The sequence below is a fragment of the Mycobacterium sp. NGS62 genome, assembly GCF_059812285.1.
The window spans coordinates 1-56387 of record NZ_JCALCK010000009.1 but is presented as its reverse complement, the minus strand read 5'-3'; the positions used below and the strand labels follow the sequence as shown (position 1 = coordinate 56387).

General features: G+C 63.9%; 58 protein-coding genes (1 of these 58 running past the window's edge). 36 read left to right on the top strand and 22 right to left on the bottom strand.

The annotated features are described in order from the left end of the window. The 6 genes from AC5Y49_RS18990 to AC5Y49_RS18965 form a co-directional block, all read left to right on the top strand. A protein-coding gene (locus tag AC5Y49_RS18990) for a glycosyltransferase family 87 protein (protein ID WP_499889793.1) crosses the window boundary here: on the top strand, positions 1 to 676 show its final stretch. The gene continues 1037 nt to the left of window position 1, outside the view; 676 of the gene's 1713 nt are visible here — the last part of the coding sequence; its start codon lies beyond the left edge, outside the window; the stop codon is at positions 674 to 676. An 85-nt stretch (positions 677 to 761) separates the two neighbouring features. After that, complete coding sequence (gene rpsF, locus AC5Y49_RS18985) at positions 762 to 1052, top strand: 30S ribosomal protein S6 (protein ID WP_499889791.1); 291 nt, start codon at positions 762 to 764, stop codon at positions 1050 to 1052. 87 nt (positions 1053 to 1139) lie between these two features. Further along, positions 1140 to 1661: a single-stranded DNA-binding protein gene (locus tag AC5Y49_RS18980; protein ID WP_499889789.1), complete on the top strand. Its 522-nt coding sequence runs from the start codon at positions 1140 to 1142 to the stop codon at positions 1659 to 1661. A 31-nt stretch (positions 1662 to 1692) separates the two neighbouring features. Then, positions 1693 to 1947, top strand: a complete 255-nt coding sequence (gene rpsR, locus AC5Y49_RS18975) for a 30S ribosomal protein S18 (RefSeq protein ID WP_499889787.1) — start codon at positions 1693 to 1695, stop codon at positions 1945 to 1947. A 30-nt stretch (positions 1948 to 1977) separates the two neighbouring features. After that, entirely contained in the window at positions 1978 to 2436 is a 459-nt protein-coding gene (gene rplI / locus AC5Y49_RS18970; RefSeq protein WP_499889785.1) for a 50S ribosomal protein L9, read from the top strand. A gap of 458 nt (positions 2437 to 2894) precedes the next feature. Further along, on the top strand, positions 2895 to 5972 hold the full coding sequence (locus tag AC5Y49_RS18965; protein ID WP_499889783.1) for a replicative DNA helicase: 3078 nt from the start codon (positions 2895 to 2897) through the stop codon (positions 5970 to 5972). A gap of 347 nt (positions 5973 to 6319) precedes the next feature. On the opposite strand, the gene AC5Y49_RS18960 is transcribed toward AC5Y49_RS18965, so the two are convergent. The 5 genes from AC5Y49_RS18960 to AC5Y49_RS18940 are packed head-to-tail and all read right to left on the bottom strand — an operon-like array spanning position 6320 to position 11933. Beyond that, on the bottom strand, positions 6320 to 6967 hold the full coding sequence (locus tag AC5Y49_RS18960; protein ID WP_499889781.1) for a maleylpyruvate isomerase family mycothiol-dependent enzyme: 648 nt from the start codon (positions 6965 to 6967) through the stop codon (positions 6320 to 6322). Beyond that, on the bottom strand, positions 6954 to 7928 hold the full coding sequence (locus AC5Y49_RS18955; protein ID WP_499889779.1) for an LLM class flavin-dependent oxidoreductase: 975 nt from the start codon (positions 7926 to 7928) through the stop codon (positions 6954 to 6956). The genes AC5Y49_RS18960 and AC5Y49_RS18955 overlap by 14 nt, the downstream gene beginning before the upstream one ends. A 6-nt stretch (positions 7929 to 7934) precedes the next feature. Beyond that, positions 7935 to 8873, bottom strand: coding sequence for an NADP-dependent oxidoreductase (locus AC5Y49_RS18950; protein WP_499889775.1), 939 nt, complete (start codon positions 8871 to 8873; stop codon positions 7935 to 7937). Positions 8874 to 8890: 17 nt separating this feature from the next. Then, positions 8891 to 9715 carry a nuclear transport factor 2 family protein gene (locus AC5Y49_RS18945; RefSeq protein WP_499889773.1) on the bottom strand — a complete coding sequence of 275 codons (825 nt, stop codon included), beginning with the start codon at positions 9713 to 9715 and terminating at the stop codon, positions 8891 to 8893. Then, complete coding sequence (locus AC5Y49_RS18940) at positions 9705 to 11933, bottom strand: molybdopterin-dependent oxidoreductase (protein WP_499889771.1); 2229 nt, start codon at positions 11931 to 11933, stop codon at positions 9705 to 9707. Before AC5Y49_RS18940 ends, AC5Y49_RS18945 begins: the two co-directional genes overlap by 11 nt. Positions 11934 to 11990: 57 nt before the next feature. On the opposite strand from AC5Y49_RS18940, the gene AC5Y49_RS18935 reads away from it, so the two are divergent. From AC5Y49_RS18935 to AC5Y49_RS18920, 4 genes are all read left to right on the top strand, one after another. Continuing rightward, positions 11991 to 12608, top strand: coding sequence for a TetR/AcrR family transcriptional regulator (locus AC5Y49_RS18935; RefSeq protein ID WP_499889770.1), 618 nt, complete (start codon positions 11991 to 11993; stop codon positions 12606 to 12608). 523 nt (positions 12609 to 13131) lie between these two features. Then, positions 13132 to 13689 (top strand): MmpS family transport accessory protein, encoded by a 558-nt coding sequence (locus tag AC5Y49_RS18930; RefSeq protein WP_499889768.1) that lies wholly within the window; start codon positions 13132 to 13134, stop codon positions 13687 to 13689. Then, positions 13686 to 16616: an MMPL/RND family transporter gene (locus tag AC5Y49_RS18925; protein ID WP_499889765.1), complete on the top strand. Its 2931-nt coding sequence runs from the start codon at positions 13686 to 13688 to the stop codon at positions 16614 to 16616. Before AC5Y49_RS18930 ends, AC5Y49_RS18925 begins: the two co-directional genes overlap by 4 nt. A 224-nt stretch (positions 16617 to 16840) precedes the next feature. Then, positions 16841 to 17737 (top strand): NHL repeat-containing protein, encoded by an 897-nt coding sequence (locus AC5Y49_RS18920; RefSeq protein ID WP_499889764.1) that lies wholly within the window; start codon positions 16841 to 16843, stop codon positions 17735 to 17737. Positions 17738 to 17761: 24 nt separating this feature from the next. Here AC5Y49_RS18920 and AC5Y49_RS18915 read toward each other — a convergent pair whose 3' ends face one another. After that, complete coding sequence (locus tag AC5Y49_RS18915; protein WP_499889763.1) at positions 17762 to 18751, bottom strand: glycoside hydrolase family 6 protein; 990 nt, start codon at positions 18749 to 18751, stop codon at positions 17762 to 17764. A gap of 100 nt (positions 18752 to 18851) precedes the next feature. On the opposite strand from AC5Y49_RS18915, the gene AC5Y49_RS18910 reads away from it, so the two are divergent. Beyond that, positions 18852 to 19631 carry a DUF1906 domain-containing protein gene (locus tag AC5Y49_RS18910; RefSeq protein ID WP_499889761.1) on the top strand — a complete coding sequence of 260 codons (780 nt, stop codon included), beginning with the start codon at positions 18852 to 18854 and terminating at the stop codon, positions 19629 to 19631. Positions 19632 to 19671: 40 nt separating this feature from the next. Next, complete coding sequence (locus AC5Y49_RS18905) at positions 19672 to 20430, top strand: SCO6745 family protein (protein WP_499889759.1); 759 nt, start codon at positions 19672 to 19674, stop codon at positions 20428 to 20430. Between the two features lie 5 nt (positions 20431 to 20435). On the opposite strand, the gene AC5Y49_RS18900 is transcribed toward AC5Y49_RS18905, so the two are convergent. Further along, entirely contained in the window at positions 20436 to 21467 is a 1032-nt protein-coding gene (locus AC5Y49_RS18900; RefSeq protein ID WP_499889757.1) for a fused (3R)-hydroxyacyl-ACP dehydratase subunits HadA/HadB, read from the bottom strand. A gap of 184 nt (positions 21468 to 21651) precedes the next feature. Here AC5Y49_RS18900 and AC5Y49_RS18895 point away from each other — a divergent pair, with 184 nt between their 5' ends. Continuing rightward, positions 21652 to 22956, top strand: coding sequence for a lipase family protein (locus AC5Y49_RS18895; protein WP_499889756.1), 1305 nt, complete (start codon positions 21652 to 21654; stop codon positions 22954 to 22956). Positions 22957 to 22970: 14 nt separating this feature from the next. Here the strand turns inward: AC5Y49_RS18895 and AC5Y49_RS18890 are convergent, their stop codons facing one another. The 5 genes from AC5Y49_RS18890 to AC5Y49_RS18870 form a co-directional block, all read right to left on the bottom strand. Continuing rightward, positions 22971 to 25745 (bottom strand): MMPL/RND family transporter, encoded by a 2775-nt coding sequence (locus tag AC5Y49_RS18890; RefSeq protein ID WP_499889951.1) that lies wholly within the window; start codon positions 25743 to 25745, stop codon positions 22971 to 22973. A gap of 35 nt (positions 25746 to 25780) precedes the next feature. Next, on the bottom strand, positions 25781 to 26179 hold the full coding sequence (locus AC5Y49_RS18885) for an MmpS family transport accessory protein (RefSeq protein ID WP_499889949.1): 399 nt from the start codon (positions 26177 to 26179) through the stop codon (positions 25781 to 25783). Positions 26180 to 26481: 302 nt separating this feature from the next. Further along, positions 26482 to 26907, bottom strand: a complete 426-nt coding sequence (locus tag AC5Y49_RS18880) for a hypothetical protein (RefSeq protein WP_499889754.1) — start codon at positions 26905 to 26907, stop codon at positions 26482 to 26484. A 69-nt stretch (positions 26908 to 26976) separates the two neighbouring features. Further along, positions 26977 to 27342 carry a cupin domain-containing protein gene (locus tag AC5Y49_RS18875; RefSeq protein ID WP_499889752.1) on the bottom strand — a complete coding sequence of 122 codons (366 nt, stop codon included), beginning with the start codon at positions 27340 to 27342 and terminating at the stop codon, positions 26977 to 26979. A gap of 29 nt (positions 27343 to 27371) precedes the next feature. Further along, positions 27372 to 28082, bottom strand: coding sequence for an SDR family oxidoreductase (locus AC5Y49_RS18870; RefSeq protein ID WP_499889750.1), 711 nt, complete (start codon positions 28080 to 28082; stop codon positions 27372 to 27374). A 106-nt stretch (positions 28083 to 28188) separates the two neighbouring features. On the opposite strand from AC5Y49_RS18870, the gene AC5Y49_RS18865 reads away from it, so the two are divergent. Next, the gene (locus AC5Y49_RS18865) at positions 28189 to 29049 is read left to right on the top strand and encodes a LysR family transcriptional regulator (RefSeq protein WP_499889749.1); all 861 of its coding nucleotides are present in this window, start codon (positions 28189 to 28191) and stop codon (positions 29047 to 29049) included. A 17-nt stretch (positions 29050 to 29066) separates the two neighbouring features. Here AC5Y49_RS18865 and AC5Y49_RS18860 read toward each other — a convergent pair whose 3' ends face one another. Continuing rightward, a complete protein-coding gene (locus tag AC5Y49_RS18860) occupies positions 29067 to 29954 on the bottom strand; it encodes a fructose bisphosphate aldolase (protein ID WP_499889947.1) in 888 nt (295 codons plus the stop codon). 148 nt (positions 29955 to 30102) lie between these two features. Between AC5Y49_RS18860 and AC5Y49_RS18855 the strand changes: the two genes are divergently transcribed. Next, complete coding sequence (locus tag AC5Y49_RS18855; protein WP_499889747.1) at positions 30103 to 31245, top strand: M20/M25/M40 family metallo-hydrolase; 1143 nt, start codon at positions 30103 to 30105, stop codon at positions 31243 to 31245. A 19-nt stretch (positions 31246 to 31264) separates the two neighbouring features. Here the strand turns inward: AC5Y49_RS18855 and AC5Y49_RS18850 are convergent, their stop codons facing one another. Next, the gene (locus AC5Y49_RS18850) at positions 31265 to 31954 is read right to left on the bottom strand and encodes a VldE C-terminal domain-containing protein (RefSeq protein ID WP_499889745.1); all 690 of its coding nucleotides are present in this window, start codon (positions 31952 to 31954) and stop codon (positions 31265 to 31267) included. A 109-nt stretch (positions 31955 to 32063) separates the two neighbouring features. Here AC5Y49_RS18850 and AC5Y49_RS18845 point away from each other — a divergent pair, with 109 nt between their 5' ends. From AC5Y49_RS18845 to AC5Y49_RS18825, 5 genes are read left to right on the top strand one after another with little or no spacing between them, the layout of a single operon-like run. Further along, positions 32064 to 33272, top strand: a complete 1209-nt coding sequence (locus AC5Y49_RS18845; protein ID WP_499889742.1) for an FAD-dependent oxidoreductase — start codon at positions 32064 to 32066, stop codon at positions 33270 to 33272. Between the two features lie 51 nt (positions 33273 to 33323). After that, positions 33324 to 34556 carry an acyl-CoA dehydrogenase family protein gene (locus AC5Y49_RS18840; protein ID WP_499889740.1) on the top strand — a complete coding sequence of 411 codons (1233 nt, stop codon included), beginning with the start codon at positions 33324 to 33326 and terminating at the stop codon, positions 34554 to 34556. Next, on the top strand, positions 34557 to 35681 hold the full coding sequence (locus AC5Y49_RS18835) for an acyl-CoA dehydrogenase family protein (RefSeq protein WP_499889738.1): 1125 nt from the start codon (positions 34557 to 34559) through the stop codon (positions 35679 to 35681). A gap of 40 nt (positions 35682 to 35721) precedes the next feature. Next, entirely contained in the window at positions 35722 to 36063 is a 342-nt protein-coding gene (locus tag AC5Y49_RS18830) for an ArsR/SmtB family transcription factor (protein ID WP_499889737.1), read from the top strand. Positions 36064 to 36067: 4 nt separating this feature from the next. Continuing rightward, positions 36068 to 36553 (top strand): SRPBCC family protein, encoded by a 486-nt coding sequence (locus tag AC5Y49_RS18825; protein WP_499889736.1) that lies wholly within the window; start codon positions 36068 to 36070, stop codon positions 36551 to 36553. Positions 36554 to 36610: 57 nt separating this feature from the next. On the opposite strand, the gene AC5Y49_RS18820 is transcribed toward AC5Y49_RS18825, so the two are convergent. Next, positions 36611 to 37111, bottom strand: a complete 501-nt coding sequence (locus AC5Y49_RS18820) for an anthrone oxygenase family protein (protein WP_499889734.1) — start codon at positions 37109 to 37111, stop codon at positions 36611 to 36613. 81 nt (positions 37112 to 37192) lie between these two features. On the opposite strand from AC5Y49_RS18820, the gene AC5Y49_RS18815 reads away from it, so the two are divergent. Next, entirely contained in the window at positions 37193 to 38125 is a 933-nt protein-coding gene (locus AC5Y49_RS18815) for an AraC family transcriptional regulator (RefSeq protein WP_499889733.1), read from the top strand. 33 nt (positions 38126 to 38158) lie between these two features. Next, positions 38159 to 38998: an SDR family oxidoreductase gene (locus AC5Y49_RS18810; RefSeq protein WP_499889730.1), complete on the top strand. Its 840-nt coding sequence runs from the start codon at positions 38159 to 38161 to the stop codon at positions 38996 to 38998. 18 nt (positions 38999 to 39016) lie between these two features. Here AC5Y49_RS18810 and AC5Y49_RS18805 read toward each other — a convergent pair whose 3' ends face one another. After that, a complete protein-coding gene (locus AC5Y49_RS18805; protein ID WP_499889728.1) occupies positions 39017 to 39682 on the bottom strand; it encodes a TetR/AcrR family transcriptional regulator in 666 nt (221 codons plus the stop codon). A gap of 239 nt (positions 39683 to 39921) precedes the next feature. Here AC5Y49_RS18805 and AC5Y49_RS18800 point away from each other — a divergent pair, with 239 nt between their 5' ends. Next, on the top strand, positions 39922 to 40707 hold the full coding sequence (locus tag AC5Y49_RS18800) for a spirocyclase AveC family protein (RefSeq protein ID WP_499889726.1): 786 nt from the start codon (positions 39922 to 39924) through the stop codon (positions 40705 to 40707). A 12-nt stretch (positions 40708 to 40719) separates the two neighbouring features. Then, complete coding sequence (locus AC5Y49_RS18795) at positions 40720 to 41943, top strand: cytochrome P450 (RefSeq protein WP_499889724.1); 1224 nt, start codon at positions 40720 to 40722, stop codon at positions 41941 to 41943. A gap of 7 nt (positions 41944 to 41950) precedes the next feature. Here the strand turns inward: AC5Y49_RS18795 and AC5Y49_RS18790 are convergent, their stop codons facing one another. From AC5Y49_RS18790 to mbp1, 3 genes are all read right to left on the bottom strand, one after another. Continuing rightward, positions 41951 to 42217, bottom strand: a complete 267-nt coding sequence (locus AC5Y49_RS18790; RefSeq protein WP_499889722.1) for a YdeI/OmpD-associated family protein — start codon at positions 42215 to 42217, stop codon at positions 41951 to 41953. 22 nt (positions 42218 to 42239) lie between these two features. Then, a complete protein-coding gene (locus AC5Y49_RS18785) occupies positions 42240 to 42824 on the bottom strand; it encodes a hemerythrin domain-containing protein (RefSeq protein WP_499889720.1) in 585 nt (194 codons plus the stop codon). 115 nt (positions 42825 to 42939) lie between these two features. Continuing rightward, positions 42940 to 43185: a microaggregate-binding protein 1 gene (mbp1, locus tag AC5Y49_RS18780; RefSeq protein ID WP_499889719.1), complete on the bottom strand. Its 246-nt coding sequence runs from the start codon at positions 43183 to 43185 to the stop codon at positions 42940 to 42942. 255 nt (positions 43186 to 43440) lie between these two features. On the opposite strand from mbp1, the gene AC5Y49_RS18775 reads away from it, so the two are divergent. Further along, the gene (locus tag AC5Y49_RS18775; protein WP_499889717.1) at positions 43441 to 43938 is read left to right on the top strand and encodes a hypothetical protein; all 498 of its coding nucleotides are present in this window, start codon (positions 43441 to 43443) and stop codon (positions 43936 to 43938) included. 17 nt (positions 43939 to 43955) lie between these two features. On the opposite strand, the gene AC5Y49_RS18770 is transcribed toward AC5Y49_RS18775, so the two are convergent. After that, positions 43956 to 45419 carry a protein adenylyltransferase SelO gene (locus tag AC5Y49_RS18770; RefSeq protein WP_499889715.1) on the bottom strand — a complete coding sequence of 488 codons (1464 nt, stop codon included), beginning with the start codon at positions 45417 to 45419 and terminating at the stop codon, positions 43956 to 43958. A 134-nt stretch (positions 45420 to 45553) separates the two neighbouring features. On the opposite strand from AC5Y49_RS18770, the gene AC5Y49_RS18765 reads away from it, so the two are divergent. Next, positions 45554 to 46459: a hypothetical protein gene (locus AC5Y49_RS18765; protein ID WP_499889713.1), complete on the top strand. Its 906-nt coding sequence runs from the start codon at positions 45554 to 45556 to the stop codon at positions 46457 to 46459. Here AC5Y49_RS18765 and AC5Y49_RS18760 read toward each other — a convergent pair. Next, a complete protein-coding gene (locus AC5Y49_RS18760; RefSeq protein WP_499889711.1) occupies positions 46453 to 47241 on the bottom strand; it encodes an SDR family NAD(P)-dependent oxidoreductase in 789 nt (262 codons plus the stop codon). The genes AC5Y49_RS18765 and AC5Y49_RS18760 overlap by 7 nt on opposite strands. Before the next feature lie 163 nt (positions 47242 to 47404). On the opposite strand from AC5Y49_RS18760, the gene AC5Y49_RS18755 reads away from it, so the two are divergent. The 10 genes from AC5Y49_RS18755 to AC5Y49_RS18710 all read left to right on the top strand — a co-directional run bounded on the left by AC5Y49_RS18755 (position 47405) and on the right by AC5Y49_RS18710 (position 55666). After that, on the top strand, positions 47405 to 48016 hold the full coding sequence (locus tag AC5Y49_RS18755; RefSeq protein WP_499889709.1) for a TetR/AcrR family transcriptional regulator: 612 nt from the start codon (positions 47405 to 47407) through the stop codon (positions 48014 to 48016). A 169-nt stretch (positions 48017 to 48185) separates the two neighbouring features. Next, positions 48186 to 48851, top strand: coding sequence for a hypothetical protein (locus AC5Y49_RS18750; RefSeq protein WP_499889946.1), 666 nt, complete (start codon positions 48186 to 48188; stop codon positions 48849 to 48851). Between the two features lie 177 nt (positions 48852 to 49028). Continuing rightward, positions 49029 to 49631 carry a TetR family transcriptional regulator gene (locus tag AC5Y49_RS18745; RefSeq protein WP_499889707.1) on the top strand — a complete coding sequence of 201 codons (603 nt, stop codon included), beginning with the start codon at positions 49029 to 49031 and terminating at the stop codon, positions 49629 to 49631. Between the two features lie 162 nt (positions 49632 to 49793). Next, on the top strand, positions 49794 to 51326 hold the full coding sequence (locus tag AC5Y49_RS18740; RefSeq protein WP_499889705.1) for a nitric oxide reductase activation protein NorD: 1533 nt from the start codon (positions 49794 to 49796) through the stop codon (positions 51324 to 51326). A 23-nt stretch (positions 51327 to 51349) separates the two neighbouring features. Next, the gene (locus AC5Y49_RS18735; protein WP_499889703.1) at positions 51350 to 52153 is read left to right on the top strand and encodes a CbbQ/NirQ/NorQ/GpvN family protein; all 804 of its coding nucleotides are present in this window, start codon (positions 51350 to 51352) and stop codon (positions 52151 to 52153) included. Between the two features lie 15 nt (positions 52154 to 52168). Continuing rightward, the gene (locus AC5Y49_RS18730; RefSeq protein ID WP_269455137.1) at positions 52169 to 52297 is read left to right on the top strand and encodes a hypothetical protein; all 129 of its coding nucleotides are present in this window, start codon (positions 52169 to 52171) and stop codon (positions 52295 to 52297) included. Positions 52298 to 52386: 89 nt separating this feature from the next. Continuing rightward, the gene (locus AC5Y49_RS18725) at positions 52387 to 52992 is read left to right on the top strand and encodes a hypothetical protein (protein ID WP_499889944.1); all 606 of its coding nucleotides are present in this window, start codon (positions 52387 to 52389) and stop codon (positions 52990 to 52992) included. Positions 52993 to 53013: 21 nt separating this feature from the next. Continuing rightward, a complete protein-coding gene (locus AC5Y49_RS18720; RefSeq protein WP_499889701.1) occupies positions 53014 to 53430 on the top strand; it encodes a hypothetical protein in 417 nt (138 codons plus the stop codon). Continuing rightward, positions 53427 to 54500, top strand: a complete 1074-nt coding sequence (locus AC5Y49_RS18715; protein WP_499889700.1) for an NAD(P)H-dependent amine dehydrogenase family protein — start codon at positions 53427 to 53429, stop codon at positions 54498 to 54500. Before AC5Y49_RS18720 ends, AC5Y49_RS18715 begins: the two co-directional genes overlap by 4 nt. A 32-nt stretch (positions 54501 to 54532) precedes the next feature. Then, complete coding sequence (locus AC5Y49_RS18710; RefSeq protein ID WP_499889942.1) at positions 54533 to 55666, top strand: cytochrome P450; 1134 nt, start codon at positions 54533 to 54535, stop codon at positions 55664 to 55666. Positions 55667 to 55673: 7 nt separating this feature from the next. Here the strand turns inward: AC5Y49_RS18710 and AC5Y49_RS18705 are convergent. After that, a partial coding sequence (locus AC5Y49_RS18705; protein ID WP_499889698.1) for an oxidoreductase occupies positions 55674 to 56387 on the bottom strand: 714 nt, incomplete at its 5' end.

Below are 56387 nucleotides of genomic sequence, written 5' to 3'. Positions count from 1 at the left end.
ATCGTTCACCGGTTGGCAAGGTTTCGATCCCTCCCTGGGTTTCTGGCAGCCGCCGACCGTGCTGAACACCGTCGTGGCGGTGTTGTTCGTGTTGTGTTGCTTGGCAATCGGTTACGTCGCATTGACCGCCCCGCAGCGGCCCCGGGTTGCGCAGTTGGCATTTTTGGTGGTCGCGGCCTTCCTGTTGACCAACAAGGTGTGGAGCCCGCAGTTCTCGCTGTGGCTGGTGCCGCTTGCGGTGTTGGCATTGCCGCACCGCCGGGTGCTGTTGGCGTGGATGACGCTGGATGCGTTGGTGTGGGTACCGCGGATGTATTACCTCTACGGCGTGCCCAACCGTGGGCTGCCCGAGCAGTGGTTCACCGCGGCGGTGCTGGTGCGCGATGTCGCGGTGGTGGTGCTGTGCGCGATCGTGGTGCGCCAGATTTATCGCCCCGACGAAGACTTGGTCCGTTGGCGCGGGCGTATCGACGACCCGGCGGGCGGAGTATTCGACTGGGCCGACGATGCACCACCGCGCTGGCTGCCGGGTTGGCTACGCCGGCGCCCCGGCGTCGCCGAGCCTGCGTCCAGGGCGCGAAAATCGCCCGAGTCGCGACCTGACCGCAGTCGCGACGCCGTCACCGCAGTCTCGACGCCAGCTGTCGGATTTCGCAGCCCAGGCACGGTCCGGTAGCCTGAGTCGGTTGCCGACGCAGGCGACCCTCCTGCCACGGAAAAGACCGTGGCCGCAGACGACCATAGGAGGTGATGAGGTTCCCATGCGTCCATACGAAATCATGGTCATCCTTGACCCCACTCTCGACGAGCGCACCGTAGCTCCGTCGTTGGAGGCCTTTCTCAATGTCATCCGCAAGGACGGCGGCACGGTAGACAAGGTCGACATCTGGGGCAAGCGCCGGCTGGCGTACGAGATCGCGAAGCACCCTGAGGGTATTTACGCCGTGATCGACGTCAAAGCCGAGCCGGCGACGGTGTCCGAGCTTGACCGTCAGCTCAGCCTCAACGAGTCGGTGCTGCGCACCAAGGTGATGCGCACCGACAAGCACTAGGCCTGTGGGCGAATGGTCGCGGGGCGTCGTAGCCCTTGCGTAGGCTCAGCGAAATGACAATCCACCCGCCGATGCCAGGAGGTCGTTGTGGCTGGTGACACCACCATCACCGTTGTCGGAAACCTGACCGCTGACCCCGAACTGCGGTTCACCCCGTCCGGTGCTGCGGTGGCGAACTTCACCGTGGCCTCCACCCCGCGGATCTATGACCGCCAAGCCGGCGAATGGAAAGACGGCGAGGCGCTGTTCTTGCGGTGCAACATCTGGCGGGAAGCGGCGGAGAACGTCGCGGAAAGCCTGACCCGGGGTTCTCGGGTGATCGTGCAGGGCCGGCTCAAGCAGCGTTCATTCGAAACCCGTGAAGGCGAGAAGCGCACGGTGTTCGAGGTCGAGGTCGACGAGATCGGCCCCTCGCTTCGCTACGCCACCGCCAAGGTCAACAAGGTCAGCCGCAGTGGCGGCGGCGGTGGCGGCTTCGGCGGTGGTGGCGGCGGCGGCTCCCGTCCGGCCCCCGCGCAAGCCCCCGCGGCCGGCGGCGGCGACGACCCGTGGGGCAGCGCCCCCGCCTCCGGCTCGTTCGGCGGCGGTGATGACGAGCCTCCCTTCTGATACCTGAACGACAGAACGAAAGAGACAAACAATGGCCAAGTCCAATAAGCGGCGCCCGGCTCCGGAAAAGCCGGTCAAGACGCGCAAGTGCGTGTTCTGCGCCAAGAAGGACCAAGTGATCGACTACAAGGACACCACGTTGCTGCGCACCTACATCAGCGAGCGCGGCAAGATCCGCGCTCGCCGGGTGACCGGCAACTGCGTCCAGCATCAGCGCGACATCGCGCTCGCGGTCAAGAACGCCCGCGAGGTAGCGCTGCTGCCCTTCACCTCCTCGGCGCGGTAAATCCGCACCGCAGAACGAAAGCACGAAACGATGAAGCTGATTTTGACTGCCGAGGTCGACCACTTGGGTTCCGTCGGCGACACCGTCGAGGTTAAAGACGGATATGGACGCAACTTCTTGCTGCCGCGGGGGCTGGCGATCGTCGCGTCTCGAGGCGCGCAGAAGCAGGTCGACGACATCCGTCGTGCCCGCGAAACCAAGCAGGTGCGCGACCTGGACCACGCCAACGAACTCAAGGCGGCAATCGAGGGGCTGGATGGGGTGTCGCTGCCGGTCAAGACGTCCGGGGACAGCGGCAAGCTGTTCGGATCGGTGACCGCTGGCGACGTCGTGGCCGCGATCAAGAAGGCCGGCGGCCCCAACCTGGACAAGCGCATCATCCGGCTGCCCAAGGCGCACATCAAGGCCCTCGGCGCGCACCCGATCACGGTGCATCTGCATCCCGACGTCAATGTCGAGATCGCGCTGGACGTCGTCGCCGAAAGCTGACCCGTTCCACCGTCACCCCGGCGGGAGCCCAAACCGGCTCCGCCGGGGTTGTCGGCGTTGGACTGGCGAACTTTTCCGCGCGCACGCCCGTTAGCGAACGTAACCGTCTGTTAACGGGCGGCATAGGCTGCCGCAACGCAACACGCCCGAGTCGGCAACCTGACACGACACGCCGAAGAGATTCCCATCCACACAATTTGCGTGCCGTTGTGGTGCGCTTATCTGCAGTAATGCGGTCCGGCTCGACAGTGCTCCACAGGTTCTCCACACCCCCCTAACACGGCCGCTGACAGATATGCACAGTCGATCCACAGCTTCATAAACAACGCCACTTGGAGTCCTTGCCAGCAACCTTTACCGTCAACCCGGCGCTCGGCAGTGTCGGTGCATTGACCTAGCGTTCATAGCATCCGGATCGAATGGACGTTCGACCGGTGTGCCGGAGGAGGTGGGGACTCATGGCGGTCGTTGACGATCTCGGAAACCCCGGCACGGACGCCCCCAGCGAGGACTTCGGCCGCCAGCCGCCGCAGGATCTCGCGGCCGAGCAATCGGTGCTCGGTGGGATGCTGCTGAGCAAGGACGCCATCGCCGACGTGCTGGAGCGGTTGCGGCCAGGCGACTTTTACCGGCCGGCGAACCAGAACGTCTATGACGCCATCCTCGATCTGTACGGGCGCGGGGAGCCGGCCGACGCGGTGACTGTTGCCGCCGAACTGGACCGCCGTGGTCTGCTGCGGCGGATCGGCGGCGCGCCGTATCTGCACGACCTGATCTCGACGGTGCCGACCGCAGCCAACGCCGGGTACTACGCGAGCATCGTGGCCGAGAAGGCACTGCTGCGCCGGCTGGTCGAAGCCGGTACCCGGGTGGTGCAGTACGGGTATGCCGGTGCGGAGGGCGCAGACGTCGCCGAGGTGGTCGACCGGGCCCAGGCCGAGATCTATGACGTGGCCGATCGGCGGCTCTCCGAGGACTTCGTCCCGCTGGAAGACCTGCTGCAGCCGACGATGGACGAGATCGATGCCATCGCCTCCAACGGCGGGGTCGCGCGTGGTGTGCCGACGGGGTTCGCCGAACTCGACGAGGTGACCAACGGTCTGCATCCCGGGCAGATGATCATCATCGCGGCGCGACCCGGTGTCGGCAAGGCACTGGCGCTGGATACCCCACTGCCGACGCCGACCGGCTGGACCACGATGGGCGATGTCGCCGTCGGCGACCTGCTGCTCAGCGCCGACGGGCAGCCGACGCGAGTGGTAGCCGCGACCGAGGTGATGCTGGGCCGGCCCTGCTATGAGGTCGAGTTCTCCGACGGGACAGTGATTGTCGCCGATGCTGAGCATCTCTGGCCGACGGGATATGGCGTTCGCACGACAGCCACGTTGCGCTGCGGGCTGGACACGATCGCGGGTGCTGGCTCGATTGGGCGGTATGGCGGGGGCGGCGCGGCGCTGATGGCGCCGGTGTTGCAACTGGACGCGGTGCGACGGGTGCGCAGTGTTCCGGTGCGCTGCGTGCAGGTCGACAATGGCGCACATCTGTATCTAGCCGGCCGCGGCATGGTGCCGACGCACAACTCCACCCTCGGGCTGGATTTCATGCGGTCCTGCTCGATCAAGAACCGGATGGCCAGCGTCATCTTCTCCCTCGAGATGAGCAAGTCTGAGATCGTGATGCGGCTGTTGTCAGCCGAGGCGAAAATCAAGCTGGCCGATATGCGCTCGGGTCGGATGAGCGACGACGACTGGACCCGCTTGGCGCGGCGGATGAGCGAAATTAGTGAAGCGCCACTGTTTATCGACGATTCGCCGAATCTGACGATGATGGAGATCCGGGCCAAGGCGCGGCGCCTGCGGCAGAAATCAGACCTACGGCTGATCGTGATCGACTACCTGCAGCTGATGTCCTCGGGCAAGAAGTTCGAGTCGCGACAGGTGGAGGTCTCCGAATTCTCGCGGCACTTAAAGCTTTTGGCGAAGGAACTGGAAGTTCCGGTTATCGCGATCAGCCAGCTCAACCGTGGCCCGGAGCAACGCACCGACAAGAAGCCGATGTTATCGGACCTTCGTGAATCGGGCTGTCTGACCGCGTCGACGCGAATCCTGCGGGCTGACAACGGCGCCGAAGTCACCTTTGGTGAGCTGATGCGCACCGGCGAGCGGCCGCTGGTGTGGTCGCTCGACGAGCAACTGCGGATGGTGGCTCGTCCCATGACCAATGTGTTCCCGAGTGGGCGCAAGGAGGTGTTCCGCCTGCGGCTGGCGTCCGGACGTGAAGTTGAAGCCACCGGTAACCATCCGTTCATGACGCTAGACGGCTGGACTCCGTTGGATCAGCTCACGGTTGGCGACCGGCTTGCCGTGCCGCGACGGGTTCCGGAGCCGGTTGGCACGCAGCGGATGGCTGACTCCGAGGTGGTACTGCTCGGACACATGATCGGCGACGGCTCCTGCGTCAAGAACCAGCCGATCCGGTATGCATCTGTGGACGAAGCCAACCTCGCTGCGGTGACGATTTCGGCCGCGTACTTCGGGGTGACCGCCGTTCGCGACGACTACCCGGCAGCGCGAGTCACGACCCTGCGGCTCCCAGCGCCGTATCACTTGACACATGGGCGACGTAACCCGATTGCCGCATGGCTGGACGAGCTCGGGTTGTTCGGGCTGCGCAGCTACGAGAAGTTCGTCCCGCAGCGAGTTTTCGCATTGCCGACCGATCAAGTGGCGTTATTCCTGCGCCATCTGTGGGCGACTGACGGCTCGGTGCGCTGGGACGACAAGAATGGCGCGGCGCAGATTTACTATGCATCGACGAGTCGGCGCCTGGTCGATGACGTTGCTGCCCTGCTCCTTCGCGTCGGGGTATTCGCTCGGATCAAACGGGTATTGAAGGCCGGATATCGCGACTGCTGGCACCTGTACATCTACGGTGCGGAAAACCAAACGAGGTTCCTCCACCGAGTCGGCGCACACGGTATGAAAGCCGTTGCCGCACAAAAGGTGCTCACTCAACTCGAGCGTGTCGTCCGTAACACCAACCTCGATACCGTACCCAAAGAGGTTTGGACGCAGGTCAAGACATCGTTGGTAAGCCGGGAGATGACACACCGGCAGTTCGCTGCTGCCATGGCTACGCAGTTCTGCGGATCCACGATGTGGAAGCACGCACCTAGCCGCGGACGCTTGCACCGTGCTGCGGCGTTACTTGAAGACCGCGAGATTCATGCGCTGGCGACAAGCGATGTGTTCTGGGATCAGATCGTGGAGATCAGTAGCATCGGTGAGCAAGATGTTTACGATGGAACCGTCACGGACACGCATAACTTTGTGGCCCAGGGGATCTCAGTACATAATTCTCTGGAACAAGATGCGGACATGGTGGTTCTGCTGCACCGTCCAGACGCATTCGAGCGCGACGACCCGCGCGGCGGCGAGGCGGATCTGATTCTCGCGAAACACCGCAACGGCCCAACCAAGACGGTGACCGTCGCTCATCAGCTACATCTGTCGCGGTTCGCCAACATGGCGCGGTGAGAGCCGGGCGGTTTGTAGGGTCTCACCCTGCGTGTCGTTTTCTCAGCGGTGGTGCCATGTCATCGTTATGTGTCTCACGAACGCGTCCTGCGGGGGCTGCGTATTTCAGAGCGTTGACTGACCGGGTGAGTGAGTCGAGCATCCGGGGCGGTCATGCGCCGGAGCGTATGACTCGGGTCCCCGCCCAGTGCCGACCAGCACGGGGGTCAGATCGACGATCACTGTGACGAACACCCGGGCGGGCAAAGCTCGGACAGGTTCCCGGCAATCCATTCGTCAGGACTTACTTACCCAGGGCTGCAAGCCATTCGGAAGAGCCTGTTACTGAGCTGCGGGCAAGGTTCCAGTCACGCTCGAAAGATATTGACCGTTTCGGGAAGACCCAGCATGCGCGGGTCGCGGCGCCCGGTAGCAGCGAGAAGGAATTCGTGGGCGTCGATTCCGCTGTCCTTTGTGAATGCCGCGGCCGGTATCGCAAGCAGGCGGCCTACGTGCGAGTCGGCTGCAGCGATCGGGTCGCGACTGAGTGCGTCAAGGACGAAATCAAGGCTGTCATAACGTCCCTCGCCGGGATCCGATGGATGGTTGATGGCGTCGCGGATGTCGTCGGCGTGCACGTACGCGTCCATCAACAGAGCATGTATCGCCCGGCCGACGGTCAATCCCGGTGCTGGGCTGGGCTGGGCCCAGATGTCGTCGCCGAAGGCGGCCACCAGCGCTGCCGTCGACTCTCCGATCTCCCACATCTGGGCGGCGAGGCCGTGGGGCGGCTGGGCGCGCAGCGATGCCGCCTGTTCATCGGCGCTTCGCGTACCGCTTGCGCCCGTGACGGTGTCGATCGCCTGTCCCACAACATGGGCGGCGACGTCGCGCACCTGCCAACCGGCGCAGCGGGTGGCTCGGGTCCACATCGACATATCGAGCGTGGCCAACAAATCCGCGAAGCTCTGGTACTCGCGGAGCAAGCCGACCGTCGTGCGCTCACGGGTAAGCATGGGACGACTTCTCCAAGCGTTCCTTCACATCTCGCAGTCGTTCGAGCTGCACCTGGAATGCATCCTGCGTGAGCACCCCGATACGGCAGACCAAGTGGCGCACTCCGGCATCGATGTAGTTCGCTAGCTTGGCCGCAACCGCTTCAGCGGACCCGGCGGCGAAAGCCTGCAGACTCTCGACGACCGCGAGCGGAAACCCATACGTTGCGTTGGTGAATCGGTCAAGTTCGGATCGACCGCCGTCGGGCGAGTCCGTCACCAGGACCGTCACAAAAAGCGCTGGAGTGACGGCGTCAGTTGGCCGCCCAGCCAGCTCGGCCGCGGCGCGAACGTCACCTAGACCCGCCGCGAAACCCGCCGGCGTGGGCGGGTAGGGCAGCCAACCGTCATATGCCGACCCGGCGCGAGCGCGGGCGCGCGGCGTGTCGCCAGCAAGCCAGACGGGCGGCCCGGCGGGATTGAACGACGTTATGCCAGAGGGGATGTCACTGAGGGCCATCGTATCGCCGTGAAACGCGCTCGGACCCGCTCCGGCCCAGAGCTGCCGCCAGAGCGCAACAGTCTCGTCGAGCCGCCTGGAGCGCCGTCGCCATGACACTTCCGACACCGCATATTCGGTCTCCGATATCCCCGGAAAGCCGGCACCGACAGCGACGACGAGTCGACCCTGTGCCAATCGATCGATGGAGGCTAGCGCTTGCGCGGCTTGCACAGGTCTGCGCAACGCGGGAAGAAGCGCAGCGGTGCCAAGTGTCACCCGCTTCGCCACCGAAGCGGCAGCCGCAAGAAAGGTCAGTGCTTCGATTCGCGGGCCAATCAACGAGTCGTTGGCCCATAGCGAGTCGAAGCCGAGATCCTCGACGGTCCGCACCATACGGACAAGTTGGTCAGGTTCGGCGCCCGGCCATTGGTCGGCGGCAAGCAGCGCCACGATCCCGACACGCAATGCACGAGAAGTCATGTTCGTTCACACCACGGTGAGAATGATCTTGCCGCTGGTGCGGCCCTGGCTGCTGATGGTCAGGGCACGCGCCGCGTCGGATAGCGGGAGTTGCTCGGCGATATGCACCCGCAATTGTCCGCTTTCGACCAGCTGCGCGAGGCCCTGAAGGCCAGCTGCGTCGGGCTCGACCAGGTAGTCGTAGGCATGAACGCCGAGCTCTTTCGCACGCTCGTACAGCCCTGGCGTCCAGGCGGCTTGAGCGCTGACCAGAATCCCGCCGGGACGAAGACATTCCAACGCCTCGGTACCAGCATCACCGCCGAACATCTGGATCACCACGTCCACACCACGGACTACCTCGTGGACCGCCGTTGCGGTGTAATCCACCGCCTGGTCAACACCCAGCTCGGCAAGGAAGCGGTGTTTGGCGGCGCGGGCGGTGCCGATGACGTAAGCGCCGTGCGCTTTGGCGATCTGGACCGCCAAATGCCCAACGCCCCCAGCGGCACCGGATATCAGCACGCGCTGGCCGGGCGCAACGTGGGCGACGTCGACAAGCATCTGCCATGCGGTGAGCCCCGCGAGCGGCAGGGCGGCCGCTTCGGTGAAGTCCAACTCAGCGGGCATAGCCGCGAAATGCCGCGACGGCCCGGTGACGAACTCGGCGTATCCGCCCGCTTGCCGCGGGAACCACGGCATTCCGAAAACCCGATCGCCGACCTGGAATCGGTTGACGCCGTAGCCAGTCTCCTCGACTACCCCCGCCACGTCCCAACCATGAATGAACGGCAGATCGAGCACCCGGTTATAGGCCTGACCGCCACTTGTGTAGTAGTCCACCGGGTTGACACCTGCGGCGTGAACCCGGACTTTCACCTCGGTCGGAGCCGGCCGCGGTTCAGGGGCCTGCGCTAACCGTACGGACGCGGGACCGTTCCACTCATGTTGGATGATTGCGCGCACGAAAGCTACCTCCTCAGTTACGGTTTGGGCGGCATTGGGTGCTGATTGCGGCCGGGCGTTAGGATCCGCGTATCGAATACGACCGTCGTCTCGGCGCTTTGACCGTCTCGAAGCCGGAGCCGGTCGACACCGCTCCAGCGCCGTAGCGCTCCACCGACCGTCCCGCGGCCTTCCCACGCGATCAGCAGAACGTTGCCCCGGTGCGCGTAGTCGGCGACCGATAACGTCAGGTCCGGAATGTGCTTGAGCGCGGCGGCCAGTTGGGCGACATAGGCATCGCGTCCGCGCAATGGTTCGGCAATGCCCGGCCAGTGCAGCGCAACATCGTCGGTGACGAGGCCGCGAACCAGGGTGGTGTCCGTGGGCGCAGCCCAGAAGCGGGCCCAACCCGCGACGAAGGATGCGACCGTCGACGCCGACGGCACCCCTGCGAGGCCGACTTGGCGATGAAGGATCCTGGTGTCGAAGTAGCCGCAGTCGCTGGTGAGCTGCCCGCCGCGGAAGGTGCATACGAACGTGACAGGCACATCGATGCGGCTGCCGGGATTGGTGGTCAGGCCGAGGAGATTGTTCCCCACCGTCCCGGTCATGCGCCCCCAGACCACGGCCGTGTCGTCGCCGAATGCCGTTCCCTCGAAGTGGCCCCGGTAATCGGGCACCGATCCGAAGAAGGCCGCGTAGAACTTGCGCAAGTCCGCGTGGCCGGTGACCGGCTGAGGAACACCAGAGTCTTGGTAGCTGCCGTCGGGTGCGTATGCGGCCACGATCGCTTCGACGTCGTGTCGGTTCTTAGCCTCGGCGTAGTTGCGCAATGCTTCGCGCAGCACAGTCTCAGCGGTCATCGAAGTTCTCCCCCGTGGCCTCGAAAGGTGGTGCAGCAGTGATCTGTACCGGGATGCCATTGAGCACCGCGGTGCCGGATAGCGGATCGAGCTCTATGCCGTCAGCCAAGACGTTGCTGTTGACTCCCGGCTGTTGTGCCGCGATAGCGGCAGCTGTTCCGGGTTCGTCATGCCCCCAACCATGCGGTAGGGAGACCACGCCGGGACCGACTGCGTCGGTCACCTCCACCGGAGCGTCGATGACACCGGCGCGCGACCTAATCCGGGCGTGCTTGCCGAGCTGCAGACGTGCGACGTCGGTGGGGTGAATTTGCAACGTGCACCGGTCTGGTCCTTTGGCCAGCGTGGGCAGGTTGTGCATCCAGGAGTTGTTCGACCGCAGGTGACGCCGCCCGACCAACACCATGCTGTGTTTGCGGGGCCGGAGCATGCTGGTGCGCAGCTGGGCAACATCATCCACCAGCGGTGGCGGGGCGAGCTCGATCTGCCCCGATGGTGTGTTGAGTATCCCGGGCAGTTGTGGGCTCAGTGGGCCGAAATCCATCCCGTCGGGATACTCACGCACCCGGGCGAGGGTCAGCGGTTGGCCGCCGTCGCTGTACGGCCCGGCACGCAACAGCAAGTCCAGCAGACGTTCGGGGCCGTCCAGCTCGCCGGGCTCGACCGTCGAAGTGCCGCCGGCTTGCTCGTCGCTGCTGACGGCACGGTTCAGCGATTCGGCAACCATATCGTCGATGGCCTTCAGGTCGGCGGTGGCGCCTTGCCGTGCCAGGATTCCGATCAAGCGCAGCAAGATTTGCCAGTCCGCTTTGTCGCCGGGCTGGGCGGGCAGCACCGGCGGTGAGTAGGTGGCGGTGTTGCGGATCGCGAAATGGCCGAAGAACAAGTCGTAGTGGGGCTTGGTCAGCGGCGAGGGCGCCGGCAACAGTACATGCGCGTGCCGTGTCGTTTCATTGCGGTACAGATCCAGGCTGACCATGAGATCGAGCTGCTCGAACGCCGCCGCGAGGCGAGAGCTGTTCGGAGCTGAGCGCGCCGGATTGCCGGCGACGGTGATCAGCGCCTTCACCTGCCCTGCTCCAGGCGTGTCGATCTCCTCGGCAAGGCAAGCCAGCGGCAGCTCTCCGGGCGTTTCGGGGGCGCCACGCACGCGGCTGCGCCACCGCCCGATCGCGGTGCCCGTTCGTTGGGCGGTCACCAGTCGCAGATCGGCTGCCGGTCGGGCGAACATGGCGCCGCCGGGCCGATCGAGGTTGCCGGTCAGCACATTGAGGACGTCAATCAGCCAGCTCGACACGGTACCGAATCGCTGAGTGCATGTGCCGGTGCGGCCGTACACGGCGGCCGCCGGCGCGGCGGCGAGATCACGCGCGAGCTGGCGGATCTCGTCGGCCGGGATTGCGCAGTGCGGGGCAACCTTTTCCGGGGAGAAGTCGCGTGTGGCTTCCTCAACGGTTTCGACGCCGCGAACGTGCGGGCCCAGCCGGCCAAGATCGATCCGCCCCTCACTGAACAGCACCTGCACCAACGACGCCAGTAGCAGCGCATCGGTGCCCGGCCGGATCGGATAGTGCTCGTCGGCCTCTTGGGCGGTTCGACTTCGGTTGGGGTCGACCACGATTAACCGTCCCCCGCGGCGCTGCAGTGCGCGTAGCCGTGCCCGCATACCTGGTGCGGTGAGCAGACTCCCGTTGGACACCATCGGGTTGGCGCCCAAGATCAGTAGATATGAGCAGCGGTCGACGTCGGGCAGTGGCACCGTGTACATCCCGCCGAACATAAGTTGGCAGGCCACGAACTTCGGCATCGCGTCGACGGTGTTCGCGGTGTAGATGTTGCGTGAGCCGAGGGCCCGCATCGCGGCACTGCCATACAGCGTCGTGGCGAAGTCGTGTGCCACTGGATTGCCGAGGTACAAGGCAACCGCATCCGCGCCGTGCCGGTCGATGACGGCGGTGAGCCGTTGATCGACGACCGCGAACGCCTCCTCCCAGGACGTGGGCTGAAGTCGACCGTCGGCGCCGCGGAGATGCGGTGTGCGTATGCGGTCGGGATCGACATGAAGCTCTTTGAGCCCGAAGGCTTTCGGGCACACATGCCCGCGACTCAAAACGTGGTCGGGGTTGCCGCGAATGGAGACGACCGCACCCGCATCCACGCTGCTCTCCAAACCGCAACCGGCCTCGCAGAGCGAACAGACGTGCCGTCGCATTTGCATACCGGCAGTATAAACATACTGACGGTATGTACCGCAAGTATGTACCGAGAGTACGTTATGCTGACTATCGTGCCCCGCCCCCGTACTCAAGCAGAACGCACGCGCCTCACCATCGAGCAGATCGTGTCGGTGGCGCGCCGTTCATTCGCCGCTGACGGCTTCGACGCCACTTCCGTCGATGTCGTCGTCGAACGTGCCGGCATGACGAAGGGCGCCCTCTACCACCACTTCGCGGGCAAGCGCGCGCTTTTTGCCGCGGTTTACGAAGCCGAGCAGCGCGCAATCGGCCACACCGTGATGCGCGCTGCCCGAGGCGGCAGCAACAGCTGGCAGAACTTCTTGCGTGGCTGCCGGGCGTTCTTCGACGCGGTACTGGATCCGGGCGCGCAGCGCATTACGCTGATCGATGCGCCGGCGGTCCTCGGCTGGGAGATGATGCGCGAGCTCGAGGATAAACATGTCACGTCCCTGCTGCGGCAGGGACTTTCGCAGGCTATCGGTGACGGTCACCTCAAGCGTCAGCGCGTGGAGCCGCTGGCGCACCTCATTCATGGCGCGATGTGTGAAGCCGCGATGACGGTTGCCCGCTCATCGGACCCGGTGCGCGAGAGCCGAGATTCGCTCGCAGCGCTTGAGAAACTGCTCAACGGTATCGTTGTGCGTAGCAAGACCTAGCGCGCGTGATGAGGTCGACCGCGCCCGCTCACCGTTATCGCAATGAGAACATCGAGAACTGACTCCGCAATCCAATACGCTAAAGCTGTTGCATGACAGAGGTTTTCGGATTACCAGGACACTCCGATTGCGCGCGATTTTCCCGCCTTCCCGCGCTTCTCTCCAGCATCTCCGGGTTCCCAAAATTCGCGGTAGATAGACCGGCCGCGACCCGTCCGCGTCGCGAGCGCGGTCGACCGAACCTCCGAACAGGCCGGGGGGCACTCGGTGCCCCGAAGCTCCTGCTCGTCATGCAGGCCGTTGACGGGATTGCAGTGGCGGCTGAGTTAATGCCAGGTCGAGCGTCCAAACCACCTGCTTGAAAGTAGGAGAGCCGGTCCGCTGCTGTCGTTTCGCATGTTGGCGAGGTCTTGATGCAGTACGCCGAGATTTCTTCTACGGACCACGTATTAGGTTAGGGTAGCTAAGCTGACGTACAAGCTAAGTAGTTGAGGGTCTCTCGTCACAGGTTAGGAAAGCGCCCATGGCGACAACTGAGCCAAGGACCGAGCCGTTGACGAGCCCGGGCTCTGCTGGCAGCGAGAGCAAAACGGCGGCCCGCCAACCGGCCAAACGCAAAGGTCTGGCAGGTCTGTTCGCCCGATTCTGGCTCATCCTCACACTTACGGCAGTTATCGCGTTGTCGGGATTCGTCGTCTACCGGCTTCACGGCGTCTTCGGTGTTCACAAAGGTTCGTTCGGTGGTGGCACCTCGGGCGAGGTCCTCGACGAATTCAACGCCAAGACGATCACGCTCCAGGTCTGGGGTCCACCGGGCAGCACGGCAACCATCAACTACCTCGACGAAAACTCCCACCCGCAGCAGGCCCTCAACGTGCCCTTGCCCTGGAGCAAAGAATTGAGTTCAACGAAGCCCGGCATCCCGGCAAATCTGGTGGCGCAAGGAGACGGCAGTTGGATCGCCTGCCAATTCGTGGTGAACAAGCACGACGGGAGCGGTGACGTCATCAAGACTCCGAATCGCTCAGATCCCAACGAAACTGTGAACGCCTTCGTCTATTGTCTGGACAAGTCCGCATGAGCGAGACCACCGAGGCTGCGCCGCGCGTCGACCAGCCGCTGATCCCGCCGTTCCTGCCGCGGATGATCCACCGGCTTGCGTTGCCGATCGTCCTGGTGTGGTTGGGCATCGTCTTCGTCACCAACACCATTTCCCCGCAGCTCGAGGTCGTCTCCAAGACCCACTCGGTGTCGCAGAGCCCCAAAGACGCGGTGTCTTTCCAGTCGATGATGCGCGTCGGATCGACGTTCAAGGAGTTCAATTCCGACAGCTCGGCGATGGTCCTCCTGGAGGGCGACAAGCCGCTGGGGGCAGAGGCGCACCGCTACTACGACGAGATCGTCAAGCGACTCGAGCAAGACAAGAAACACGTCCAGCACATCCAGGATTTCTGGAGTGATCCGTTGACCGCCGCCGGCTCCCAGAGCCACGACCAAAAGGCCGCGTATGTCCAGGTCTATCTGTCCGGCAACATGGGCGGCGGCCTGTCCACCGAGTCCAGCGAGGCCGTCCGCAAGATCGTTGACTCGGTGCCTGCGCCGCCGGGAATCAAGGCCTACGTCACCGGCGCGGGTCCGCTGATTGCCGATCAGTCCCACGCGGGTGAGAAGGGCATCGCGAAGGTCACTCTTGTGACCATCATGGTCATCGTCGTAATGCTGCTGTTTGTCTATCGTTCGGTCAGCACCGTTCTCATCATGCTGACCATGGTCTTCATCGAATTAGCCGCGGCCCGCGGTGTCGTCGCGACGCTGGGCAATTACGGCATCATGGGGCTTTCGACCTTCGCCAACAACATGCTGGTGCTGCTCGCGATCGCCGCCGGAACGGACTACGCCATCTTTGTGGTCGGCCGCTACCACGAGGCCCGCGGCTCGGGCGAGACCCGCGAAGAGGCGTTCTACACGATGTTCCACAGCACGGCGCATGTCGTGCTGGGGTCGGGGCTGACCATCGCCGGCGCGATGTACTGCTTGAGCTTTTGCCGGTTGCCCTACTTCGAGTCGCTGGGCGTGCCTTGTGCCGTCGGCATGCTGGTGGCGGTTCTCGGGGCGCTGACGCTGGGCCCGGCGGTGCTGACGGTGGCGTCGTTCTTCAAGCTGATGGACCCGAAGCGAAAGCTGCAAACGCGGAGCTGGCGTCGCATCGGCACCGCCATCGTCCGCTGGCCCGCACCGGTTCTCGCGGTGACCATCGCGGTCGCATTGGTCGGTCTACTCGCACTGCCCGGCTACCAGACCGACTACGACACCCGCCACTTCCTGCCGCCCGACACCCCGGCGAACGTCGGTTATGCCGCCGCCGACCGGCATTTCGATCAAGCCCGGTTGAATCCTGAGCTGTTGATGATCGAGACCGATCACGACCTGCGTAACCCGGCCGACTTCCTGGTCCTGGACAAGGTCGCCAAGGCGGTCTTCCACATCCCCGGTATCGGTCGGGTGCAGACCATCACCCGGCCGCTGGGCACGCCGCTCGACCACAGCACCCTCGGGTTCCAGATGGGCGCGCAGGCCGCGGGGCGGATCCAGACTCAGCACTACCAAGAGGAGCAGGCGAACAACTTGCTCAAACAGGCGGACGAGCTGCGCAAGACGATGGCAACGCTGCATGAGCAGATGCAGGTCACTCAGGACCTCAGCAACACGACGCACGAAACCACCTTGCTCACCAAAGAAACCGTGAAGATCACCGAATCGTTGCGCGATCAGATCGCCAACTTCGACGATTTCTTCCGGCCGATCCGCAGCTACTTCTATTGGGAGAAGCATTGCTACGACATCCCGGTGTGCTACACGATCAGGTCCCTCTTCGACGCGCTCGACGGCATCGACGAAATCACCGACAACATTGAGGCGCTCAGCGCAAATCTCGACAAGCTGGACCAGATTCAGCCCAAACTGGTGGCGCTGATACCGCCGCAGATCGAGAGCCAGCAACGAAACCTCGACACCATCATGTCGAACTACGCGATCACGCAGGGTCTTAACGAACAGGCGAAGGCGCAGGCCGACAACGCCACCGCCCAGGGCGATGCTTTCGATAAAGCGAAGAACGACGACACGTTCTACCTGCCGCCGGAGGCGTTCAAGAGCCCGGATTTCGCGCGGGGCCTCAAACAGTTCATCTCGCCCGACGGGCACGCGGTCCGGTTGATCATCTCCCATGAAGGCGACCCGGCGACTCCTGAAGGCATCAACCACATCGCACCGATCAAGCAGGCCGTGCACGAGGCGATCAAGGGCACGCCCTGGGAGGGCGCCAAGGTCTACCTCGGCGGTACCGCCGCGACATACAAGGACATGCACGACGGCTCCAACATCGACCTGATGATCGCCGGAATTGCCGCAGCCACACTGATTTTCGTCATCATGCTGGTGATCACCCGAAGCGTCGTGGCGGCCTTCGTGATCGTCGGTACGGTGTTGTTGTCGCTGGGTGCCTCGTTCGGACTCTCCGTGCTGCTTTGGCAGTACATCCTGGGCATCAAGCTGCACTGGATGGTGCTGGCGATGGCGGTCATCCTGCTGCTGGCGGTCGGCTCGGACTACAACCTGCTGTTGATATCGCGGTTCAAGGAGGAGATTCACGCCGGGCTCAAGACGGGGACGATCCGCGCGATGGCAGGTTCGGGCTCGGTGGTGACCGCCGCCGGTCTGGTGTTCGCGGCCACCATGGCCACGTTCATGTTCAGCCCGCTGCGGGTGATGGCCCAGGTGGGTACGACGATCGCGCTGGGTCTGTTGTTCGACACCTTGATCGTGCGGTCGTTCATGACGCCGTCGCTGGCGACCTTGCTCGGGCGCTGGTTCTGGTGGCCGCAGCACGTGCGTCCCCGGCCGGCCAGCACCATGCTGCGACCGTACGGACCGCGTCGCGCCGTGCGCGAACTGATCCTCGACGACGTTGACGAACACCCACCGGGCGGAGTGGTCAAACGGCGCTAACGCCACGGATAGACAAGGCCAGGGCTTCACCGTGTGGCTGACCGCGACGCCAGCCTTGCTGCCCCGGCCAACCCACCGCTGGTGGCTGGCTGCCAACGTCCTAGGCGCGCTGGCGATCAACCACTTCATCCTGACGAACTGGTAGGGGGCTCCGCGGACCCAAAGGACTGCTGGCACTGCGCGGTTCGGATGTCCGAGAGGAGAGCAAGCCTAGAATCCCTGGCGTGGAGACGGAGAAGACGAAACTGCGCCCGTGGTGGTGGCGGCGACAGGAGGCGGAGCGCGGATTTCTCCTCAGCGTAGCCGCCATCGTCGTGGCCAGTCTCTTGGTGGCGTGTTCGCCGGGCTCTGCGCCCACTTCCCGAAGGGTCGACGTGCCGTTGCAGGCGGGCAAGCAGACCACGCTTCCGCTCGATGCGATGGGCTTTACGGCGATGGGGGTCGACGCGAAGAACGTCCTCTACCTGGGTGGTGGCCTCGGGATCTCGACGCTGGCGCCAGGGGCAATCCAACCGACCCCGTTGAAGCTGAACGGTTATCCAACGGTGTCGACTTTGGCGGTTGCACCGGACGGCAAACTGTACTTCGTCACTCTCGATGGTGTTGTCGAGACCATCAGACCCGGCTCCACCACCACGGAACCGCTGCCCTTCGACAAGCTCCAATACTTCAGCGAGATCGCAGTGGCGCAAGACGGCACGGTCTACCTCGGCGACGTCCAACACAACAAGCTGTTGAAGCTCGCCCCCGGTGCGGCCGCCCCAACGGAGCTTCCCGTCGCGGGTGTCAACGGGCCGGGACACATGGTGATCGACGCCGACGACAACCTTTTCGTATCCATGATGGGCAAGATCGTGAAGATCGCGAAGAACGCAACGACTGCCGAGCCGATCGTTGGTGTAACCGCCCACGTCGGCGGCTTAGCAGTCGACGCCGCTGGCAATCTGTATGCCACCGACGTGAAGGCGAACACCGTGTCCCGGCTGCCTGCTGACGGAGGCGACTGGACCCAGTTACCGTTCAGCGGACTTGTGAGCCCGACCAAAATCACTGTCGACGGCGACGCCAACGTCTACGTCATCAACCAAGGACGCCAGGTCGTCAAGCTCGCTGCCAAGTAGCAGTGCCGCAAAGACGCGCGAAGCCTAATGGCCGGCGTTGCGGGCGAGATCGATCGCGTACTGGCTGACGAAGGTGCCTGCCTGCGGTTCGCCGCGGCCGCATGATCCGTCGGATTCGCCCGGGCGTTTGACCCATAAATACGCGTCAGCGTGCGCGCCCGCCGTAGCCGTGGTCGGCGGGGTCCCCAGGGCACGGCCAGTCGGGTTACACCACGAGAGATCGCCGTCGGCTGGTCCGGCGCCGTTGCGCGACGTGTCGATCACATAGTTCGACCCGTTCGTCATTCCAGAAATCGCCTCGCCGTAACCGATCTCCTCGTCGGTGGTGAAGAAGTTCGCGGTGTTGAGGCTGAAACCGCGCGCCTTAGTCACGCCGACCTGGTTGAGCCTGGCAGCCATCTCCTCGGCGTTCACCCAGCGCGAGTGGCCGGCGTCGACGTAGACGGCCGTGGCTGGGTTGCTGGTCAGGGTGTCGACGGCGTAGCGGATCAGATCGAAGCGTTCCTGGCGCTGATCGGACGACAAGCAGTCGGCCATGGCCAGCGCATCGGGCTCGAGGATGATCGCGGCCGGTCCGGCGCCGATGGCGGAGGCGACGCCGTCGATCCACCCACGGTAGGCCGCCGCCGACCCGAAGCCACCCGCTGCGAAGCTTCCGCAGTCGCGGTGCGGGATCCCATACAGCGCCAGGATCGGCACAGCGCCGGCACCCTGCGCCGTGGCGATGTACTTCGCGTCCACCGCGGGAGTAGACGCCTGGTCCATCCAGTAGGCGTGCGGCGTGTTCGCGATCGCGGTCAGCTCTGCATTGGGCGGATTGGCGCCTTTGGCGGCGCGCATCGACTTCGACGCGGGATCGACATAGAAGGGCTTGCCGTCCAGCGGGTTCGCGCCATTGGCCAGGCGCATCGGCGGGGCCTGCGCCGGGTCGGCAATGAGACCTAGGCCGGCAACGGCCGCAACCATCAGGAATGGGGTGATCCACCGCGCGACCGCGCTAGCAGCTGAAGACATCACCCCAGGAAATTAGCCCTCCACAGAATTGGGCGCCAAACCGGCCCGACGAATGGTCATCGACGAACTAACTCCGCAACGCGCGGATACGCTTCCACCTGTGACGAGACCCGCATCCCGGCGCGACGTCCTTAGGTATGCAGCGCTGCTCGCACCGACGCTGGTCGTTCCCGGCGCCCTCGGCGCGACGCTCGGCACACCGAAAGCCGCCGCCGAGGGTCTGCAACTCGTCGACTTCACAGAACGGTTGGTCCAGCCCGAGCAGATCAGGGCGGCGGGCCTCGACGGGGCCTTGGTCTACGTATCCGAGTCGCGGCCGGGCGCCGACTTCGATTTCAAACCGGTCACCCGCGACTATGCAGACCGGCTCCGGGCAGCCGGCCTGCAGATCGTCAGCTGCTACCAGTTCGGCAAGCCGGGTTGGCCGACGCCGTCGGACTTCACCCATGGCTACGACGGAGGCGTCGCCGACGCCCAGACCGCGTTGAAACTGCACACCGCCGCCGGGGGCCCACAGTCGGCGCCGATCTTCTTCAGCGTCGATGAAGACGTCGATTCCGAGACGTGGAAAAGCCTGGCAGTCGAATGGTTTCGGGGAATCAACTCGGTACTGGGCGTAGCTCGAACAGGAATCTATGGCGGTGTTCGCCAGTGTGCCTGGGCGATCGCCGACGGGGTCATCGGAGCTTCGACCACTCCGGGGCATCGGTGGGCGTGGCAGACGAAGGGGTGGTCGGGGGGCAAACGCGAGCCCGCGGCCGTACTGTTCCAGCGCGAAGTCGTCACCGCATCCGACCCGGGTCTTACGATCGACGGCATGCACGTCGACGTGAACGACGTCCTCGCAACCGATTTCGGCCAGTGGGACCTCGCCCGGTGATCCACGACGAAAACACTCGAACTTAGGAGGAGCCAAGGCTATGAGCGACACCGACATGTTGGATGCTGCCGCGACGACAGGATCGGCGATGGAGCAGGCCGTCGCTGTTTTCATGCTGCATCCCGAGACGTTGGGTGAGAGCGTCGCCGCCGGCTACCAGAACCCTTTGGCGGGCTACGTCGCCGGACGCGGGGGAGTGCTGGGTGAGGTCACCGGCGACACTGTCAGTGCGGTGTTTGCGGTGTTCGAACCGAACGCGTTGAGTGCGATGTGGGAGGAAGGCGTCGCGGTGCGCGGCGCTGCCGCTGCAGCGCAACTGTATTCGGACCAAGCCGCAGGGTTTGCACGCAAGTACCTGTCCGGCGCGCAGGGGTTGGATCGCATCGCCGCGTTGGGGGAGAAGGTCATCGCAACGACGCCGATTGCGGGGCTGCCGTTGTTCGCCGGCTGGCGCGCGATGCCGTTGGCCGACGATGCCGTCGCCCGGGCGCTGCAGGTGATGTTCGTGCTGCGGGAACTGCGCGCAGGGGTGCACTTCAACGCGCTCACCCTCTCCGGCATCACCCCGGTCGAGGCGCACATGCTCAACAAGGGGCCTCAGTACACCATGATGTTCGGCTGGGCCGAACCGTTTGCGGACGGCGCAGAGAAGAAGGACCGCTACGCAGAGATCGAGCAGGTGACCAACCGGCGGATGGCGGAGATCTTCGCGGCCGCTCTCGACCCGGCCGAGGCCGAGGAGTTAGCCCGGCTGAGCACCGATGCGCTGGCGTCGTTGCAGGCTAACGTCCCGAGCTGACCAGGTCAGCGGAAGCGGACATGCAACGTCGCCAGGCCGAAGATCTTCCGGCCAGCAGACTTCGCGGCGACGATGACGACGCCGGTGCGCGTCGCCGGATCCAGCGACTTGATCCGGCCGCTGAATTCGATGTCTGCGCCCTCGGCGGCTGACACGATCGCGGGCGCCGACAGCCGCACCGCGTAGCGGGTAACCGCACCGGGGTCGCCCGACCATGCGGAGGCGAATCCGGCACCCAGACCCATGGTGAGCATTCCGTGGGCGATCACATCGGGCAGCCCGGCCAGCTTGGCGATGTCCTCGTCCCAGTGAATCGGGTTGGCGTCGCCGGCCACACCGGCATAGTTCACCAAGTCGCCTCGGGACAGTCGCGTATGGCGCACCGGTAGCTCGTCGCCAACCGACAGGTCGTCGAACGACGGCGTTCCCGGCGTGCGGGTCATGCCGCCGTCGGCGATGCGAATTTCCCCCTCAGGACGCACCGTCTTCTGGTACGCGTCATCGGATTCACCGACGGCGAAAATGTCCACATCGTGCATCATCGCGTTGTGTACGGCTGTCTTGATCGCCGGATCGACATCTTCCGCGGTGACACCGACGACGGTGGTGTGCAAGGTGTGCACCTGCTCGCCGGCGGTATCGGTGAAGGTGTTGGTCACGGTGATCAGGTCTCTGCCGGCGATTCTGCGTACCGAGGTCAGTTCAACGTCGACGTGCAGTTCGTCGCCGGCCACGATCGGGCGATGCTGTTCGAAGACTTCTTCGGTCTGCATGTAGGTGTCGTAACCGACGACCACCGATTCGAACATGTGGCGATTGCAGGTCATGCCGGGTGCCGAGGTGAACGTCAGTGGCGCTACCAGGTCCGAATATCCCAGTTCGGCGGCGGCGGCGGTATCCCAGTGTGCGGGGTGGTAGTCCTGCACGGCGCGGGCGTATTCGCGTAGCTTTTCGCGGCCGACCAGGTAGGTGCCATCCATCTGGTAGTAGTGGCCGACCCTGGATTCGATTACCGACACCTCTGCTGCTGCGGTCATGAATTCGCCCAACTTTTCTGCCGGCTGGTTCGCGGAGGCCGACCACAGCACACTAACGCCCGAACACTGTAGCGGTACACGCCGCCGCGCGGCGTGACGTTTAGCGAACAGCCGTTCACGGGTAGCCCGCGGTAACTACTCGGATGGCCCTCACGCCATCCGCCCGAGGGGGGAGCGGTTGCCGATGAGCGACAACTTCACTGCAGCTCAGAAGGCACCTGTCGTGCACCACGAGAAGCTTCGCCGCGACACCCCGTTGCGGGTGCCCGACGAAGATCCGTTCTATCAACCGCCGCCGGGCTATCAGGATGCAAACCCCGGAGATCTGCTGCGATCCCGCGACGTAGAGCTGGGGTTCCTCGGTCTCATCGCCCAACGGGTGCGTGCCACGCAGCTGCTTTATCGCAGCACCGACTTGCACGGCGAGCCCGAAGTCGCGGTGACTACCGTTCTGCTGCCCGAACAACGCGATCCGGGGCGCGTCTGCCCGGTGTTGTCGTATCAATGCGCAATCGATGCGGTGAACTCACGATGCTTTCCGTCATATGCCCTGCGCCGCGGCGCGAAGCCGATCGGAGCATTCGTGCAGTCCGAATACCTACTTGTCGCCGCCGCGCTGGCGGAAGGGTGGGCGGTGTCGGTGCCCGACCACGAAGGATGCCATGGGATGTGGGGCGCACCCCATGAGCCGGGCTTCCGGATCCTCGACGGCCTCCGCGCGGCGTTGCACTGTGAGCGGCTGGGCTTGTCACCGGCAGCTCCAATCGCACTGTGGGGTTATTCCGGTGGCGGACTCGCCTCGGCCTGGGCCGCCGAACACAACGCGGACTACGCTCCTGAACTCAACGTGGTCGGCGCGGTACTCGGCTCACCGGTCGGTGACTGCGGCAGCGTTGCACGCCACCTCAACGGCACCTTCTTCGCGGGCCTGGCCGCGCTAATGATTGCGGCACTGACGCACGTCTTTCCCGGCGCACAACGCGTCGTCGACGAACACGCCAGTGACGACGGCAAGCAGTTGCTCGACGAGTTGCACTCGATGACAACGGCGCAGGCCGTCTGGCGTCTGCGCGGCACTGACATCGGGTCGTACGTCGATATGTCTGCCGACGAGCTTTGGGATGTGCCCGACGTGCGAGACGTCTTTGATGCGACCAAGTTGGGCCAGGCCATTCCTCGCCCCCCGGTGCTGGTCGTGCAGGCAGTGCATGACCGCATCATCAGCGTCGATGCGATCGACAAGCTCGTCGCGTTCTATCAGGAAGCGGGAGCCGCGATCACCTATCACAGGGACCGATTCTGCGGTCACCTGCTGCTGCATCCGCTGTCTGCTCCCATGGCGTTGCGATGGCTGCGCGACCGATTCGACGAGCAAGACGTGAGCAGAGATCGCGCGCGCACCGGGTGGCCGACGCTGCTCAACCCCTCAACCTGGTTCGGCATGCTCAAGCTGGGCGTCATCACGGCGAAGGTCATCGCGGGGCGGTGACCACTCGGCTGGCCTCACCGCCGCGGCAGCGGGCGGGAACGCACCAGTGTCGGCCACCAGAACCACGGTCCTAGGATTCTGACGATGCATGGCACGACAAACGACCGCACGATCAACGTGTCGAGCAGCAGGCCGATGCATACCGTCGAACCCACCTGGCCGATCGTTCTGAGATCGCTTGTGAGCATTGCCAACATCGTGAACGCGAACACCAGCCCTGCAGATGTCACCACACCACCGGTGCTTCCGAGCGCACGGATCAAACCGGTATTCAATCCGGCGTGAAGCTCCTCTTTGATACGGACGATCAACAGCAGGTTGTAGTCCGAACCCACCGCCACCAGGATGATGAATGTCAGCGGCAGTATCAACCAGTGCAGGGGCAGACCGATGAGGTGCTGCCACACAAGGATGGAGAGCCCGAACGCGCCGGCGTAGGAGAAAGCCACGGTGCCGGGAATGACCAAGGCGGCCATCAGACTTCGCGTAAGGAACAACATGATCAAGAAGATCAGCACGAAGGCCGCGATCGCCACAATCAGCAGATCCGACGCGGCGTACTCCTTGATGTCCTTGTCGTTGGATCCAGAGCCGCCGATATAAACTCTTGCGCCGGCCAACGAAGTCTCTTTCAGCGCCGTGGTTATCGCTGTGGGGAACTGTCCGACATGCTGCACGCCTTCAGGACCCATCGCGTTGCCCTCGTGGGTGACGATGAAGCGGGCCGCCTCGCCGTCCGGCGACATCAGAAGCGCCATACCAGTTTTGACATCTTCATTGTCGAAACCTTCTCGGGGGATGTAGAAGAAGTCATCGCTGCGGGAACGATCGAAATCGAGCCCCACATTGACCAAGTCGTCGAATGTCTGGTCGGTCTGCGTGGACTGTAGAGACGACTGACCGTAGCTGCTGACCAAAAGAGCGGCCAACGCCTCCGAGTCGTCGGCAGTGAGTTTCAGCTGCGTGATGACTTGGGGCAAGAGCCTATCCAGGGCCTCGAGGGAGGTTCTGGCGTCCTTGATATCAGCAGCCAGGTGGTCGATGTTGTCAAGCCCCTCGAACAGCGATCTGAACGCCCAGCAGATGGGAATGTCGAAACAGTGCTTCTCCCAGAACAAATAGCTCTTGATCGGCCGGAAGAAATCGTCGAGATTTGAGATTTCCGAATTCATCTCGTCGGTGATCTGTTGCAGATCCTCGACGGTGAGCACCGTCTTGTGCAGCTCATCCGACATCCTTTGGAAGAACACGATCTCTTTGCGCAAGACTTCAACAGAGTGGGTCGTGATCGCGGCCTGCTGGTTGGTATTGGCGTTTTGCTGCTTGTTGAACGGGAGTTGTTGGCCGTTCCCGCTACCTTGCGTGGTGAACAAGTAGGGCAGCGTGGCATGTTCCAGTGGCCGGCCCAGCGGCCTGGTGATGCTTTGCACCATCGCAACGCCGGGAAGGCGGATGAGACTCTTGGCCGCCCGGTCTAACGAGATGAAGTCAGCTGAGTTTCGCATGTCGTGATCTGTCTCGATCATCAGCATCTCGGAGAACAACTTGCTCTTCGGAAAGTGCCGATCGGCCGCCGCGAAACCCTGATTGGCGGGGGCATTGTGCGGTTGGTACTGACGGTCGTCGTAGTTCTGTCGGTACGTCGGCACAAAGACCGCCCCGAACACGACGGCAGCGGAGCTGGCTACGAGGATCGGCACCGGCCACCGCACCACGCTCGTGCCGATCCGCCGATACAGCTGCGCCTTAGCCTTGCCTTTCGGGTCGAAGAGCCCGAAGAGGCTGCCCACGGTCAATAGGGCCGGGCCGAGCGTCAGTGCCGCCGCGATGTTGAACAGCATGGCGATGGCGACAGCCGGCCCCATGGTGTGGAAGTAGTTGAGGCGCGCGAAAATCAAGCAGAAGCACGCCCCCGCGATCGTCAGCCCCGAGCCAAGGATGATGGGCGTGACACTCTTATAGGCGGTGTAGAACGCGTCCTCCCTGCCTTCGCCGGCCTGTCGCGCCTCGTGATAGCGACCCATCAAAAAGATGCCGTAGTCCGTGCCTGCGCCCAGGGTCAGCGCGACGACGATATTCACGGCGAATGAGGAGAGTTCGATGTATCCCAAATGCCCGAGGGTTGCCACAACTCCCTTCGCGACCAGCATCTCGATCAGGACCCCGAGCAGGGGCACCAGCAGGTTGCTGATGGAGCGGTACACCAGCAGCAGCATCCCGAGGATGAGAAAGATCGTCACAATCGTGATGTTGTTCAAGCTCGAATTGGCGATAGCCACCGTGTCCGAGGCGAGCGGAGCAGCGCCGCTGACGTAGACCCTGAGCCCGGGTGGCGGCGTATCGTTCGCGACGATATGTCGAACGGCGTTGACGGACTCGTTCGCTCGCATTTGGCCGATATCGCCCGCGAGACGTAACAGCACGTACGCGGCCTTGCCGTCGACGCTCTGCGCCCCCGCCGCGGTGATCGGCTTTCCCCACAGATCCATGACGTACTGCACGTGTGTGGGGTCACGCTTGAGTCGACGCACCAAATCGTCGTAGTACCGGTGGTCCGCATCGGCCAGCGGCCGGTTGGCTTCCAGCACGACCATGGTCAAGTTGGTCGAATCGGACTCGTGAAACTTTTCGCCGATGCTCAGCAGCGCCCGCTGCGAGGGCGCGTAATGCGGGACCATCGGCCCCGCGAGTTCTTCCGCGACCCGTTCTACCTGCGGCATAAAGGTGTTCGTCGACACGGCGAGGAGAGCCCAGAACGCGATGATCGGTATTGCGAAGGCGCGGACCATTCTGGGGATGAAGGGCCGTTTCGTGCGGTGCTCGCTCACGCGGATTTCACCCTGCACATGACGTGCGCGTCCGCGTGGCTATCGGACTGTTCATCGCGGACAACGCCATTCACCAGCATCCGGCACCCGAGTTGACCTCCGTGAACCTGCGCCGAGATGCTGCCCGACACCACGGTGAGGGTGGTCGTCTCCGTGTGGGACCACGGCAATGTCGTGAGGTTAATCTGGTGTGGATGCCCGTCGATGTCTAAGTAGACGAGCATCCCGCCCTCCCCGGCGGAGCCAAACAACTCATACGTGAGCTGTTTGGGGGTGGACTGCTCAGGTGCTGCCGGGCCATTGACGGTGATGACGGGTGGGGGAGCGGAGAATTGGTGCACCTTCCACATGCACACCGCACCCACAGCGACCGCAACGACGGCAACCAAAGGCATCCAGAACCGCGCCAAGGCAGTCCTGCCGACTGAACGAGGGCTCACTCCATCACCTTTCGGAATCCGGCCCCGGACCTCGTGGTCTCGCATCGTCCCGCACCCAGACACCATTGCCACATGCCGCCGGCCTATATATCAACTAGGTTGATATATAGGCCCGATATGACCCTACCGCCTCGGCCCGAAGTCGAGCAAGCGGTGTGCGACATTATCACCTGGCGCTGCTATCGGCAGCGCGTACGAACCAACGTCCAACTCACCGGAAATCAAGGAAACGAAAGCACCACATGCGTTGTGTTGCTTCAAGGCATTTTCTGCAGACGCCTTTTCAATCTTGCGCTGCGGAGAATCTGAGTCGTGAAGTTCATGGACGCCAACATCGGGAACACTCCGAGAAACGTCCGCTCGGAGGGCGTCGCTCCATGCAGGTGGTAGAGGCTGCCGAACACATAGAAGCATCCCACCATGAACAAAGCGCCGGGGATGCACAACGCCATCAGGGAGCCACGATCAGCAGCGACTTGCTTCGCAAAATTCACTTCATCGGCCGACATTACTTCGCCGCTGCGCACTTTGCGCAGAACGGCTTTGGCGCTACCTATTTCGTCGCTTATCGCAGTAGGCGCTCGGGTCCCCAGGCGTCTCACGTATACAGCAGCAAAGGCGGCGAGCACCAACGCCAGCGCAAGGGTGACTACGGTCAGAAAACCATACAGCGCCGAACCCACGATTTCGCTCCCTCGCTTCGCCGTCGAATTTAGCACCACGCATCGGAGGCGTCGGCCGGTCGACTACGCCTAGTCGCTAGCCACATGCGGCGGGTCGTAGATGACAAGAAACACGAGGTCGTCCTCGCCCACGTTCATCAAGCTGTGCTCTTCGTTCGCGGGGACCTTGACTAGAGTGCCCGGCTTGGTTTGCCAGCTCTGATCACCGATCTGCATGCGCCCGGTGCCGGTCAAGAAGTGGAAAGCGTGGTTGTAATCGTGGTGATGCGGTGCGGAGCCGCCGCCCGGCCCGAACTTGGTCAACTGGGCACTGAACAACGGGGAGTAATCGGCGCCGACCAACTCGTCGCTGATCCAGAAGTTCTCTCCCAGGTTGGTCTTGTGCCAGACGATGTCTTCCGGTGCGTATACCTTCGGCAATATGGTGCGGCTCATAGGGATTCCCCTTCCTGGTGTCCGGGTCGTCACGCGGCGATGCTTCCACCGCCGTCGGCTCGAATGATCTGACCGGTGATGTAGCCGGCGTCCTCATCGAGCAGGGTGCAGATCGCATGTGCGATCTCGGGCGGTGTCCCGAGGCGGCGCAGCGGAATGGTTTGCAGTAGATGCGCTTCGCGCTCGGATCCGATCGGGCTGCGCTCGCGGTACATCTCGGTTTCGATGGGCCCGGGCGCCACTGCGTTGACCGTGATTCCGTGCTGCGCCAGTTCGCCGGCCCAGATCCGGGTGCACGCTTCCAGCGCAGCTTTCGTCGCGGCATAGGGTGTTCGTTCTGCGGTGCCCAGAGTGGTGAGGCTAGTGACGTTGACGATTCGGCCCCAGCCGGCCTCCAACATTCCGGGCAGTACCGCTTGAACTACTTGCACGGCGGTGCGCACATTCAGGTCGTATGTGACGAACAGGTCGTCCAGGTCGATCGAGCCGATTCGGCCGAATCGTGCGAGGCCGACATTGTTGACCACCGCGTCGATGCGCCCGCTTGCCACGACCCGGTCGAGTGCTTGTGCGGTGGCTGCCCGGTCGGCGAGATCCACCTCGTAGAACTCGCCCGGGAAGTCCGGCGGCGTGCTGCGGGCGAGACCTACCGGGATGTCGCCGGACGCCGCGAGTCGATCAGCGACCGCGCGCCCGATTCCCTTTGATCCGCCAGTGATCAGTACTCGCCGTGCTGGCATGGTGCCCTCCTTCAGACGTGTTCGTATGATTACGTAAACGTTCTGAACGAGCAATAATTCATAACAATATTGATATGCACCGTGGCATTGGTGATATGGAGGCTTGATGACGACGTTGCTGCAGCTCAAGACGTTTGTGACAGTGGCCGATCAGGGCGGCTTCACGGCGGCCGGCCGACGGCTGGGGTTCTCCCAGCCGGCCGTCAGTCGCGCGATCGCCACGCTCGAAAAGGAGTTGGGGTTGCCGTTGTTCGTTCGCCATCGAGAGGGCCTCTCGTTGACTGAAGCCGGTTCGATTGCGCTGACGCACGCGCGGGAGGCGGTGCGCCAGCTGACGTTGATGCGTACCGAAGTCGCCGGCTTGGCTGGTGACATCACTGGGACGCTGAGCCTGGCGAGCCTGCCGACCGCTACTGCCACGCTCGTCGCTCCGCAGTTGCAGACTTTCGCAGAACGGCATCCGGCCGCGACGATCCGGTTGCTTGAGGGCAGCGAGGAAGAGATACGGGACTGGCTCGACCAAGGGGTCGCTGAGGCCGGTGTGGTCAGTCTGCCAATTAAAGGCCTCGACGTTGCAGTACTCGGTGAACAAGACATGGTCGCGGTGGTACCTGCGGACAATTGGTTGGCATCGAAGGCCTCGGTGAGTTACGAGGAGTTGTCGCTGCAGCCCTTTGTCCGCGGTACGGGCGGCTGCGCGGACGTGTTCATGCCGATTGCGCGACAGATTGGGGTCGAGTTCGACCTGGCCTTTGAAGCGCGCGAAGTTGCGGCGACACTGGAAATCGTGCGGGCAGGTCTGGGGGTGAGCATCCTGCCTCGCGCCGGCCTGCCCGAGTTGCCCGGGGTCGTCGTGCGGCCGCTGGTGCCCCCGACTGTGCGGCGCCTCGGCATCGCCGTCTCCGCCAGCGCATCCGGAGCCGCGCGTGTGTTCTTCGATCAGATTGCCGCGCTTGGTCTTCGCTAGATTATGAACCCGCTCGTTTACGTCAGTGAGGCGGTGTAAATCTCCTCGATATTCGAGCCGAGCTTCTCGTCGAATTCCGCGTCGCTCTGGTCGACCGTCAATCCTTCGGTCAGTGCTCGGGAGAAGCTCGCGATGAGGTGATGACATTCGGCCAGGATCGTGCAACTTTCCGCGAGGCTGTAGCCGCCGGACAACGCGACCACCCGCAGAACTCGGGGATGCTCGATCAACGGCGTATAGAGGTTGTTTTCGTCCGGCAAGGTCAGCTTGAGCATTACCTGCCCGTCGCCCGCCAGCTCGTCGAGCTTCGCGTGCAGCGCTTCCACCAGCAGGCTGTCTGCTTTGGCCTTGTCGGGGCATTTGATGCTCACCTCGGGCTCGAGGATCGGCATCAGCCCACGCTCGGCGATCTTGTGCCCATACTCGAACTGCTGCTCGACGATGGCCTTGATGCCCTGCTCGTTCGGCTCTTGGACGAACGAACGCATCTTGGTACCGAAGATGCCCTTGTCAACGGCCCTATCCAGTAGCGAGTCGAGTTTGGTCATCGGCTTCATCAGCTGCACACCGTTTTCGGCATCGCTGAGCCCTTGGTCGACCTTCACGAACGGGACGACGTGCTTCTGCTTCCACAGGAACGCCGCGGTGTCTTCGCCGTTGATGCTGCGGTCCATGGTCTGCTCGAACAGGATGGTTGCCAGAACTTTGTCGCCGGAGAAGCTCGGACTTGCGATCAGCCGCTCACGCATCTCGTGGATGAGATCGAACATCTGCTCTTCGTTGTCGTACGCGTCGTCCGCAACGCCGTACAGCTTCAGAGCCTTGGGGGTGCTGCCACCGCTCTGGTCCAGCGCAGCGATGAAGCCCTGCCCTGACTCCATCCTGGTGCGTTGCTCTTCGTTCACAGCAGTCCTTCCTTTGTTTGTGCGGCCCCGCCTTCTAGCATGGCCTGCCGCCGCATTTGCGGCTACCACTTGCGAGAGCCGCGCAAACCGCCTTCCCGCTGCGCGGGTCGCGACACCGATACCGTTGGTGTTAGCAGAAAGGAAACCGATGGGACAGTCCGCCGACGACTCCACCGCAGGCCTGCTGCAAGAACTGCTGTGGACCTATGGGCCGTGCGGCCAAGAAGAGGCGGTGCGCGCCGTGTGCGCCCGCGAGCTGCAATCCCTCGTCGACGACATGTGGACCGATGACGCAGGGAACCTGGTCGGCCACATCGGCGCCGCTCAAAGCTCGGGCGACGACGCTGCGGCACACCAGCACCGTCACCGGTTGGCTTCGACCGCTGGACCCACCCCCGCGACGCGGGTCATGGCCCATATGGACGAACTGGCCATGCTCGTCAAGCGGGTGGAATCCGACGGATCGCTGCACCTGACGCAGTTGGGGACGATGTATCCGGGCAACTTCGGGCTCGGGCCGGTGGCTGTGCTCGGCGCTCAGGAGACCCTTACCGCGGTGCTCACGCTCGGCTCCGAACACACCACCAAGGAGAGCCCGCGGATCTGGGAAACCAAACCCGACCAGGGCGACAAGGCGCTGGATTGGCAGCATGTCTACGTCTTCACCGGCCGCAGCACCGATGAGCTGGCCGCCGCTGGGGTCCGCGCCGGCACCCGGGTGTGCGTCGACCGGAGCAAGAGAACGCTAGTCGAGTTCGGCGACTACGTCGGCGCGTACTTCCTCGACGACCGCGCCGCGGTGACCGCCCTGCTGCGCGCCGCTCGCCTACTGCGCGAGTCGGGACAACGACCCGTCGACGACGTCTATCTCGTGTTCACCACCAACGAGGAGATCGGCGGGGTGGGCGGCACCTACGCCAGCGCCGCACTGCCGGGCAATCTCACCCTCGCATTGGAGGTCGGGCCTACCGAGCAGGAGTACGCGACCAGCGTCACCGGCGGCCCCATCGTCGGCTACAGCGACGCGTTATGTGTCTACGACAAGGACGTCGCCGACCGGCTGATGACGATTGCCGCCGACCGTGGGCTGCAGCCCCAGGCAGCGGTGTTAGGCGCGTTCGAAACTGACGCCTCCCACGCCAAGGCGGCCGGGCTGACACCACGGGCGGGGTTGTTGTGTCTGCCTACGCTGAGCACCCACGGTTATGAAGTCATCGCCCGCAGCGCAATTGACGACATGGCGGGCATCATCGTGGACTTTGTGCTGAAGCCTGCTGGAGACGGCCACTAGCGCGCGTCGTCGAGCACGATTACTGCGACGGTGCAGGGCTCATCGATCCGATCGAATAGGTTTCCCGCCCGGTCGGGTATCCGCCGCCGTTGGTGGCGATATGAACGTGGTCGTAATGGTTGAGGGTTTCCGAGCCGTAGTCTGCCGTCCAGCTCGGCGCGCCGATGCCTGGGTAAAACTTCTGCCTCCAGATCACGTGGAGCACGCCCCACCGTCTGGCATTCGCCAACGCATACCCGGCGATCTGGTTGCCGAGCTCGATACCTTCGGGTGTGTGATGGTTCGGGATCATCACGTCGATCGCCAACCCGTTGGGATGCCATTGCAAGGGATCCTGCCGATACCCGCCGATCGTGGTGATCTGTGGAAACAACACGCTGATGGCACGAGCCGCCCAGATGGTCTTGACCTGCAGGCCTTGTTCCGGCGCGATGCCGGCGGGTAAGTCGAATTCGAATTGCTGGGCAGCGGCGGGCGCGTTGGCCGCCAGCGAACTGACCTCAGCGGCAGTGGCGATATGCGGCTCTGAGTGGCTGGCGGCGGGCGGGGCGCCTTGTACAGGTTTGGCGTCTGTCTGTGCGATCGCCGACGACTTAGCGCAGCACGGAGCCTCTGTCCCTTGGGCGTACAGCATTCCGCCGAACACGACGAGCGAGCCCGCCAGGGCCAGCCATCGGCCCCGCTGGTTAGCTAACAGCCGTACGCCCACGCAAGCACTGTAGTGCGCCATATGAGGCGCCGTGGCAATCTTCGCGCGATGACAAATTGTCAATAAGACCGCGGGGACGGTTGCGACCGACGAACAGTACTGTCAGACCATGACGCGAGCGATCCAGACCAAGGTGTGCGTGGCCGGCGGCGGTCCGGCCGGCCTGGTGCACGCCCTGTTACTTGCCCGAGCTGGAATTTCGGTTGTCGTGCTGGAGAAGCACAATGATTTCCTGCGCGACTTCCGCGGCGACACTGTGCATCCGAGCACCCTGCGTATCATGGACGAGCTTGGCATCGTCGATGAGCTCCTGCGGTTACCGCACACCAAGGTCAACCGTGTCGCCTTCGACACCGACGGCTCGATACGCACCTTCGGCACTTTTGGTGTGCTCAAACGGCTGGGCTTCAAGCACCCTTACATCGCTTTGATGCCCCAATGGGACTTTCTCGACTTCCTCGCTGAAAAGGCTTCTGCCTACCCGGAATTTACGTTGATCCGCAATGCGGAGGTCAAAGATCTGATCTTCGATGGCGATCGGGTGATCGGGGTGTGCACGCCTGACCTCGAGGTGCGTGCCGACTTGGTGGTCGGCGCGGACGGGCGCAAGTCGGCGGTGCGGGCCGCGGCCGGTCTGGAGATCGCCGCGGCGCACTCTCCGATGGACGTGCTCTGGTTTCGGCTGAAATGGCGCCCCGGCGACCCGCAGGAGCTATACGGGGTCGCCCGCAAGGGCTTCACCATGGCGCTGATCTACCGCGGCGACTATTGGCAGATCGCGCATCTGATGCCGAAGGGTTCGAATCCTCGCGACGAGTCGCTCGAGGCTTTCAAGCAACGCATCGTGTCGGTGCGACCGCAGTTGCGCGAGCATGTCGACGACCTTGAATCCTGGGACGAGACCAGTCAACTCGACGTGCGGGTGGACCGGCTCAAGGCGTGGTGGCGCACCGGCCTACTGTGCATTGGCGATGCGGCCCATGCCATGTCACCGATCGGTGGGGTGGGCATCAACCTCGCTGTCGCCGATGCGGTGGCAGCGGCCAACATCTTGTGCGACCCGCTGCGCGACGGCCGTCTCAGCAATGCCGATCTCGCTAAAGTGCAGCGCCGGCGCGAGCTGCCGACCCGGGTCATTCAGGCTATTCAAGTGTTCGCCCAAGACAGGGCAATTGCGCCCAACTTGACCGGTGATCTATCCCCGATCCGCATCCCGAAGATCATCGGTCGGGGTCCATTGCAATTCATCCCACCGATCACGTTCGGACGAGGCTTCCGCCCCGAGCATGTGCGCACCCCGGACGCCCACACGGCCTGAGCTAAACTCACGCGGACATCACACGGATACGACGTCGCGGCCGGGAAACTCATGGATCTGCAGTGGTCAACGGAGGAGCGGGCATTCCGCGATGAGGTCCGGCAGTTTTTCGACGAGAAGTTAACTCCGGAGTTGCGGCGCGCCGGCCGGTTGATGACCAGCGTCTACGCCGAGCACGACGCGAGCATGGCGTGGCAGGCGATTCTGCACGAGCGGGGCTGGGCCGCGCCGGCATGGCCGGTCGAATACGGCGGCTGCGACTGGAGTCTCACCCAGCACTACATTTTCAGCCGCGAATCGACGCTGGCGGGTGCACCGTCGTTGTCCCCGATGGGGATTCGGATGGTCGCGCACGCCATCATCGCGTACGGAACCCAGGCGCAGAAGGACTACTTCCTGCCGCGGATCCTGACCGGTGAGGTGTTCTTTTGCCAGGGATACTCCGAGCCCGAGGCGGGGTCGGATCTGGCCGCGCTGTCGATGGCGGCCATCGCCGACGGCGACGATTTGGTGTGTACCGGCAGCAAGATCTGGACAACCCATGCTGCCGAGGCCAATTGGATGTTCGCCCTGGTGCGCACCTCCCGCATGGAGAAGAAGCAGCAGGGCATCACGTTCGTACTGATCGACATGACCTCAGCCGGCATCGAGATTCGCCCACTGGTGATGACCTCGGGTGAACAGATCCAAAACCAAGTGTTCTTCGACGAGGTGCGGGTGCCCAAAGCCAACGTCATCGGTGAGATCGACAGCGGCTGGACGGTTGCAAAGTATCTTCTGGAATTCGAGCGCGGCGGTGGCGCGGTGTCGCCCGCGCTGCAAGTGGCGGCCGAGGAAATCGGTGTAGCGGCCCAGCATCAACCGGGCCCGGGCGGCGGACGCCTGGCCGACGACCATGCCTTTGCGCGCAAACTGGCTGACGCGCGGATTCGTGCCGAGGTGTTGGAGATTCTGGAATACCGGGTGCTCGCCGCGGCGGCCGGGGGCCGGAACCCCGGTGCAGCGTCGTCGATGCTCAAGGTTCTGGGCACCGAACTCAGTCAGGCACTCACCGAACTCGCGCTGGAGGCGGCCGGACCGCGCGGCCGGGCCTACCAGCCGCACGTGACTGCGCCGGGCGGTCCGATCGCCGAGTTCGAACCGCCCGCCGACGGATACCAAACCGGTGAGCCGTGGCAGGCCGTAGCACCGCTGCGCTACTTCAACGATAGAGCCGGCTCGATCTACGCCGGCAGCAACGAAATTCAACGCAATATCCTCGCCAAGGCGGCACTGGGACTGTAGATGGACTTCAATCTGACCAACGAGCAGGAGCTGCTGCGCGACGGCCTCGCGAAGTTTCTCGCCGCTCGGTACACCCTGGAAAAGAGCCGCGAAGCCGCTAAGACCGGAGCCGGTTGGCAGCCCGCTATCTGGCGCGGCTTTGCGACCGAGCTGGGCATTCTGGGAGCTACGTTGCCCGAAGACGTCGGTGGAATCGGCGGTGGCCCAGTGGAACTCATGATCATCAGCGAGGCGCTGGGCCATGCACTGGCGGTCGAACCGTATGTGGATACGGTCGTCGTTGCCGGCGGACTGTTGCGCCGTGCCGGCGGCCAGGCGGCGACCGAGGTGCTAAAGAAGATCATTGCCGGCACCGCGGTTGTGGCGTTAGCCGCCGTCGAACCGGACTCAGGTGATGGCTGGCAGGAGGTGTCGACGCAGGCCGAACCCGACGGTGAGGGCTGGGTATTGAACGGCTCCAAGATCATGGTCGTGGCTGCCCCGCTGGCCACGCACTTGCTGGTCACCGCCCGCACACCGGGTGTCGACGGAATTTCGTTGTTCCTCACCGATATCGGCGCAGCCGGTATCGAGGTCCATCCGTATCGAACCATTGACGACCGCCGCGCGGCTGACATCACGTTCAACGAGCTGCGGCTGCCGTCAGAGGCGCTACTCGGCGAACCGGGCCAGGCAGAGCCCTCCTTAGCCCGGGCACGCGACGAGGGCGCCGCGGCGATCTGCTCCGAAGCGGTGGGCTGCATGCGAAAAGTCTTGGCGGACACCGTCGAATACTGCAAACAGCGCCAGCAGTTCGGGCAGCCGATCGGCAGCTTTCAGGTGCTGCAGCACCGAATGGTCGACATGTATATGGAACTCGAGCAGTCCGTCGCCGCGGTCTATCTCGCGATCCTCAAACTCGAGGCCGACGAGGCGACCCGTGCCCGCGCAGTGTCGGCCGGCAAAGCCACTGTCGGCCGGGCGGCACGGTTCATCGGCCAGCAAGCCGTGCAGCTGCACGGTGGAATGGGGATGACCGAGGAGCTGGCGATCGGGCACTACTTCAAGCGGCTCACCGCAATTCAGTACGAGTTCGGAACCACCGACCAGCACATCACCAGATATGCCGAGCTGACCAAGGCATAAGGCTTGACAACATACAACCGATTGGTTGTATGTTTGTCGTGTGATCGGTACCGACGAGGACCGGGCGGACGCCCAGTTTCACGCGCTTGCCGACCGGACCCGGCGTGACATCATGCGCCGGGTGCTGGGCGGAGAGCACTCGGTTTCCGCGCTTGCGGGGAAGTACGAGATGAGCTTCGCCGCGGTGCAAAAGCACGTCGTCGTGCTGGAGAAGGCCGGCCTGCTCACCAAGCGGCGCAGCGGTCGCGAGCAGCTGGCCCGCGGTGACGTGGCGGCGGTGCGGTCGGTGGCGTCCATGCTCACTGAGTTGGAACAGGTTTGGCGCGGTCGCATCGCCCGCATCGACGAACTCATCTCATCCGACGCAACCAAGGAGAACTGAAATCGTGCCCGTGACCGACGTCCAGCAGGACCTCGACAACCTGACCCTGACCATCACGGCCGACTTCGCCGCGCCGGTGAAGCGGATCTGGCAGGTCTACGCCGACCCGCGTCAGCTGGAAAAGGTGTGGGGACCGCCGACATACCCCGCGACCGTGGTCGATCACGACCTCACGCCCGGGGGCCGCACGACGTACTTCATGACCGGCCCGGACGGCGAGAAGTACGCCGGATACTGGCAGATCACGGCCGTCGACGAGCCGACCAGCTTCTCCTTCGACGACGGTTTCGCCGACCTGGACTTCAACCCGAACCCCGGGCTGCCAGTCTCGAAGAACGTCTATACCTTCGCCGAGCACGACGGCGGCACGCGCGCGACCTACGTGAGCACCTTCGAGTCAGCCGCGGCGCTTCAGCAGGTGTTGGACATGGGTGTGGTCGAGGGCGCTTCCTCGGCGATCAACCAGATCGACGATTTGGTCGCCTCCTGAAAACCGTCGTGCCGTGCGCACTTACCGCTCACTCGACGTCGAGTACCGGTTCGTGGACTAACAGCATCGTGAGCGCAGCCCGATCAGCATCAGCGCAGCGGCGCCGAACGCGGCGACGGTGCGGACGTGGTTCCACGCCGTCCACGTGGAGAAGTACGCCTGCCATTCATGTGCGGCATCGGCGGCCGACAACCCCACTGGGTTTACGCCGTCGAGATGGTTGTTCAGCGGCACGTTGAACACCATCGTGATGATCGCGGCAAGGAGCCCGAAGACCGCTCCGGCCAGCAGCCACCAGCTGCCGGGTTGGCTCAGCTGCCTAACGCCGACGACGCCGACCGCCAAGGCGAGGATCGCCGCACCGAAATATGCGAGCAGAAAAGCGGGGCTGGAGTTCGCCTCGCTGTTGATACCGCGCATCGCGGTAATGGCCTCGACCGGATCGGTGCTATCCAGACCGCGCATCACAAACGTGGAGAACACGTACATCATGCCGCCGGCGGCGGCGCTGCCGAGCGCGGCGATCGAGGTCAGGATGACAAAGGGGCTTGTGTTCATGACTGAAGTCAACGCCGGGCCCCTAAGACGATCCATCGCTCATCGTCCCGATTACATATGCGCGCGTCTACGATCTCGATTGTGGACGCCGTGGTGGGATTACTCGACGGGGTCCGGGCGCGCGGCGCTTTCGTGTTGCGGATGACCATGGAGCCGCCGTGGTCGCTGCGCATTCAGGACGACGCGCCGCTGACCCTCATCTGCCAGACCCACGGCAACGCCGTGATCGTGGGGGACGACAGCGGCACCGATTGGCTACGCCGCGGGGACGTCGCGCTTACCCGCGGCATCCAGCAATACGTTTTCGCTGATGACCCGGGGACCGCGCCGATGGCGGTAATCCATCCAGATCAGCGGTGCACGACGCTAAGTGGCGACGACTTGCAGTTCGAAATGTCGCTGGGCGTGCGAACGTGGGGGAACAGTCCGTCGGGGGCGACCCGCACGATCATCTGCGCCTACGAGGGCCACAGCGAGGTCAGCGCCCGATTGCTCGACGCGCTGCCAGCGGTGCTTGTGCTGCGTGCCGACGAATGGGATAGCCCGCTAGTCGACCTATTGGCCACCGAAGCTGGCTGCGATGGCCCCGGCCAAGAGGCCTATCTGGACCGGCTGCTCGACCTGCTGCTGATCGCGGTGCTGCGCATCTGGTTCGACCGCGACGTCCATGCGCCCACCTGGTGGCACGCCGAACACGACACGGTGGTCGGACCAGCGTTGAAGCTCATCTACAACAATCCCGCCCACCCCTGGACCGTCGCGAATCTTGCTGCAGCAGTCGGTTCGTCACGTGCAGCGTTCGCCCGTCGGTTCACCGAGCAGGTGGGTGAGCCGCCGATCGCTTTCCTGACTAGTTGGCGGCTTGCATTGGCCGCCGACCTGCTGCGGTCCAGCCAAGCCACCATCGCCGCCATCGCGCGACAGGTTGGCTACGCCACTCCGTTCGCGCTGAGCAGTGCCTTCAAACGTGCCTACGGGGTGAGCCCAAACACCCACCGCGCCACCGCCAGCTGATCAGTTGTGAACGCTGCATGTACGGTCCACGCTATGAATCAAGTAGCGGTGATCACCGGCGGTGGGGGCGGCATGGGTGTAGCCACGGCCAAGATCGTCGGCCGCGACCGCACCCTTGTCCTCTGCGACGTCAGACAGGACCGGCTGGAGACCGCGGCCGGCGCGTTGAAGGATCTCGGGATCACGGCCACGATCGTCAACTGTGACGTCACCGACCGGCAGGCAGTCACCGATCTACTCGAAATCGCATCCGGCCTCGGGGCGGTCGGCTCAGTGATCCACACTGCCGGGGTCAGCCCCAGCATGGGTGATGCCGACTACGTCATGAGGACCAACGCGATCGGCACGCTGAACGTCAACGAGGCCTTCTACCAAATGTCCCGGGAAGGCTCCGCAATCGTCAACGTGGCATCGATGGCCGCCCACTTGTTGCCCGAAAACATCATCCCGACACAGCATTTCCCGCTGGCACTGAAAGACGAAGCCCGTTTCATGACCGAAGTGACGTCGGTGTGCAGCATCGTCCCCGAGGAAGCCCGCTCTGGTCTGGCGTACGCGATCAGCAAGAGCTTCGTCCGGTGGTACTCCACCTTGCAGGCCGAAAGATTCAACGGCCGGGGCATCCGCATCGTTTCGGTTTCCCCCGGTTCCATCGACACCGAGATGGGCCGGCTCGAGGAGCAAGCTGGAGCTGGCGCCTTGGTCGCCGACGCCGCGGTGCCGCGGTGGGGCAAGCCCGAAGAGATGGCCGAGTTGCTGGCCTTCTGTGCCAGTGACAAAGCCGGTTACCTCACCGGCACCGATATCCTCAGCGATGGCGGAGTGGTCGCATCCATGCAGGAGCGAGCCAGGGTAGCCGCCGAAAACGGTTAAACCGCAAAGTACTTACTCTCAGTCGTGCCGGTGCAAGAATCCGTGCAGAGTCGCTTGGACGAGTTCGTCGACAATCGCTTCGCGCGACGGCTGCTTGGCGCCGAAGTACGTCGAACGTAGTGCCGCCATGCCGGCGATCATCGCCACCGTCGAGTGGGCCGGCAGGTCCGGCTGGCTGGAGCGCATCCCCCGAAGGTGCATGCCCTCCGCGCTGATCTGACCGAGCACCCTCAGTGCCCGTCCGATGTCGGCAATGCCGGCTTCGGCGGTTTCCTCGTCGCCGAGCGCCTCGGAGGCAAGCAGCGTCAGCAGCAGCCCGCGGTGTTCCACCAGCACGTCGTAAAGGTGCCCGACGAAATGTCGTGCCAGTTCCTCCTCGTCGGTTTCCTCGGGCACCACCGATTGCCACGTCCTGCCGAATTCATCGACGAAGTCGGTGAAAGGTAGCACCAGGGCCTCCCGGAACAGACCCGCTTTCGAACCGAAGTGACGGAAGAGCAGATGCTCGGTGACACCGGCGGCTTCGGCGATTTCGCGCGTCGTCGTGCTGCGGTAGTCCCGGCGGGCGAAGAGATCACGAGCAGCATCGAGCAGCAGCGTCCGCGGTGCGCCTCTGGGCCGGCGCGCAGCGCGGGCCGGCGATTCGGCCGCGGTCGGCTTCTTAGCGGCAGGGCGCTGGGGCACGGGGGTTCACTCCTTGGACCGCGTCTCGGCGGTTGACGGCTTTGAAGATAGTCGCCACCGCCCGATTTTTAAGATAGTGTCCACTATCTGTACAGCGTCGGAGTCGGCATCGGAAGGGGCGTGGGCGTGGGTGCAGTCATCATGCTCGGCACACTGTTCGGACTGATCGTCCTGGTGTTCGGCCTGGTCAGCTACTTCGATCCGGAAGCACGCCGGACCGCGAGCCAACAGGGCGACGGATGAGCGCCGAGCTGACCCCGCTGCTGAAGGCGGGCCTCGCCTTCGCCTACATCGGGGGCGTTAGCTTTCTCGTGATCGGTGTGTACCTGAGCGTGCGTCGCCGCCGCGTGCACCCGCTCCTGTTGCTCAGCATCTCGGCGATCTCGTTCTCGTGGATCGAAGCGCCCTATGACTGGGCGATGTACGCGCAGTTCCCGCCCGCGCTGCCGCGCATGCCCTCGTGGTGGCCGTTGAACATGACGTGGGGTGGGTTGCCTTCATCGGTTCCTATCGGCTACATCTCCTACTTCGTGCTGCCGGCCGTCATCGGTGCGGCAGTCGGGCGGCGGCTGAGCGCAAAGTTTCAGTGGCGCAGGCCGTTCACGTTGCTCAGCGTCGGTCTCGTCGTCGGCTTCTGCTGGGCGTTCCTGTTCAACGCGATCCTGGGGGCGCGGATGGGCATCTTCCACTATGGCTATGTGATCCCGGGGCTTGCAGTGTCGGAGGGGACCAAACACCAGTATCCGATTTACGACTCTCTCGCCATGGGTGTGCAGATGATGGTCTTCACCTACCTGCTCGGACGTACCGATTCCGAAGGACGAAATGTCATCGAGATGTGGGCGGACAAGCGCGCCAAGGGCCGCCTGCAATCGTCGGTGCTGTCCATCGTTGCTGTCGTCATCGTCGGAAACCTGCTCTACGGAGCGGTTTTCGCGCCCCACCTCGCCACGAAGCTGGGCGGATGGGTGACCGCAGGACCGACAGCGCCGCTGTTCCCAGGGGTTGAAAACCAACCGCGGTAGGGACGCCCAGGCGTGGTTCAGAGCAAGGAGAAGGGATCAGTGATCACCAACCCGACCGCCGAGCTGTACTACGACCCGTTCGACGTCGACATCGACGACGATCCGTACCCGATTTGGCAGCGGATGCGTGCCGAGGCGCCGCTGTACTTCAACGACAAGTACAACTTCTATGCGTTGAGTCGCTATGACGACGTCGTCCGGGCGCTGCCCGATTGGCAGACCTATCGGTCCGGCCGCGGCACGACCGCCGACATCCTGTTCAGCGGCATCGAGGTGCCGCCGGGGATTTTGCTGTTCGAGGATCCACCGCTGCACGACTTGCACCGGCGCTTGTTGTCGGGAGTCTTCACCCCACGCCGAATGCTCGCCGTCGAAGGGTTGGTGCGTGACTTCTGTTCGCGTGCATTGGATCCGCTTCGTGATCGGGACGGGTTTGACTTCGTCGCCGATCTCGGTGCGATCATGCCGATGCACACGATCGGCTACCTGTTGGGCATTCCTGAGGACGGGCAACAGCTGATTCGCGATCGCAACAACGAGCGCATAGCTGTCGACCGCCAGCAGGGGGACATCAGTCCGACCATCTTCCAAGATGCGATCACGATGTTCGCCGAATACATCGACTGGCGGGCGACGCATCCCTCCGATGATCTGATGACAGATCTGCTCAACGCACAGATTGAAGACCAGGACGGATCGCTGCGCCCGCTCGACCGCACCGAAGTCCTGGCGTACACCGCGATGATCGCCGGCGCGGGCAACGAAACCACCGCTCGGCTGATCGGGTTCATGGGGCAGCTGCTCGGCGAACATCCCGATCAACGACGCGAACTCGTTGCCGAACCGTCGCTGATTGCCTCCGCGGTGGAAGAGACATTGCGCTACCAGGCGCCGTCACCGGTGCAGGCGCGTTACGTCGCGCGCGACACCGAACTTTACGGCCACGTCGTGTCCGAGGGCTCCTACATGTTGTTGCTCAACGGGTCAGCTAATCGCGACGAAACACGCTTCAGCGATCCCGATCGCTATGACATCCACCGAGAGGGTGGGCATCTGAGTTTCGGGCGGGGATTGCATTTTTGTCTTGGATCGGCGTTGGCCCGGCTCGAAGCTCGGGTCGCCTTCGAAGAGGTCCTCAATCGATGGACCGACTGGGAAGTCGACTACGACAACGCGGCTATGGCGCACACGTCCAGTGTGCGAGGTTGGGCGCACCTGCCCGTCAAAACCGGGTAACCCCGCTTTATCTGCCGTTGCGTTCGCGGTGTTTGCAGCCCGGCCAGCAGCAGGGCCGGCGCTTGCCCTCTTCCAGTTCCTCTTGGGTCCGGCGAATCCGGCGTTCGCGCGTCTTCTCCTGCTTGGCGTCCTCGACCCAGCAGATGAACTCGTTGCGCGCCAACGGGGTGATGTCGTTCCAGGCAGCAAGTGCCGTGGAGTTGACGATCAGCGCCTCGCGCAGGTCTGACGGTAGCTTGTGTACCACCCCACCGGCCACTTGCTTGTTGCTCACGAGGACAGCGTAACCGCAACGCTTATGTGCCCTTCAGGCTGCCGATCTGAAGCGAAAAGTCGGTGCGCTTCGATGATTTGGACTGCGCGGTGCGCTCGACTTCCTCGACGTAGCTTTCGGGGTCGCGATCAACGATCGGCACGCCCTTGGTGGTTGCATGCGAGGACATGAACTCGCTGTATTGCCGGCCGAGTGCCTCGCGAAGACCGATCGGGGCATGACGACGAAAGTCCGAGAGCCCTTCCCGCTCTTCTTCGCCCATGTGATCATCATTGGCTACTCGGGTGCGTCCGACCGCTGCCCACCACTCCTCGGTGCCGATGCGGCTCCCGTTGGCAGCCCGCACCCCGTCGCGAATGTCGTTGTGATCACCGATGGCATCGAGCGTCTCCCCTTCGGGATCATCGGCGCCGCGCGTCAACAGTTGGGGGTAAAAGATCTTCTCTTCGATATAGGCGTGCAGATCGAGCTTGTCGGCCAGCGGACGCCATACCCGTTCGAGCGCCGCCCGGTCGACTGGCGTCTGCGCTTGCAGATAATCCAGCTCGGCGAACCGTTCACGGAACCAGTCATGGTCAGCGAGAATCAACATCGTGATGTCAGCCATTGCGACTCCCAGCATCCTCTAGCAGTCAACGCGCTGCCACTTCACTCGCTGAATCCGGCACGACAGACAAGAATGGGCCCAGCGGTGATCCAACTGGGCCCATTCTGCCGAGGTGTTAGTCGTTGTTGTCCTGGTTGGCCTTCTGACGCCCTTCGGCGGCCTTCGCGCTACCGCGGGCCGCTTCGGCTTCGGCTTCCTTACGCGCCGCGTTGCGCTGGGCTTCGGCTTTGTCCTGCTGAGCCTTCGCCTCCTCGACCAGTTCGTCGTTGCCGGTCACCGCGCCGGCGGCTTCCTTGGCCAATCCCTTGGCGCCCTCGACGACGCCCCTGATGGCTTCCCCAGGCCCGCTCTTGTCCGCCACATTTCCTCCAATTTCGTAGCTCGACGGCATTCGACCGTCTCAGGCGATTCAGTTCCCGCAGGGCGAGCAACGCAAACCTCGGCAAACAAGACAGGCGGGTTGGCAGCGGCACGTCAACCGAGTTGAACTGCCGGGATTCGGCCCCTCGGTGACAGACGTCACAAGCAATGGCGAATACGCCCTTTTCCGCAGAGATCGCGCTGGCTCGGCGTGGCACCTCGCACAACACGGCCGGTCGTGGTCTGGTGGACGTCGATGTCGTCCGCCGGGTTTTCCACGCCCCGCTCAGTCGTCGCCGCGGTGGCGTGGGCCGCGTTGCTGACGACCCCGGTGCCGTTGGCCAGTGCGGCTCCCGCCACCGATGCCCAGGGCTACCTCGACTCCACCGCGCGGTGCGCCGAGCCGAACTCGACGGTGGTGTTCGGCAGCACTGACACCTCGCGGGTGGCGATCTGCAAAACACCGGGCGGCCAATACGAGTACCGCGGCGTGCGGGTGCGCGACGGGGCCACCCTGATCCGTCCGGCCGAGCAGACCGGCGACGGAAAATTCGTCGCAGAAAACGACGGTATCGACTACACGGTCACCGCAAGCTCTTTGGTCGTCAGCGCCGGCGACCACGTGATCCGCGACGAACCGATGGTGGACTTCCACGGCGCGCAAACGCCCCAGGCACCGGCGACGTCAGCACCCGCGACCGCAACGCCACCCACGCCGTTGCCGCCACCATTGCCTGCCGAGGTCGGCGGCTAGCCGGCCCCGCCCAAACCTCAGGTGCCGCAGAAGGTCTGGTAGGCGCCGAAGTCCTCCGGCGCCGGCTCGGCGTAGCCCTGGAGGCCGGGCCGCTCGTCGTAGGGGGCGGTCACTGCGGTGAGGAGCTGCTCGACCGGCTGCACATCGCCGTCGGTTGCCGCGGCGAGGGCCTCCTCGACGAGATGGTTGCGAGGAATGTAGACCGGGTTGACTCGGTCCATCATGGCCGCATCCGGACCCAGCGGCAGCCAGCGCGCCAGCCACGCGTCGAACCCGGCGAGATCGAGGAAGAGTCCGCGTGTGGGCTCCGTGTCGCCGCGAGCCGCTCGGCCCAGCCGGCGGAAAAACGAGGTGTAGTCGACGTGGCTGGACTGCAGCAGCCCTAGCAGCTCATTGACCAGTGGCGCCGCGACGTCCTCGGCAATGTCGTCGGACAGCCCCAGCTTGGCCCGCATGCCCGCCGACCAGGCGGCGTCATAACGCTGCCGGAAACTTCGGAGGGAATCCTGCGCGAGCGCGACGGCTTGCTCCCGATCGTCGGCGAATAGCGGAAGAAGAGCTTCGGCGAACGCGCCAAGGTTCCACTCGGCCATAGCGGGCTGACTGCCGTAGGCGTAGCGGCCCCAGAAGTCGATCGAGCTGAACACCGTGGCTGGGTCGTAGGCCTCCATGAACGCGCATGGCCCGTAGTCGATGGTTTCCCCTGAAATCGTCATGTTGTCGGTATTCATCACGCCGTGGACGAACCCGACCAGCATCCAGCGCGCGACCAACGACGCCTGAGCGGCGATCACCGCATCCAGCAATGCGAGGTAGGGCTGTTTGGCCTGCGCGGCGTCTGGGTAATGCCGGGTGATCGCGTGATCGGCGAGGCGGCGCACTAAGTCGACGTCTCCGGTGATCGCCGCGTACTGGAAACTTCCCACCCGCAGGTGGCTGCTCGCCACGCGGCAGAGCACGGCTCCGGGCAGCAGTGCTTCCCGTTGTACTGAGTGCCCCGTCGCCACGACAGCCAGGGATCGGGTGGTGGGGATACCCAGAGCGTGCATTGCCTCGCTGACGACGTATTCGCGCACCATCGGGCCGACTGCGGCCAGACCATCACCGCCGCGAGCGAATGGCGTGGCTCCGGACCCCTTGAGGTGCAGGTCGCGGCGGCTACCGTTGGTATCGACGCGCTCGCCGAGCAGCAACGCGCGACCATCGCCCAGACGCGGGACAAATCCGCCGAATTGGTGTCCGGCGTAGGCCTGCGCGACGGGCTCCGCCCCGGCGGGCAGGAGGTTGCCGACCAGAAACTTCAGCCCGTCTGGGCCGCGCAGCCAGGAATGGTCGAAACCCAGTTCAGCGGCCAAGGGCTCGTTGAGCACGAGCAGTCGCGGCTGCTGAACCTCCTGGGCCGTCCAGCGGACTGCCATCTCCGGTAGGTCGCGGGAGAAGCAGTCCGCTAGGACGATGCTGGTTTCGGGTGCAACGCTCACCCCACCGAGGGTACGGAGCAGTCGCCCGGGTAACCGCTCGCAACAGCGGGCGGCCTCGGCCCGCTCCCACCCGAGCGCTCAGACCTCTAGGCTGAAATCTGCGTCGGGGAGGCTGAAGCAATCGGGAGGTGACGATGACCGGACTGCTGGAGCGCGACGACGTCAGCGATGTCAGTAACTCCGCCGAGCCAACGCAAGCGATGATGCCCATTCGGCCCGCCCCGCGGGGGTTCACGCCCCGGGGATGGCGCGAAATCGGCTGGTTGACCTGCGGTTTCGCGGGCAGTTTGGCTATCGGCTGGTTCATCTTTCTCAGTCCCGGCGAGCTGGGAACCAGGGCGGAGTGGTTTTTCGGCGCTGCGGTTTCTGGCGTCGCCCTGGTGACGCTCTGGCAGACCAGCAGCGTTCAGCGTCAGGCCAGGCAGAACGCGGACGAAGCTATCGAACGAGTGCGAATGGAACTCGCCACCGCCGAGGAACGATGGGCGCGTGAACTGGACCTGACGCGCACTCTGCACCGGACCGAGATCGACGCACAGCGGGAATTGCACCGCGCCGAGTTGGAAGCTCAGCGGGAGCTGGCTCGCGTCGAGCGAGCCCAGCTGCGCAATCAACTCCAGAAGCAAGCCATGATCGAGGTATCCCGCGCGGTGGGCACACACACCCAAAAGCTGGCAACCCTGTGGAAACAGGGCTCGGATGTCCTGGACATCGAGGACCGCGACGAGCGGCAGCGCTTGATGAGTCCGATCTTCGATCAGATCGGCCAAGTCGTCAACGATTTCTCGGTGGAGCTGCGCAGTGCTCGCCTGCTGATCGAAGACGACAGTTTGCATCACGCGCTGAAGCGTGTCGGCGACGCGGCGCTGATGGCGGTCGAGGTAGCCGAAGACCTGCACAACGCGGTCATCGAAGGCCATGCACCGCAACCGGATTCCATCACCTCAGTACAGGGCCTGCTGCATACCCGAGCCACCGAAGCTCGCGGGCTCGCCTGGGATCTGCTGCGAACCGGCCTGGAGCAGAACAGCTCTCAGTAGTCGGGAATCGGCAGCGGAGAGTTGTTTGAATCGATACCGCCGTCGACGTGAAACGTGGCGTTGGTGGCATAGCAGTCGCGCGTGCACAGATACACCGTGAGTCGCCCCAGGTCTTCGACGTCGCCGAGGCGATGCAGCGGAGTGAGCTCTTGCATCTTCTCCAGTGATCCGGGCATCAGGTCCAGGCTTCCTTGCAGTCCGTCGGTAGCGAACGAGCCAAGGGCGATGGCATTGACCCGGACCTTGGGCGCAAGTTCTTGCGCCATCGCCCGGGTGAGTGCCTCCAGGCCGCCCTTGGCGACGCAGTAGGCGGTCAGTGCGCGAATGCCGAACCGGGCAGAGCCCGAAGAAATGTTGACGATGGAGCCGTGCCCGGCGCTCAGCATGTGCGGCGCCACCAGTTGACTCATCATGAATGCCGATGTCACACACCAATCGAAGGTGTGCCTGAAGTCTTCATCGGTAATGTCCAGAAACCGCGCGTAGGTGGACCCGCCGACGTTGTTGACCAGGATGTCGATGTGGCCGAAGCGCTCGATGGTGGTTTCCACGACGCGCTGGCTATCCGAGCGGTTCATCGCGTCTGCCACGAGTGCCATCCCGTTGCCGCCGGCGTGCTCGATGTCGCTGATCGTCTGGTTGATTTGCGACTCGGTGCGCGCAGTGACGACGACCGCGGCGCCCGCCTCCGCCAATACCCTGGCGATGCCCGCCCCCACGCCGCGCCCCGCCCCCGTGACGATCGCAACCTGTCCGTCCAGCCGGAACTGCTCCAATGCCATCGCTTGATCTAAGTCGAACTAGCTGACTTTAGTCAATGAAATATAAGACAAGTCCAGAGACCGCCTTGACCTGACCGGCCCTGATCACGCGGCCGGTCGGCGAGACCAATTGAGGTGCTCGAGAAGATAACCTCTTCATTAGAGATCGCACAGAGGAACAAGGATGGCAGTGACGGATGGGTTGTCTGCACGTGACGCGAAACGCTTGCAGACGAGGGAGCGGCTGATGGGCGCGGCCGTTGCGGAGTTCAAGCGCTCCGGGATGGCCGAGGCCGATGTCAGCACCATTGTGACAGCTGCGGGGGTGGCCCACGGGACGTTCTTTTTCCACTTTCCCACCAAGGAGCATGTGCTGCTGGAGTTGGAGCGGCGTGAAGAAGACCGCATCGTCAAACAGTTGGCGCAATTCCTCAAAGGGCAGCGCGATCTGGCTGCCGTCTTGAATGAGGCCGTGCGTCTGGTGATGGGATTGGAACGGCGACTCGGAGACATGCTCTTCAAGGATTTTCTGGCACTGCACTTCTCGCAGACTCGTCCACCCACCGAGGACGGCCGGGATCATCCGGTGATCGTTTTGGTGGCGCAGGAAATCGAGGATGCTCGCCAGCGCGGCGAGACCGACCCGGACGTCGACCCGATGAACAGCGCGGTGTTCTTCTTGTTGGGTCTTTACGCGCTTTTGATCACCACGCACGACTGGCCGACACGGCGCGCGCTACTCGATGACTACGTCGCCAGGACGTTACGCAGCATGGCGCCGTCGCGGGGCGGATGATCGCTACGGCCGCCGTCGCTCTTGGTGACTGAAGTCAGTTTTGTTATGTTGGAACCGCCAGTCCGGGCGGCTCCGACGAGGAGGGTTGGTGAACCTGTCCAAGCTGATCCAGCGCGACACCGGCAAACAGCCCACGGCCTCGGTTTCCACGGCGCCTTCTGCCCACGCAATGTCCTTCGACGAACACATGGCGGAATCGCAACTCGCGCAGCGCCGGGCCGATAAGTGGCTGATTTCGGGCAGCCTGCTGATCGGCACTGCGGCGCTGGGCATCTTCGGGCTGCCGCTGTTTTTGCGCGGAGTGTGGTTGCTGCGCCGCGCACAGCGCGACGGGCTGTCGGTCCGGCCGCTGCTGGTCACCCTGCTCGGCTATCTCGTCATCATCGACGCTGCGATCAACACCGTGGGGTGGGCCCTCGACCTGGTCGCCAATCACACCTTGTTGGCCCGGGTGCTGCTGAACGGGTGGGGCAACATGTTCGATGCGGGATACTTCTGGCACTACAACGAGCTGTGGCTTGGGGGCGCCGCGGGTCCGGGCGAAAAAGCCTGGGAGGTCGGACTTATTCTCACCGTCTTCACGATGCGGATCGCCGCCGGCATCGGGTTCTTGCAGATGAAGCGCTGGGGCCACCAGTGGATGATCATCACCTGCTGGATGGGTGTGGTGATCTGGTGTGGCTACGTGTTCAACATGACGATGTTCGCCGACGTGCGCTTCGCCGGGGTGGTGCTGCCGGTCATCGGCTGGTGGCTCTACGACATCTTCTACATCACGCCGTTCCTGGCGATTCCGTATCTGCACACGGTCAACCGCGAGATCTTTTCGGACTGACGTCGACGCCCCAGTCGAGTGTGAATCGTTGGCTTCGAGTGTGAATCGTGGGCGGGATTTTCGCCGAATTTTCGCCCTGGATACACACTGAAAACCGTCAGCGCGCCGTCGCGGGTGGACCGATTCGCTGACTCATATCATTGACTTCAGTCAGTGTAGAGACTACAAAGACAAGGCATGGCGCCCCGGGTCAAGACGTGCGCACGCGAAGTGCGCCGACTGCAGACCCGGCAGCGCATTCTGGACGCGGCAATCACCGAGTTCAAGCGCTCGGGGATGGCCGACGCGGACGTCAGCGCAATTGTGGCCACTGCGGGCGTCGCGCACGGCACCTTCTACTTTCACTTCCCGTCGAAAGAGCACGTCCTGCTCGAGTTGGAGCGCAGGGAGGAGAGCCGAATTGCCGCCCAGCTGGCCCATTTCCTGGATACCACCGTCGACCTCACCGCACCGCTGACCGAGGTAATACGCCTGGTCAAGGGGCTTGAGCGACAATTAGGCGGGAGACTCTTCAAAGAGCTGTTGGCCCTGCACTTTTCGCCGTCACGGCCCCAGACCGACGAATGGACCGATCACCCGGTGATCGTCCTGCTGGTCCGCCACATCGAGCGGGTGCGTAGCGACGGCGAGGTACATCCGGAGGTCGACGCGTTCTACAGCGCGATCTTCTTCCTGCTCGGCGTCTACGGCGTGCTGACGACAACGCACGACCCACAGGCCCGCGACACGATGCTCGCCGAGCTGGTCTCTTCTGCGGTGCGCGGACTGGAGATCCGATGACGCATCCGCTTGCTCACCGCCCATCAACAAGGAGGTCTGGAAATGGCGATGCTCTGGGAAATCCTTCGCTACGTCGCCGCTTGGGGAGGGACCGGACTGATCATCTGGTTCTGGTACTGGATGTTCTCCAACATCGGCACCTTCTGAGCCGGGAAACACTCAATGCCTGAGCTACCTGACGACGCCGCGATGGCGATCGAGCGTAGTTGCGCGGTGACCGCGGTCGCGTTGAGTGAACGCCGCCGCGAAGGCGTGCGACTGGTGACCGGTGAAAAGCGCAGCTTCGGCTTGAACGCGGCCCTGACCTTCGTGCATGTTCCGTATCCGTGGATCATCGACGACTGGACGCGCCGAACCATGACCTGCGGCATCGCCTTTCAGTGTGCACCGTCGAAAGATCGATTGATCGAGTACCGGCTGAACGAGTTGTCGGCACGCGAACTTCGGGCGCTCACACTCGTCGAGGCCGGCGTCGCCCTCGGCTGGATCGCGTCGCGCTGGCCGGGCCTGTTGACCGAAATCCGGCGACTGTTACCCCATGTGGAGGCGGCGGCCGGTGACATGGACGCCCAGCAGATGCTCAACCGCGCCATCGCGATGGCGCGTCAGGAGCAGAGCCTGGCGGTGCACCCAGTGCTGGGTACCTTGCCGCTGGCCTACACCACGCCGCAGCGACTATCCGACAAGTTGCGGCGCAGCTTCGGCAGAATGCCGTGGACCACGACGCAAAAGCGGTTGCCGCGACCGTATTCCGTGCCCGTGGGCGGCGACGGCGGTGTTCGCAACCCCAATCTCCCGCCGCCGAGCCGGCCGCAGGACAATGATTTCGACATCACTCCACAGCACCGGCCGGGCATTCCCTACCCGGAGTGGAACGCGTGGACGAAAAGCTTTATGCGCGACCACGTCGCGGTGCTGGAACGCGCCGACACCCGGCGCACCGCCGATCAGGCACCCATCGGGGCAGAGCTGCGCAGGTGGTTCCAGGAGCACACCCATCGCGCGATGACCAGCCGCCTGGAAGACGGATCCGACATCGATGTCGACCAATACGTCCGCCATTACCTCGACTTGTCCACCGGCGAGGTGTCCGAACCCCGCATCTTCCGTGAATTGCTGCCCGCTAGCCGCGATGTCACCACCGCGCTGCTGCTCGACGGCAGCTCGTCATTGGGTGTGCACGGCGGACAGGTCTTTCGACTCGAATTGGCTTGTGCCGACGCGCTTTCACGAGCAATGACGGTCGCCCGCGAGCGCCACGGCGTCTTCGTGTTCACCGGTAACACCCGCCACCGGGTCGAAGTGCGCTGCCTGAAGGATTTCGCCGAGCGCCGGTTCGTGCCGCCCAGCCGGCTGGGCCTTACCACCAGCGGCTACACCAGGCTGGGCGCCCCGCTGCGCCACTTGACGAGCCGGCTGTTGGCGCAGCCGTCCGAGCGGCGCCTGCTGATCGTGATCGGCGACGGCTTGATCTCCGATGAAGGTTACGAAGGCCGCTACGCCTGGGCCGATGCCGCGCACGCAGTCGAGGAAGCCAACGACGCCGGCGTCTCCGTGTACTACGTCGGCGTCGGACCTACCCGGGTCGATCCCCTCCCGGAAGTGTTCGGACCACGCCGGTCGCAACGCATCACGCGAGTCGCGGAGTTGCCCCGCGTATTGGCCCACGTCCACCGCGAACTCGTCGCCGCATAACCGCTCACCACGTGAAGGAACCCATGACGACCGACACCTATCTCGCCAGCGGCAATGAAGTCCAGTTGTTCGAGCAGGCATTCCACCGCCGCATTCCGGTGATGCTCACCGGGCCCACCGGGTGCGGCAAGACGAGGTTCGTCGAGCACATGGGTGTGCTGCTGCGGCGACCGGTCGTCACCATCAGCTGCCACGACGACCTCACCAGTTCCGACCTCGTCGGCCGATTCATGGTGACCGGCGGCGACGTCGTGTGGACCGACGGACCATTGACCAGAGCGGTCAAAGCGGGCGCGATCTGCTACCTGGATGAGGTCGTCGAGGCGCGCCATGACTCGCTGGCCATCTTGCATTCGCTGACCGATCACCGACGATCCCTGTATCTGGACCGGGCCGGGGAGGTGGTGACAGCACCCGAAGAATTCATGCTCGTCTGTTCGTACAATCCCGCCTACCGCAGCTCGCTCAAAGAGCTCAAACCCTCCTTCCGGCAACGGTTTGCCACTCTGCCCATGCAGTACCTGCCTCCCGAGCGCGAGGCCGAGGTGATCGTCGCCGAAACCGGTGTCGCCTCGGCCACCGCTCGGCGGCTGGTGGGCTGCGCGGTCGCAATCCGCTCCGCCGACGATGCCTTCCACTTCGAGCCGCCCTCCACCAGGGTACTGGTCAACGCCGCACAGCTAATCGCCGCAGGCGCAACCGAATTGCAAGCGGCCGACGTGTGCATCCTCGCACCGCTGAGTACCGACGGGGCCATCACCGACGGATTACGTGAAGTCGCGGCAGCCAGCCTGGCCGCCGCAGACGCCTCGAGCACACCGAGCTAGGAAGGAACGCCCGACATGGACCAACAAGAGCGGAAACGCAAGCGAGCGCTGATCATTCTGCAGGTCGTGATCTACGGCTACTTGCTGACGATGTTCCTCATTCAGCTCTACATGTCGTTCGCCCGGGGCTGGTGGCAGTTGTGAACTCGCCAGTGACCACCGCCAAAGCGTCGACCAGTCTCGAGGACCACCACGACGAGTCGCGGCGCGCTCAGCGCCGGGCGGACAAATGGATGATCATCGGCGCTGCCTTGATGGGCATGTGGGTGCCAGGACTTGTCGGTTTTCCCATCTTCATGCGCGGCGTATGGCTGCAGCGCCAGGCCCTGCGCGCCGGGCTGTCGGTTCGGCCCATGATCGTCACGCTGATCGGCTATTTGGTGTTGATCGACGGATGCCTGAACAGCCTGGGGTGGGCCCTGGACCTGATCGCTAACCACACCCTGATCAACCGGGTGCTGATGGTCGGCTGGGGCAACATGTTCGATGCGGGATACTTCTGGCACTACAACGAGCTGTGGGTCGGTGGATCGGCCGGGCCGGGGGAGAAGGCCTGGGTCGCTGGGCTGATCCTCACCGTGTTCTCAATGCGGGTCGCCGCGGCGATCGGGTTCTTGCAGATGAAGCGCTGGGGCCACCAGTGGATGATCGTCACCTGCTGGATGGGTGTGGTGATCTGGTGTGGCTACGTGTTCAACATGACGATGTTCGCCGACGTGCGTTACGCCGGGGTGGTGTTCCCGGTCATCGGCTGGTGGCTCTACGACATCTTCTACATCACCCCCTTCCTGGCGATCCCGTATCTGCACACGGTCAACCGCGAAATCTTCTCCGACTGAACAGATTCAAGGAGCACGACTGTGACCACACCGACCGAGGAAAAAGACCCGGCCAATGACCTGCCGCCGGGCACCACGCCCTATTACGCGCGGATGCACACCTGGATCAAACGAGCCGTGCTGGTCTGCCTGGTCGCCCTGGTCATCGAGGGCGCATTCACGCTGCCTTTCATGGCGGTGTACTACGGCTACCCGACGCTGAGCCTCACCGAGATCTGCAGCGAACTGCTGAAGGTCCGCTACTCCGACGACACGCTGGAGTGCAAGTTCCCCTACCCACCCTTCGGACCGCCCGAAGGCGCCGAAGGCAAGGACACCGCCCAGGACCAATGGGGCATCCAGCCAACGCCGAAGTACCACCGACTCGGATTTCGCGAACTCGTCCGTATCCACCAGGAGCGCCTGGCGCGGCAGGCCGCGGAGCAACACAGCCCATGACCGAGCAACTCAAAGTCATTCAGTGGGCCACCGGGAACGTCGGCAGCCATGCCGTCGCGGCAGTGCACGAGCATCCCGATCTGGAACTGGTTGGGGCGCTGGTCTACACCGACACCAAGGCCGGTCGCGACATCGGCGAGGTCTGCGGTATCGGTGAGATCGGCGTCACCGCAACCAAAGACCCCGAGCAGATCTTTGCCCTCGATGCCGACTGTGTGCTCTACATGGCACAGGGCGAGTGGAATCCGTCGGCCGCCCTCGACGACGTGTGCCAGCTGCTGGCCTCCGGCAAGAACGTCGTGTCGACGGCGGTGACGGCATGGATCTATCCGGAAAGCAGCAGCGACGACGTGGTCGAACGGCTCGAAGCCGCGTGCGAGGAGGGGCAGACCTCCTTCCACGGCACCGGCATCGAACCGGGGTGGGCCGCCGAAGTTCTGCCACTGACGATGTCGGGTCTGTTCCGCCGGGTCGACTCACTGCGGGTGCAGGAGCTGATGGACTACACCACCTACAACGTTCCGTTCGTGTTGTTCGACGTGATGGGGTTCGGCAAAGATCCCAACGAGCGGGTCCCAATGGACGAGCCGGCGATCGGGGGCTTGTCGTTCAAGGCGCCGCTGATGCTACTGGCCGACGGGCTCGGCGCCACGATCGACGATTACGTCTGGGAGCGAGAGGTCGCCGTCACCGACACACCGATCGACATCACCGCCGGCCGCATCGAAGCCGGCACCGTCTCTGCGCAGCGGTTCGCCTACAGCGCGATCATCGAGGGTCGTCCGGCACTGACCGTCGAGCACATCACCCGGCTGGGCGCCGACCAGGCGCCCCATTGGCCGAACGGACGGGGCTGGAAAGTCACCGTCGAGGGGCTTCCGTCGATGGTGTTGGAGTCGCGCATCGCCATCCACGACGAGGACGACACAGACCAGGGCTGCCTGGGCACCGCCATGCACGCGGTGCACGCAATCGCGCCAGTCTGCGCCGCGGACCCTGGGATACGCACGTTCCTCGATCTGCCCACGATCGTGGGCCGCGGTGTGCTCTCACGAGGGTCAAGACGTTGACTGTTCCGCAGGTGTCCTATGCAGACCTGCCGATGTCGTTCGACCGCGGGACGGGATGGGCAAAGCTGCGCGACAGCGGGCCTGTTCTCTATGGCGACGGCTGGTACATCCTCACCCGTCGCGAGGATGTGCTTGCCGCCCTGCGTGATCCAGTCGTGTTCTCGTCGAAGCGATCCTTCGACGCGATGATCAGTCCGGTGCCGTTGGTTCCGCTGGCCTTCGACCCGCCGGAGCACACTCGCTTCCGGCGGATTCTGCATCCCTTCTTCAGTCCGCAGACGCTTGGTGCGATGCTGCCCGCGCTACAGACGCAGGCGGCCGACATCATCGAGCCGATCGCGGATCGTCGCGAGTGCGAAGTGATGGCTGATCTGGCCACGCCATACCCGTCGCAGGTCTTCCTCACCTTGTTCGGACTGCCGCTCGAGGATCGTGAACAGCTCATCGAATGGAAAGACGCCATCATCGGTCTCGGCCTGGAAACCGATCCGGAAAGTGTCGATTTGGCTCCGGCGGTCAACTTGTACACCTACCTCACCGAAGCAGTCGAGGTCCAACGCCAACACCCCGGCAGCGGCATTTTGTCGCAGATTTTGCGGGGCGACGAGCCGCTCACCGACGCCGAGGCGATCGGACTTTCGTTCGTGTTCATCCTCGCCGGCCTGGATACTGTGACCTCGGCCATCGGCGCGGCGATGCTGGAATTGGCGCGGCGGCCCACCTTACGCGAAGAGCTGCGTGAAAAGCCGGATCAGGTACCGATGTTCGTCGAGGAGATGATCCGACTCGAGCCGCCCGCACCGGTGGTGGGGCGAGTGACGACCCAGCCGGTGACCATCGCCGGCGTCAGGCTGCCGGCGGGCGCAGAGGTGCGGCTGTGTCTGGGCGCGATCAACCGCGACGGCAGCGACGCGGCCTCCGGTGACGAGTTGGTGCTCGACGGCAAGGTGCACAAGCATTGGGGATTCGGTGGCGGCCCGCACCGCTGCCTCGGATCACATCTGGCCCGGATGGAACTCAATCTCGTGGTCGCCGAATGGCTCAGGCGTATCCCCGAATTCGAGCTTGCACCGGGGTACCGTCCCGAGATCAGATGGCCATCCGCCACCTGCACGTTGCCGAGGTTACCGCTGCGCATCCGCCCGCGAGAAAATCTGTCAGGGTAATGGTCACTCAAGCATCGGGGAAGTTCACGTCGCGGGTGATGTGCTCCCACTCGTCGATCGACGCCGAGAACGCGGCCAGCTTCTCCCGCACCGCCTTCAGCACGTCGCGTCCCAGCAGCAACCGCAGCGGTGGGTCGTCGAGCGCGGTCACCATCAGCACCGCGTCGGCCACTTTGCGTGGATCACCGGGCAAATGGTTGGCGAATTCCTTGATGAGCGTCTTACGAGCGCCGACGTTCTCGTCGTAGTCGCCGATCGGGGTCGACGACTCCTTCATCGACCGCGCCGCCCAATCAGTCCGGAACGCGCCAGGCTCGATCGCAGTCACCTTGATGCCCAACGGTTTGACCTCGGCGGCCAGCGCTTCGGTCAACGCCTCGAGCGCAAACTTCGTCGACGAATAGTAGGCATTGGGTGGGTTGGCCACCAGACCCGTCATCGAGGAGATATTCACGATATGGCCAGAGCCGCGGGCTCGCATGGCCGGTAGGACCGACTTGATCGTGTCGACCACGCCAAAGTAGTTGGTGTCGAAGAGCCGCCGCACTTCGCTGTCCTCGCCCTCTTCCACCGCGGACAGGTAACCGTGGCCGGCGTTGTTGACCAAAACGTCGACGCCCCCGAAGCTGTCGTCTGCCGCCTTGACCGCGGCAGCGATTTGGTGTTTGTCGGTGACGTCGAGTGCAACGGCCAGCGCGCGGTCACCGTACTCGTCGACTAG

What these genes read in the sequence shown, in the direction of transcription:
- rpsF (WP_499889791.1), top strand. Translation starts at nt 762, where the DNA reads ATGCGTCCATACGAAATCATGGTCATCCTTGACCCCACTCTCGACGAG.
- rpsR (WP_499889787.1), top strand. Translation starts at nt 1,693, where the DNA reads ATGGCCAAGTCCAATAAGCGGCGCCCGGCTCCGGAAAAGCCGGTCAAG.
- rplI (WP_499889785.1), top strand. Translation starts at nt 1,978, where the DNA reads ATGAAGCTGATTTTGACTGCCGAGGTCGACCACTTGGGTTCCGTCGGC.
- AC5Y49_RS18965 (WP_499889783.1), top strand. Translation starts at nt 2,895, where the DNA reads ATGGCGGTCGTTGACGATCTCGGAAACCCCGGCACGGACGCCCCCAGC.
- AC5Y49_RS18960 (WP_499889781.1), bottom strand. Translation starts at nt 6,967, where the DNA reads ATGCTTACCCGTGAGCGCACGACGGTCGGCTTGCTCCGCGAGTACCAG.
- AC5Y49_RS18955 (WP_499889779.1), bottom strand. Translation starts at nt 7,928, where the DNA reads ATGACTTCTCGTGCATTGCGTGTCGGGATCGTGGCGCTGCTTGCCGCC.
- AC5Y49_RS18945 (WP_499889773.1), bottom strand. Translation starts at nt 9,715, where the DNA reads ATGACCGCTGAGACTGTGCTGCGCGAAGCATTGCGCAACTACGCCGAG.
- AC5Y49_RS18940 (WP_499889771.1), bottom strand. Translation starts at nt 11,933, where the DNA reads ATGCAAATGCGACGGCACGTCTGTTCGCTCTGCGAGGCCGGTTGCGGT.
- AC5Y49_RS18935 (WP_499889770.1), top strand. Translation starts at nt 11,991, where the DNA reads ATGCTGACTATCGTGCCCCGCCCCCGTACTCAAGCAGAACGCACGCGC.
- AC5Y49_RS18930 (WP_499889768.1), top strand. Translation starts at nt 13,132, where the DNA reads ATGGCGACAACTGAGCCAAGGACCGAGCCGTTGACGAGCCCGGGCTCT.
- AC5Y49_RS18925 (WP_499889765.1), top strand. Translation starts at nt 13,686, where the DNA reads ATGAGCGAGACCACCGAGGCTGCGCCGCGCGTCGACCAGCCGCTGATC.
- AC5Y49_RS18915 (WP_499889763.1), bottom strand. Translation starts at nt 18,751, where the DNA reads ATGTCTTCAGCTGCTAGCGCGGTCGCGCGGTGGATCACCCCATTCCTG.
- AC5Y49_RS18905 (WP_499889759.1), top strand. Translation starts at nt 19,672, where the DNA reads ATGAGCGACACCGACATGTTGGATGCTGCCGCGACGACAGGATCGGCG.
- AC5Y49_RS18900 (WP_499889757.1), bottom strand. Translation starts at nt 21,467, where the DNA reads ATGACCGCAGCAGCAGAGGTGTCGGTAATCGAATCCAGGGTCGGCCAC.
- AC5Y49_RS18895 (WP_499889756.1), top strand. Translation starts at nt 21,652, where the DNA reads ATGAGCGACAACTTCACTGCAGCTCAGAAGGCACCTGTCGTGCACCAC.
- AC5Y49_RS18890 (WP_499889951.1), bottom strand. Translation starts at nt 25,745, where the DNA reads ATGGTCCGCGCCTTCGCAATACCGATCATCGCGTTCTGGGCTCTCCTC.
- AC5Y49_RS18885 (WP_499889949.1), bottom strand. Translation starts at nt 26,179, where the DNA reads ATGCCTTTGGTTGCCGTCGTTGCGGTCGCTGTGGGTGCGGTGTGCATG.
- AC5Y49_RS18875 (WP_499889752.1), bottom strand. Translation starts at nt 27,342, where the DNA reads ATGAGCCGCACCATATTGCCGAAGGTATACGCACCGGAAGACATCGTC.
- AC5Y49_RS18870 (WP_499889750.1), bottom strand. Translation starts at nt 28,082, where the DNA reads ATGCCAGCACGGCGAGTACTGATCACTGGCGGATCAAAGGGAATCGGG.
- AC5Y49_RS18865 (WP_499889749.1), top strand. Translation starts at nt 28,189, where the DNA reads ATGACGACGTTGCTGCAGCTCAAGACGTTTGTGACAGTGGCCGATCAG.
- AC5Y49_RS18855 (WP_499889747.1), top strand. Translation starts at nt 30,103, where the DNA reads ATGGGACAGTCCGCCGACGACTCCACCGCAGGCCTGCTGCAAGAACTG.
- AC5Y49_RS18845 (WP_499889742.1), top strand. Translation starts at nt 32,064, where the DNA reads ATGACGCGAGCGATCCAGACCAAGGTGTGCGTGGCCGGCGGCGGTCCG.
- AC5Y49_RS18840 (WP_499889740.1), top strand. Translation starts at nt 33,324, where the DNA reads ATGGATCTGCAGTGGTCAACGGAGGAGCGGGCATTCCGCGATGAGGTC.
- AC5Y49_RS18835 (WP_499889738.1), top strand. Translation starts at nt 34,557, where the DNA reads ATGGACTTCAATCTGACCAACGAGCAGGAGCTGCTGCGCGACGGCCTC.
- AC5Y49_RS18820 (WP_499889734.1), bottom strand. Translation starts at nt 37,111, where the DNA reads ATGAACACAAGCCCCTTTGTCATCCTGACCTCGATCGCCGCGCTCGGC.
- AC5Y49_RS18810 (WP_499889730.1), top strand. Translation starts at nt 38,159, where the DNA reads ATGAATCAAGTAGCGGTGATCACCGGCGGTGGGGGCGGCATGGGTGTA.
- AC5Y49_RS18800 (WP_499889726.1), top strand. Translation starts at nt 39,922, where the DNA reads ATGAGCGCCGAGCTGACCCCGCTGCTGAAGGCGGGCCTCGCCTTCGCC.
- AC5Y49_RS18785 (WP_499889720.1), bottom strand. Translation starts at nt 42,824, where the DNA reads ATGGCTGACATCACGATGTTGATTCTCGCTGACCATGACTGGTTCCGT.
- AC5Y49_RS18775 (WP_499889717.1), top strand. Translation starts at nt 43,441, where the DNA reads ATGTCGTCCGCCGGGTTTTCCACGCCCCGCTCAGTCGTCGCCGCGGTG.
- AC5Y49_RS18765 (WP_499889713.1), top strand. Translation starts at nt 45,554, where the DNA reads ATGACCGGACTGCTGGAGCGCGACGACGTCAGCGATGTCAGTAACTCC.
- AC5Y49_RS18760 (WP_499889711.1), bottom strand. Translation starts at nt 47,241, where the DNA reads ATGGCATTGGAGCAGTTCCGGCTGGACGGACAGGTTGCGATCGTCACG.
- AC5Y49_RS18755 (WP_499889709.1), top strand. Translation starts at nt 47,405, where the DNA reads ATGGCAGTGACGGATGGGTTGTCTGCACGTGACGCGAAACGCTTGCAG.
- AC5Y49_RS18750 (WP_499889946.1), top strand. Translation starts at nt 48,186, where the DNA reads ATGTCCTTCGACGAACACATGGCGGAATCGCAACTCGCGCAGCGCCGG.
- AC5Y49_RS18745 (WP_499889707.1), top strand. Translation starts at nt 49,029, where the DNA reads ATGGCGCCCCGGGTCAAGACGTGCGCACGCGAAGTGCGCCGACTGCAG.
- AC5Y49_RS18740 (WP_499889705.1), top strand. Translation starts at nt 49,794, where the DNA reads ATGCCTGAGCTACCTGACGACGCCGCGATGGCGATCGAGCGTAGTTGC.
- AC5Y49_RS18735 (WP_499889703.1), top strand. Translation starts at nt 51,350, where the DNA reads ATGACGACCGACACCTATCTCGCCAGCGGCAATGAAGTCCAGTTGTTC.
- AC5Y49_RS18730 (WP_269455137.1), top strand. Translation starts at nt 52,169, where the DNA reads ATGGACCAACAAGAGCGGAAACGCAAGCGAGCGCTGATCATTCTGCAG.
- AC5Y49_RS18725 (WP_499889944.1), top strand. Translation starts at nt 52,387, where the DNA reads ATGATCATCGGCGCTGCCTTGATGGGCATGTGGGTGCCAGGACTTGTC.
- AC5Y49_RS18715 (WP_499889700.1), top strand. Translation starts at nt 53,427, where the DNA reads ATGACCGAGCAACTCAAAGTCATTCAGTGGGCCACCGGGAACGTCGGC.
- AC5Y49_RS18710 (WP_499889942.1), top strand. Translation starts at nt 54,533, where the DNA reads ATGTCGTTCGACCGCGGGACGGGATGGGCAAAGCTGCGCGACAGCGGG.